This is a genomic window from Pannonibacter sp. SL95, from assembly GCF_026672425.1.
In the GTDB taxonomy this organism is placed as follows: Bacteria; Pseudomonadota; Alphaproteobacteria; order Rhizobiales; family Stappiaceae; genus Pannonibacter.
This window is the reverse complement of sequence record NZ_JAPPRC010000004.1, coordinates 242,501-296,872: the sequence shown is the minus strand read 5'-3', so window position 1 is coordinate 296,872 and position 54,372 is coordinate 242,501. Positions and strand designations below refer to the sequence as shown.

Genomic DNA, 54,372 nt, shown 5'->3' with positions numbered 1-54,372 from the left:
CTTGTCAGTGAAGGAGCGGACGACCGGAAGAGCAACGTCGGCTTCGATCAGCGCGCGGCGCACTTCGCGCATCGCCTCGTTGACATCGGCCTCGGACAGCGCGCCACGGCCGGTGAGCTTGTCGAGAATGCCACTGAGGCGTTCGGACAGACTTTCAAACATGCGCGGGTCCTTCCGGGTTGGGTCCTGACAGCCGGCCGCATGGCCGGTGCCCCTTCATCTGGGGTGGCGCCGGGTCCTGGTCCAGCCGCAATGCAGCGCGAAAGCCCGCGCGCAAAGCAGTTTTGCACCCGAGGGCGCAACGCGCTGTCGGGTGTTGACCTCCGGGCTCTCTTTATACCTTTGCGGGTCCCGGTCGGCTGGTCGGATCTGTCGTCACTTTCGTGAAGTGGGCGGGACATACATCAAGATGGCCACCGGAGTCAAGGAACAGGCCGGTTTGCAGCGGTATGCCGATGGCGCAGAGTGCGGCCAGCTCGTCGGTTCAGGCAATTTGTTCTTTATTTGTTCTTATTGCCGAGCTAGCCTGACAGCGGATTCAAGCAAGGAGCATGACCATGGAATTGTACGTGACATTGGGGGCACGTGAGCCCGAGGCCGCACATGCCTTCTATGACAAGGTGCTGGCCACGATCGGCTGGTCATCACATGCCAGTTTCCCGGGCTGGCGCGGCTACTCGCCGGGCGGTCTCGGCAAGGGCGCCACGGTCTGGGTCTGCGCGCCGTACAATGGCGAAGAAGCGACAGCCGGAAACGGAACGATGGTCGCCTTCCCCGCTGCATCGCCGGCCGAGGTTGATGCCTTTTATGCTGCTGCCATGTCGCTCGGCGCAAAGGATGAAGGACCTGCTGGTCCCCGCCCTGACTACAGTCCAACCTGGTACGCGGCCTATATGCGCGATGCGACTGGCAACAAGATCGCCGTCGTGTTCAACGGCTGATCGCGCGTCGAGTAGCCGCGCCAGACCGGCTCGCGAGCCTTTGTCGTCAGCCGGAGGCTTGCAATCGGCGACGGAACGGGGAACATGCGCGCAGGGCAGTGGGTGCGTTGCGCCATGCCCTCGCGCAGCTTCAGACTGGAGCGCAAGGTTGAGAAATCTGGCGCGCCGGCGAAAGAGACCCGATGAACTTTCGTGCCGTCATTCTGCCCATTGGCCGGTTGCTGATCATCATTGCCCTTTTCATGCTGCTGCCAGCCGGCGCCGATCTGATTGCCGGCAACAGCGACTGGTCAGTATTCGCAGCGACAGCGCTGGTTCTGGGCGCCATTGGCGCGCTGATTTCCGCAGCTCTCGAAGGCCAACAGTTTCAGTTCCGGCCGCGCGAGACGTTTCTGTTCGTCAATGCGGCCTGGCTGGTCTTCAGCTTTGCCGGAGCAATCCCGTTTTACGCCAGCGGCCTCGGTCTGACGTATGCTGAAGCCTTCTTTGAAACGGCTTCTGGTCTGACGACCACCGGATCGACCGTCATCACGGGTCTCGACACGCAGCCCCCCGGCATCCTGCTCTGGCGCTCGCTGCTGCAGTGGATCGGCGGGATCGGCATCGTCGTCATCGGCATCTGGCTGCTGCCGGGCCTGCGCATCGGTGGTTCGCAGCTGTTTGCCATCGAATCGTCTGAAAAGATGAACAAGCCCTATGGCCGCGTGGAACCCTTCGTTGCGCGTCTGCTGATGCTCTACATGACGCTCAGCCTGTTCTGCGCGCTCGCCTATTTCCTCGCCGGCATGTCCGCGTTCGACGCCATCAACTACATGATGGGAACAGTGTCCACCGGCGGCTTTGCGACCTCCGACAACTCGATGGCAAAATATCCGGCGAACCACATGTTGTGGATCGGCATTACCTTCATGATGCTGTCCGGCATGCCATTCCTGTATCTGATCCGGGTGGCGGAAATGCGCGACAATCCGCACCGCGGGCAGGTGCGGTTTTTCATTGGTCTGACCGCAGCTATCAGTTTTCTGGTGTTCCTGTCGATCAACGGAAAAGTCGATGGGGACCCCTTTACTCTCTTGACCAGGGCAACTTTCAACATTGTCTCTGTGATCACGACAACGGGATTTGCCGCAGGCGATTATCTACTCTGGGGTAATTTTGCCATCGCGGTGTTTTTCTTCACCACCTTCATCGGCGGCTGTTCTGGCTCGACGTCCGGCGGGTTCAAGATCTTCCGGATTCAGATCCTGCTCAGCGGGATTCGCGCAATGTTGAAGCGCGCAGCGCACCCGAACCGGGTCATCGAGCCAAGATATGCCGGAACGCCCGTTGCTCCCGGCGTTCTGGAAGGTGTGCTGGTGTTCTCGGTGCTCTACACCGCGACTTTCGCCGGCTTCGCCTTCATCTACATGATGCTCGGCCTTGATCTCGAAACAGCGCTCAGCGCTTCGATCACGGCGCAGGCCAATGTCGGCCCCGGAATTGGACCGACCATCGGGCCGGCAGGTACGTTTGCCTCCTTGCCGGACACCGTCACATGGCTGCTGGCATTCCAGATGATCCTCGGCCGGCTGGAACTGATCGGCGGCCTTCTGGTGTTCAGCCCGTATTTCTGGTCGCAGCACTGAGACCGTGGATCAGCTCCCCAGTCCGCCCTTGCGCACGATGAAGTCCGCGATCTCGCCGACGCCCTTGCCCGCCTTGGTGTTGGCGAAGAGATAGGGCCGTTCCTTGCGCATGCGCTTCGCGTCCCGGTCCATGACTGACAGGTCCACCTCGACGTAGGGCGCTAGGTCGGTCTTGTTGATCACCAGCAGGTCGGAGCGGGTGATGCCGGGGCCACCCTTGCGCGGGATTTCCTCGCCGGCCGCCACGTCGATCACATAGATCGTCAGGTCTGCCAGTTCCGGCGAGAAGGTGGCGGCCAGATTGTCACCGCCCGATTCGATCAGGATCAGGTCAAGGTCGGGAAACGCGCGGGTCAGGTCATGTACGGCGGCGAGATTGATCGAGGCGTCCTCGCGGATCGCCGTGTGCGGGCAGCCGCCGGTTTCGACGCCGCGGATGCGCTCGCTCGGCAGCGCCTGCGACCGCATCAACGCCTCGGCGTCTTCGCTCGTGTAGATGTCGTTGGTGATGACGGCGAGCGAGTAGCGGTCACGCAGCGCCTTGCAGAGACGGTCGGTCAGCGTGGTCTTGCCGGCACCCACCGGGCCACCGATGCCGACGCGAAGCGGGCCATTGGGGGACGTCATGTTCTGAACAACCTCGTGTACTGGGTTTCGTGACGCATGGAGGCAATGTCAGCCCCAAACGCCGAACTGCCGATATCGGAGAGCGTGGTCGCATCAGTCGACCGGACGAGCTCAGCAATCACAGGCTCCATACGGTGCAGCACGCGTTGTCCGTCCGTCTGGCCAAGCGGAACTGCGCGGATGGCCGCCGAGATGAGTGACGCCGCAAAGGCTTGCAACGCGGCCGTCAGCGTCAGGTGCACCGGGATCGACCAGGCGGCTGCCGTCAGTCCGACCGCCACAGGATAAGGCCAGGGATCAACGGCACTTTCCTGCGGCACCAGGCGCGAGAAGACGGCTGCACCATCACGGCCCGCCGGCGGCGTCCAGGCCTTGCGGCAGGTGTCGAGAAAGGCCGTCCCCTGCGCCGATGTTTCCAAAAGCCGCTCGCGCGACGGGGCAAGCGCGAGGCCATGATCGCGTGCCACCAGCACTGCGTCATCATCACCGGCCATGGCGGCGGCATGCGCAACGCGCAGCAGGATCGCGTCGGTCCGGCCGCTGCCATGGCGGAACAGGGCCACCAAATAGGCCTCCAGATCAGCCGCAGTCCGGATATCTCCGTCCTCGATGACCTGTTCCAGACCATGGCTGTAAGTGAAGGCACCGATGGGAAAGGCCGGCGACAACAAAGCCATCAGCCGGTACAGGCCGGTGCAGTCCAGCCCGTCCGGTGCCACCTGCAGATCCGCAGCCGGCTCAGATGTTTCACATGAATCAGGGGTGGCTTGCCCTCTCAATGGGAATGTCCGTCGCCGTGAGTGTGTCCACGATGCCCATGCCCATGCCCATGTCCGTGGTGATGGTCATGGGTGTGCCCGTGCCCGTGATCATGATGGGAATGGTCATGTCCATGACCATGGTCGTGCGGTTGTGTCCGTCCATGACCATAGGCGCCGCCCTCGGGATCGAAGGGTGCCGACTTGGCCTCCATCGTCCCGCCGAGCAGCTCGACCAGGGCCTCGATGACGTGATCGCGGCGGATGCGCAGGCCATTGTCCAGCAGCTGGGTTGGCAGATGCCGGTTGCCGAGATGCCAGGCGATGCGGACGAGCGCTGTCGGCGAGGCCGCCGTGATGTCCACTACGTCTTCCGGCGCGGCCTGCACCTTGATAATGCGTCCGTCGTCCAGCTGCAGCCCGTCGCCATGGCGCAGCCAGGTCGCATCGGGCAGATCCAGCAGGAACTCCGTGCCGCCGTCCGTCGTCAGCACCGCCCGGCGGCGATGCCTGTCCTCACCGTCGAGGGTGATCGTGTCCAGCGACCAGTTCGGCCAGGTGCCAGCCGGACGCACCAGACCGGCGCGCAGGGTCGCGGTCATTTCAAAGCCTCGGCCACACGCTTGCCCATGGCCAGATAGGCCGGACGTTCGCGCAGCCGCTTGAAGTAGTCGTAGAGCAGGCCGTCCTTCGGCATCGGGAACTTGGACATGGCCGCCCAGCCACCGCAATGGCCAAGAATGAGATCCGGGACCGTGAACGTGTCACCCATCACATAGGGCTTGTCGCCCAGCCGCTGCGCCAGGGTCTCCATCGCCTTGGAAAATTCCTTGTGGCAGACCTCGACAATCTGCGGCGCACAATTGTCATAGAGAATGCCTTGCTTGGCAGCCGTCCACAGCGCGCCCTCCACCTCGTCGACGCAGAACTGGGTGAAGCTGTCCTGGATTGCGCGGTTCACGGTCCCGGCAGCAAAGGTGCAAGCGCCGTGCTTGTCGGCCAGATACTGGACGATGGCGACGCTGTCGGTCAGCACCGAGTCGCCGTCAATCAGGATCGGGATCTTGCCGCCCGGGTTGAGGGCCACGACTTCAGGGCTGTGCGGCTTGGCCGGCACGATCTCGTAGGGTTGGCCCAGCTCTTCCAGCATCCAGTAAATCCGAGCCGAGCGGCTGCGCGGACTGCCAATGACCTTGTACATGATGTCCCCGTGTCTCTCCTCGCGCGAGCTGAATTTCCAGCCGGCGTCAGTGCTAACCTAGAACAGGAAATAGCGCTGGGCCATGGGCAGCACATCCGCCGGCTCGCAGGTCAGCAGTTCCCCGTTCGCGCGCACCTCATAGGTTTCCGGATGCACCTCGACCACGGGCAGGGCGCTGTTGTGGATCATGGAGCGCTTGGAAATGCCCGACCGCGTGTTCTTCACCGGCAGCACGAGGCTGTCCAGTTCCAGCCGGTCCTTGATGCCATGCTCATGCGCGGCCTTCGACACGAAGGTGACCCGGCTTGCCGTCATTGCCTTGCCGAAGGCGCCGAACATCGGGCGATAGTGGACCGGCTGCGGCGTCGGGATCGAGGCATTCGGGTCGCCCATGGGCGCGGCGGCAATGGTGCCGAGCTTCAGGATCATGTCCGGTTTGACGCCGAAGAAGGCCGGTGACCACAGCACCAGGTCGGCCAGCTTGCCCACCTCGACCGAGCCGATGTGCTCGTCCAGCCCATGCGCGATGGCCGGGTTGATCGTAACCTTGGCGATGTAGCGCTTCACGCGCATGTTGTCGTTGTCGCCGGATTCCTCGGGCAGGCGGCCGCGCTGGACGCGCATCTTGTGCGCGGTCTGGAAAGTGCGGATCAGGATCTCGCCGACGCGGCCCATGGCCTGGCTGTCGGAGGAGATGATCGACATGGCACCCATGTCGTGCAGGATGTCCTCGGCGGCGATGGTCTCGCGGCGGATGCGGCTCTCGGCGAAGGCCACGTCCTCGGGGATCGACGGATCGAGATGGTGGCAGACCATCAGCATGTCGAGATGCTCGTCGATGGTGTTGCGGGTGTAGGGCCGCGTCGGGTTGGTGGAGGAGGGGATCACATTGGCCTCGCCCACCACCTTGATGATGTCCGGCGCATGGCCGCCGCCCGCACCCTCGGTGTGGAAGGCGTGGATGGTGCGGCCGCGGAAGGCGGACTTGGTGTTTTCCACGAAGCCGCTCTCGTTCAGCGTGTCGGTGTGGATCATCACCTGCACGTCGTATTCGTCGGCGACGGCAAGGCAGGTGTCGATCGCGGCCGGCGTCGTGCCCCAGTCCTCGTGCAGCTTGAGGGCGCAGGCCCCGGCGAGGATCTGTTCCTCCAGCGCGGCGGGCAGGGAGGCATTGCCCTTGCCAGCAAAGGCGAGGTTCATGGGGAAGCTGTCAGCGGCCTGCAGCATGCGCGCCAGGTGCCAGGGGCCGGGGGTGCAGGTGGTGGCGTTGGTACCGGTCGCCGGGCCGGTGCCGCCGCCCAGCATGGTGGTGACACCCGACATCAGCGCCTCATCGATCTGCTGCGGGCAGATGTAGTGGATGTGCACGTCCAGCGCGCCGGCCGTCAGGATGCGTCCTTCCCCGGCGATCACTTCCGTGCCCGGTCCGACGATGATCGTTACGCCCGGCTGCACGTCCGGATTGCCCGCCTTGCCGATCCCTGCGATCCGCCCGTCCTTGAGGCCGACATCGGCCTTTACGATGCCCCAGTGGTCGATGATCAGCACGTTGGTGATCACCGTGTCCACCGCGCCGGCCGAGCGCGGGTGCTGCGACTGGCCCATACCGTCGCGGATGACCTTGCCACCGCCGAACTTCACCTCCTCACCATAGATGGTAAAATCCTTCTCCACCTCGATGATCAGGTCGGTGTCGGCCAGGCGCAGTCGGTCGCCAGTGGTGGGGCCGAACATGTCGGCATAGGCAGCGCGGGACATCTTGAATGGCATCGGTTTCCTCGCGTGTCGCGGTTCGGGTCGTCAGGGCGCCGGCGGGTGTCAGTTGGACCCGAGCGCGTCGTTCAGTTCGGTGAGATCGGAAATGCGCTGCCGTGTCATGTCCGCCCGGCAGGCATAGATCAGCATCGGTTCCAGCGTGCCGCCACGGGCCGTGAAGCCGTAGGCGTCGCAGGCCTTGTCCCGGTAGGCGACCCAGGCGCGCTGGGCGTCGCGCAGGGCCGTCTCGGCGCCCACGAGGTCCGGCGTCACTTCTTTCAGGCTGACGTCAGTTGCCTTCGCCGCAGCGATCGCCTTCTTGTAGATGGCGTTCAGGTCCTTGTCGGCTGCCATCCAGTCCTGTTCGGCGCAATAGGTCAGCTCGATCTGCGCCTCAGCCTTCGCGCAGTCGATGTTGTCCTGTGCGAAGGCCGGAGCAACGAAGAGGGAGGCGTGACCGGTCAACAGACCTGCCGTCACGCCCAGCAACAGGGAACCTACCGTGAAAACCTGGTGCATCCGCATCACAGCGCCCCCATGATCTTCTGGTTGAAGCCGTAGACGATCCGGTCTCCGCGATAGGGAACCAGACGCACGCGCTTCGTCTGTCCCGGTTCGAAGCGCACGGCCGTTCCCGCCGGAATGTCGAGCCGCATGCCACGGGCCGCGTCCCGGTCGAAGCTCAGTCCGCCGTTGGTCTCGGCAAAATGGTAGTGGCTGCCGACCTGGATCGGACGGTCACCGGTGTTGGCCACATCCATCTCGATTGACGGCTGGCCGGCGTTCAGCTCGATGTCGCCATCGGCGGGAAAGAGTTCTCCGGGGATCATTTCTTCATCTCCTTGCGGCGGCGGATGAATCCGACCACCCCGCCCAGCACCAGACCTGCAATGGCAACGCCAATCACCGTTGGCGTGAACAGCGTTTCCCCCTGTCCGCCCGCCAATCCGGTCTCCTGGGCGAAGGCCGGAGTTGAGACGAAGGCGGCAAGAGAGAGGCTCTGCATCCGTTTCATGGGTGCCCCCTCACCGGATCGGCTGGTGCACGGTGACGAGCTTCGTTCCATCGGGGAACGTTGCCTCAACCTGCACGTCGTGGATCATCTCGGCGATGCCGGGCATGACCTGATCGCGGGTCAGGACATGCGCTCCGGCCTCCATCAGTTCGGCAACGGTGCGGCCATCGCGGGCGCCCTCGACAACGAAATCGCTGATCAGGGCAATCGCCTCGGGATGGTTCAGCTTCACGCCGCGTTCCAGCCGCCGGCGGGCCACCATGGCGGCCATGGCGATCAGCAGCTTGTCCTTTTCGCGCGGGGTCAGGTTCACCGGTGGTCTCCGTCTGTTTTGGTCATGGGTCAGCAGTGCCAGACGCGGGGCAGGGGCGCGCCGCGATAGGCTTGAAGAAAGGCAATGAGGCCGTCGCGCAGGGCACGGCTGTCAGGACTTAGGAAGCGCGCCAGCAGCCGGCCGTTCCAGGCGCTCACACCCGCGCGCAGCGGCAGGGCGTCGATGAGGCCACGCGCCCGGACGAGGTTCATCTCCGCATCCGGCCCGCAGTCGATGAAGGTGGCAAAGGCACGGGCGCCATTGAGGGTCGCCAGCGCCTGCAGGCTCGTTGCATCCGGGCCGAACCGCACCGTGTCCGCATAAAGCAACCGGCCATCACGGTGGATGGTCCAGGCATCGCGGAACGAGGTGGTGGTGACGGTCTCGCCCATGGCCTCGCGGCCGAGAACCACCATCTCAAGCCCCATGAAACGGGCGCTGCCGGTCAGGTTCACCTGCAGGCTGCGGCGAAGATGCGACTGCTCGAACAGCATCGTTTCCTGCGGCAGCCATTCCAGCGTTGCCCCATCGCCGACCGTGACGCGGTTGCGGACTTCACCCGCTCCGGACGTGCTGCGATAGGCCCGCTCGGCCGCCTGGGTGGTGACAATGGCGTGCCCGCCGCTTGCAACGCTTGCCTCGAACGAGAGCTGATCGCCGCCGGTTATGCCGCCGGATGTGTTGAGCATGACAGCAACAGGCACATCGTCATAGACCTTGGGCAGGCGGATCTTGGCCGAGCCGGATTGCCCGAGGCGAGCGAGTGTTGTTCTGGTCTGGCCGTCGGTCTGGGTGCTGCAGGCAAAATGCACGGCGGCCGCGCCATGGGCGCGTTGCAGGCGCGGAGCTGGCTCCGGCATCGTCTCAACCAATGCAAGCTTTGCCTGCGTGACGTCCTTCACTGCACCGTGCCCCCCGGTTCCATCTAGCCGTGATCATGGTCGCTTGCCACTCGCGCATGCAAGAGCCCAGTTGCAGGCAATGCCTTTGCCTGTCTGCTGATCGTCATTGCATAGCAAGCAGCGGGCCATCTGCCGGATCGTGGCAGACGATGTCCGGTTCGCGGGCAGCGCGCCGGGTTGGGCTTGCCTCAATTGATGGCGATTGCCTGTTCCTGAGGCAGGCGTGGCCCGTGCGAGGGGCCGGGTCAGGCTGGATGTTGTGGGACGCGTGGGCATATCCTTTGCAATCCTTAACCTCTATCGTTTATTGAGTTTCGGGGTGTGGCCTTCGGGCCTGCGGGGCATTCTTTCACGACGAGGGCATCGTGCTCGGTGGATTTTACAAGGCGCGTGCGCTGGGCTTTGCGGCGCTGGCCGGCCTCAGCGTTTTTTCGGCAACCCTGACCCCCGTGCGGGCGGATATCGGTCCCTATCTGGTGATCGATGCTGCCACGGGCGCCGTGCTGGAAGAGCATGAAGCGACCCGGCAGTGGTATCCAGCTTCGCTGACCAAGATGATGACGGCCTATGTTGCCCTGCGCGCCGTGCGCGAAGGGCGCATGACGATGCAGTCTCCCGTCACCCAGTCGGCCAACTCGCTCGCCCAGCCGCCCAGCAAGATGGGGTTCAAGGCCGGTACGCAGATGACGCTCGAAACCGCGCTGACCATCCTGATGGTCAAGTCGGCCAATGACGTCGCGGTGGCCGTCGCCGAAGCCGTCGGTGGCACCGAGGCGAATTTCATCGCGATGATGAATGCGGAAGCCCGTCGCCTCGGCATGCGCGATTCCGCTTTCGTCAATCCGCACGGGTTGCCGGACAACCGCCAGATCTCGTCCGCTGCCGATCTGGCGCTGCTGGCAATGGCGCTGAAACGCGACTTTCCCGAGGCCCATCACTTCTACAGCCACCCGGGGCTGAAGTTTGGCAAGAAGCTGCTGCGCTCGGCCAACCGGGAGTTCCTGCAGCGCGTCCCCGGCGCAGACGGGCTGAAGACCGGCTACATCTGCAATTCCGGCTACAACGTTGCCGCGTCCGCCACGCGCAATGGCCGCACCGTGATCGCCATTGTTCTGGGCGCTGGCTCGGGGCTGGAGCGCACGGCCTTCTCGCGTCAGGTGATCGATCGCGGTTTCCGCACGCGCGGATCCAGCACCACGGTCACCATGCTGCCGCGCGCCGGCACGCCGCCCCCGGCCGATGGCTACTGCAAGCGCAACCGCAAGCCCGGACCTGATGAGATCCTGGCCCGGTTCGACATGGCCAATCCGCAGAAGACCCGTTCTCTCGCGCTGGCACTCAGCAATCTGGATGACAGCAAGCCGATTGTACCGGGAACCCCGCAGCAGGGCGGCGGTGAACCGGGCGAGGATGGCGAAGATGTCCCGGCTGGGAAGGGCAAGGGCAAGATTGACTGGAACATGATTCTCGACCGCACCGTCGGGGTCGAGCAGGTCGCCTATGCGCCCGTCACCGTGTCCATCGGTCTGCCGAAGGGCGCCGCCGCTCCGGTTGCTCCGGCCGTTCCGCAGGTTCCGGTCGCGCCGTCTGCGGCAACCCTGTCCGAAGTCGCCGGTTCGCCGCAACCGGGCATCAAGCTGCCGCCGTCCAAGCCGCTCGACCTGCGCCCCGCCGGGATTGTGCCAGGTGCGGTTGCCGAACCGGCGCCAGGTGCCATATTCAAACCGATGAATTCCCCGGCAAAGCCAGCCCCCAAGCCCTGAGGCGGGGCTGGCAAGAAGGAACCCCGATGTCCGCCGATCCGTCTGCCGCGCAGCCGCGTGGCCCCAAGCCGCCCATTCCGTTGTCGATCATCACCGGCTTCCTCGGTGCGGGCAAGACGACGCTGCTCAACCGGATCCTGAAGGACCCGATGATGGCGGACACCGCCGTCATCATCAATGAATTCGGCGACATCGGTCTTGACCACCTGCTGGTTGACCGGTCCGACGATGGCGTGATGGAGCTGTCCTCCGGCTGCCTGTGCTGCACCATCCGCGGTGATCTCATCAACACGCTCGAGGACCTGCTGCGGCGGCTCGACAACGGCCGGATGGAAAAGCTAACCCGCGTGGTGATCGAGACCACCGGTCTTGCCGATCCCGCGCCGATCCTGCACACGGTGATGCTGCATCCCTACCTGATGCTGCGCTACCGGCTCGACAGCGTGGTCACGCTGGTGGATGCGGTCAACGGCATGTCGACCCTGGACGAGCATGTGGAATCCGTGCGCCAGGCGGCGGTCGCGGACCGGCTTGTCCTCACCAAGACGGATCTTCTGACCGGGCCGGAAGGCCAGGCTTCGCTCTCCGCCCTGCGGATGCGGCTGAAGACGCTCAATCCCGGCGCGGTACAGCTCGATGCGGCAAACGGAGAGGCGGACGCAGCCCGCCTGTTCAATGCCGGGCTCTATGATCCTGCAACGAAGATCCCGGATGTCGCGCGCTGGCTGAACGCGGAAGCCTATGAACCGAAGCCGGCAACGGGGCATGGTCATCATCACGATCATGACCACGACCCTGCGCATTGCCATGATGAAAACTGCGGCCATCACCACCATGGGCATGACCATGATCATGGGCATGCTGACCACGGCCACGATCATCACGGGCACCACCATCACGGGCACCACCATCATCATGACGTGAACCGTCATGACGACAAGATCCGCGCCTTCACCCTGGCGGCCAGCCGCCCGGTACCTGCGGCGGCGCTGGAAATGTTCATTGACCTGCTGCGCTCGGCGCATGGCCCGAAGCTGCTGCGTGTGAAGGGCATCATCCAGATTGCCGAGGATCCGGACCGGCCTGTGGTCATTCACGGCGTGCAGCACGTGTTCCATCCGCCCGTCACCCTGCCGGCCTGGCCGGATGGTGACCGCCGGTCGCGGCTTGTCTTCATCACGTCCGATCTGCCGGAAGGCTTTGTCCGCCGCCTGTTCGATGCCTTTACCGGCGCGCTGCAGCCGGATACGCCGGACGCGCAGGCGATGATGGACAATCCGCTGGCAATCTCCGGCTTCTCCCCGCGCTGAGCGCAAAAGAAAGCCCCGGCGTATGGGCCGGGGCTCAGACTGCTGACAAACCCTGTATCGTCATCCCGGACGCAGCGAAGCGAAGATCCGGGACCGGAGAGCCAAGGTCTCTCCCGGGTTAGCTGATCGAAATATAGAGGTCTCGACTCTCCGGTCCCGGCTCAGCGCTGCGCTTGGCCGGGATGACGTCGGTGAGGTCGAGGTTTGTCATCAAGCTCAGTAGTCGCCGAGCTTGATGTCCGGGGAATAGTCGCCCGGGACTTCCTTGGTGACGGCCTGGCCGCAGATGGTGAGGCCGCGCGTGGCGTCATAGGTCAGCTGCGGTGCACCGGCGAGTTCCCAGCCCTTGTTCAGCGCCTGGGTGACACGGTGGCAGAACTGGCTGTCATCGGGGCCGGTGATGAAGCGGTAGAGTTTCATGTCTTGCGGTTCCTCATCAAGCGTCGGGGCAGGTTAGCCGCGCGCTGCGATCGCCTCGGCAATCGCCAGCACGCGCCGGCCCATGTCGGCATGTAACCGCTCCACCATCTTCCCGTCGATCTGGATTGCACCCTTGTCCGCGTTTTCCGGCAAGGCGAACGCGTCGTTGATGCGCCGCGCCCAGGCAATCTCGGTCTCCGAAGGGCTGAAGGCGGCATGGCAGGCGTCCACCTGCTTGGGATGGACCAGCGTCTTGCCGTCCATGCCCATCTCCGCGCCCTGCGCGCATTCGGCTGCGAACCCGTCAAGATCGTTGAAGTCGTTGTAGACGCCGTCGAGGATATCGATGCCCCCGGTGCGGGCGGCGGCAACGCAGGTCATCAGCCAGGGCAGCATCACGCTCCGGCCCTTGACGAGGCGGGCGCGGGTTTCCTTGGCCAGATCATTGGTGCCCATGACGAAGCAGGACAGCCGCACGTTCGGATCGCGTCCGGCGGAAGCAATCGAGGCTGCATCGAGCATGGCCTGCGGCGTCTCCATCATCGCCCACAGCTTCAACGACTGCGGCGCGCCGGACAGAGCCAGCCTGTGCGCGACGCGCTCCAGGTCGGCGAGGCTGTTGACCTTCGGGATCAGGATGGCATCCGGTCTTGCGGTGACGGCCGCTGCAATGTCGGCCTCGCCCCAGGGCGTATCGAGCCCATTGACCCGGATCACGACCTCGCGCGAGCCATAGCCACCGGCCGTCACAGCCTCGACGATCTGCTGCCGGGCGGTGTCCTTGGAATCGGGGGCGACAGCGTCCTCCAGATCGAGAATCAGGCAGTCGACGTCGAGCGTCCGGGCCTTTTCCAGCGCACGGGCATTGGAGCCGGGCATGTAAAGGGCAGAGCGGCGCGGGCGGAATGTCTGGCTCATCACGGGATCCTTGCAGGCGTTGGGTGCAGTGCGGCAAGGCTAGTGGCCGCCGTCCTGATTTTCCACTCGTCTTTAGGATCAGGCCCAAGGGACAAAGTAAGGGATCAGGCCGCCTTGCGCAGGATCATGTCCTAGCAATCACCGCGCCAATGGTGATGAGCAGGCAGGCCAGCGCGACAGTGATGGTGAAGGCCCCGAAGCCGAAGGCGATCAGCAGCAGGGTGGACAGGAGCGGGGCCGAATAGGCGGCCGCCCCCAGCACCTGGATATCGCCCTTTTTCACCCCGACATCCCAGGTGAAAAAGGCAAGGCCCACCGGAAACAGGCCGAGGGCGACGACGCTGCCCCACTGGATCACGCCGGACGGCCAGACAGTCTCCTCCAGCGCCAGATGGCAGGCGAGCGACAGGACTGCTGTCATCAGGCAGAAGCCCGCCACCGCGCCGGTCGGAACCTCGCCGAGCCTGCGTGACAGCACGGAATAGATCGACCAGAACAGGGCGGAGGCGACAGCGGCGCCATAGCCAAGGGCATAGGCCGGATCAAAGGAAACCGATCCTCCGCGCGTGACAAGCAGCGCAGCACCGGCAAGGCCCAGGACCGCGCCGATGACGTGATGCAGCTTCAGCCGCTCGCCGGGCAGAAGCGCGGAAAACACCACGATCAGCAGAGGCCAGGTGTAGTTGATCAGATTGGCGTCGACCGGCGGCGCGTTGCGGATGGCCGTGAAATAGAAGAAGTGGAAGCCGAACAAGCCGATGGTGCCAAAGGCCCAGACGCGCAGCGGCTGTGCCAGCACCGGGAGCTCGCCCCGGCTGGCGAGCCAGGCTAGCGCCAGCACCCCGGACAGGCCGAAGCACAGCGCATTGAGCAGGAACGGCGGCACCGCGCCAGACCCCGCGCCGAAGACGCCAAGCGTCGCCCACATGAGGATGGCCGTCATGCCGATCAGCGTGGCACGGGTGCGGGTGGCGTTGGGGGACTGGCCAGACATCAGCTCGTGATCCGGGATGAGGCCGCACCGGCGGCTGGCAGGACTGCCAGCGGTAATGCGGTAAGGAAATGCTCCCGTCTTTGTGCCGCAACCGCTTCAGGCCGGCAAGCCGTGATGCGGCATCGCCTTGCGGTCCCTTAGGAGCACAATCCGGCCTGCACTCCCCCGGTCGGTTTGCCGCGCAAGGATGTGCTTGTCGGACGCCGGTTTTTTGGACATGGTGCATCCCGTGTAACGGACTGATTGCTTCGCGGAGATCCAATTGAGCAAGCTCGACATCAAGGCGCTTGGCCCTGACGACGCCCTTCATCTCGCCCCGCTGATCGCGGAAAACGCGCAGGCTCTGAAGCGCGGTGCGCCGCGCCGTCCTGACCAGTTCTATGCGGAAAAGATCCTGGGCGACCGCAGCGCCGAAGTGATCGGTGCCTTCGAGGACGGGGAACTGGTCGGCTTTGCCGTGTTCTTCGATCTGCCCGAGCTGATCACCGGTCTGCGCGCAGGTCAGATGGACCATATCTATGTCCGGCCCCAGTCTCGCCAGAAGGGCATTGCCCGCAAGATGATCGAGACCCTGGTGACCGAGGGCCAGAGCCGCGGCTGGCTGCAGCTGCGCTGGATGGTCCCGGGCAAGAACGCACCGGCGCTCGCGTTGTATGACCGCATCGCCGAACCGGACGATCACAAGAGCTACATCATCCGCATCGACCGCATCGCCGGCTGATCCGGCACGGCTGTTCGAAACGCTCAGGTGGCCTTCGCGGCCACCTGAGGTTGATGATAAGCCCTCTATCGTCATCCCGGACGCAGCGAAGCGGAGATCCGGGACCGGAGCGCCAAGGTCTCTCCGGGGTTGCCGGATTGAAATATTGGGGCCTCGACTCTCCGGTCCCGGCTCGGCGCTGCGCTTGGCCGGGATGACGGCGGTGAGGTCGAGCTTGTCAGCAGTCTGAGATGGCCTTCGCGGCCACCTGTTGTCTGACTGTGCCATATTCAGTCAGCATCTTTACCTAGCGTAAAGATTTGTTAATCATTCGTTGTCACGATTCGATCCATCCCGGATCGGAAGGTCCGGTCACGCTTGTGCGCCGGACCAGAAGGCCCGGCCGCCAACGGCCAGGAGGCCCGCATGGCAACAGGTCTGGACCGAGTGTTATCGTCCCAGGGCATCGCCCCGACGAACGAGTACAGCGAGCAGAACCGCCGTGACCGGGAGCAGCCCGGTGGACAGGGCGGCAGTGGCGGGCATTCCCAAGGCCAGCCAGCGCCCGGGTTCAAGGTTGAACTCGACGAGCCGGCAGTCGTTCTCGATACCCACCACATCGAGCATCATGAGCTGGACGGTGTTGCCGCCTACAAGGCAACGGCGGAGGCAGCCCTCGGGCAGGCAATCACGCGCGCAGCGCTGGTGACCGCCCGTGTTCCCAACGACAAGCGCCCGCCGGATGTGGTTCGTCACGCCTATGAGGACCACGGCGGCCGCATCGAGACACACGCGATCAATCTGGCCACCTGACGGCGTCATGGCCACGCTGACAGGGATTGACGCCGAACGGTCTGCGCGGGCGCTGCCTTAGGCCAGTCCGGCAATCGCCTCAGCAAAGTCGCGGGCCGAGAACGGTTCAAGATCGTCGATGCCTTCACCGACGCCAATGAAATGCACCGGCATGCGGTGCTTGGCGGCGATGGCGACGAGAATGCCGCCGCGCGCGGTGCCGTCCAGCTTGGTCATGACCAGACCGGTGACCCCGGCGACCTTGCCGAAGATCTCCACCTGGTTCATGGCGTTCTGGCCGGTCGTGGCGTCAAGGGTCAGAAGCACGTCATGCGGCGCGGTCGGATCGACCTTGCGGATGACGCGGATGACCTTTTCCAGCTCCGCCATCAGCTCGGCCTTGTTCTGAAGCCGGCCGGCGGTGTCGATCAGCAGCACGTCGACGTTCTTGTCCTTGGCCGCCTGCATGGCGTCAAAGGCAAGGCCGGCCGCATCCGCTCCTGCGTCCCGTGCAACGACTTCCGCGCCTGTGCGGCTGCCCCAGATCTTCAGCTGTTCGACAGCGGCGGCGCGGAACGTGTCGCCGGCGGCCAGCATCACCGTCTTGCCATCGGCGGCGAGGCGCGAGGCCAGCTTGCCGATGGTGGTGGTCTTGCCGGTTCCATTGACGCCGACCATCAGCACCACATGCGGCCGGATGCCCCGGTCGAGATCCAGAGGCCTCGCCACAGGCGCCAGAACCTTTTCGACCTCTTCGGCCAGAACGGCGCGGACTTCCTCCGGCGAGATTTCCTTGTCGAAGCGCCCGGACCCCAGCCGCTCGGTGATCGAGCTGGCGGTGTCGAGCCCCAGGTCAGCCTGCAGCAGGATGTCTTCCAGCTCGTCCAGCATCGACTGGTCGAGCTTGCGCTTGGTGAAGATCGAGGAAATGCCCTCGGTCAGCGCCGACGACGACCGGGCCAGACCCCGGCGCAGACGCTGGAACCAGGTGAGCTTTTCTGCCGGCTGAGGTGTCTCGACCGCAGGGGCTGGAACGGAAACCTTGGTAGGCGCAACCGGAGCGTCTGGCGCCGCCTCAACCAGCACAGGTTCACTCTGTTCGGGCGGTTCCACGGCGTCGGGCTGCTGTTCTGGCAGGGCCTCCGGCTTGATGATTGCTTCAAGATCCGTGGCCAAAGCCTCTGCGCCTTGCCCGACCTGCGCCTCGTCCGCGTCCTTGCCACCGAACAGGCGGCCGAAAAACCCGCGCTTCTTCTCGCTCATCGTGTCGCGTCCTGCGTAATGGTGTCGGGTCCTGCGGCCTTCAGGTCTCAGGCAGCCTGGGAGACGAGCGCGCCGAGAAGATGGCGGCCGGTGTGTCCGGTGATCCGGGTCTGAAGGATCTGGCCGGCCTCGCCGCCTTCCACCTCGACCTGGGTAAATTGTTCAGTCCGGCCAAGGCCTTCGCGCTCCATGAGGATCGGCCGCAGACGGCCAACCTCGGCGCCCAGATGCGCGGCCAGAACGATCTCGCCCTTGGCACGCAGGCGCGCTGCGCGCTCCTTGACCAGAGCCTTTTCCAGCTGCGGCATGCGCGCGGCCGGTGTGCCCGGACGCGGGGAGAAGGGGAAGACGTGCAGATGCGTCAGGCCGCATTCGTCGACGATCGCCAGCGTGTTGGCGAACATCTCTTCCGTCTCTGTCGGGAAGCCGGCGATGATGTCGGCGCCGAAGACCACATCCGGCCGCATTGCGCGGACTTCTTCGCAGAAGCGGATGCTGTCGGCGCGCAGGTGCCGCCGCTTCATGCGCTTCAGGATCATGTCGTCGCCGGCTTGCAGCGACAGGTGGAAATGCGGCATCAGCCGCTCGTCCTCGGCGATGACCCGCATCAGCTCCGGATCGGCCTCGATGGAATCGATGGAGGACAGGCGCAGGCGCTTCAGCTCCGGCACCAGCTTGAGGATCTTGGCGACCAGCGTGCCGAGCTTCGGCGTGCCGGGCAGGTCCGAGCCATAGGAGGTGATGTCGACGCCTGTGACGACGATCTCGTTGTAGCCATTCTCCACCAGCCGGCGGACCTGATCGACGACAACGCCCATCGGCACCGAGCGGGAATTGCCGCGGCCGAAGGGGATGATGCAGAAGGTGCAGCGGTGGTCGCAGCCGTTCTGCACCTGGACGAAGGCGCGGGCGCGGCCTTCCAGTCCGTCGATGAGATGGCTGGCGGTCTCGCGCACGCTCATGATGTCATTGACGCGGACCTTCTCGCTGGCATCCAGCCCGAACTGGGCCACACGGCCGTACGACGCGCGCTCCAGTTTTTCCGAATTGCCGAGGACGAGATCGACTTCCGGCATTTCGGAGAATTTCGAGGTCTCAGTCTGGGCGGCGCAGCCGGTGACGATGATCTTGGCGTCCGGATTGTCGCGGCGGGCCTTGCGCACGGCCTGACGCGCCTGGCGCACGGCTTCCGACGTCACGGCACAGGTGTTGATCAGGATCGCGTCCTTGAGGCCGGCGGCCTCCGCCTCACGCTTCATCACTTCCGACTCGTAGGAATTGAGCCGGCAACCGAAGGTCACAACGTCGATGCTCACTGGGCAACCTCCAGCGAGGCTGCCTGCAGGTCCGCGTCGCCCGGCCCTGTCTTGACGAAGGTGAGGCTGTCAAAATCGACCTCTCCCTCGAATTCGACTTCGGTGGCGCCGGTCATCAGGACGTGGTCGTCGCTCTCACGCCAGGTGATCGCGATGGGACCACCGGGCAGATGGATGACCGAGCTGCGCCCGGCGCGGCCATCGCGCGCGGCAGCCACGGCCACGGCGCAGGCGGCGGTGCCGCAGGCTCGCGTCAGGCCAGCCCCACGCTCCCAGACCCGCACGCGGATCTGGTTCGGGGCAAAGATATGGGCGAGCGAGATATTCGCGGCTTCCGGGAAGATCGGATGGTGTTCGAGCAGCGGCCCGATGCGGCCGAGATCATAGGCATCGACATCCTTGACCCAGAAGATGGCATGCGGATTGCCCATGCTCACGGCAGCCGGCGTGTGCAGGATCGGCGCGTCTATGGGGCCGATCTGCAGCTCGATCGCGCGGGTATCGGCAAACTCTTCCGCCAGCGGGATCTCGTTCCAGGCGAAGCGCGGCTTGCCCATGTCGACGGTGACGCTGAGCGGCGCTTCGGCTTTGCGGGCGATCAGCAGGCCTGCGCGGGTCTCGATGGACACGGCGTCCTTCTCCGTTTCCTCGATCAGCAGCCGGCCGATGCAGCGCGTGGCGTTGCCGCAGGCCGACACCTCGCTGCCATCGCAGTTGTGGATGCGCATGAAGACGTCAGCTCCGGACGGCGAGCGCTCGACCGTGATCATCTGGTCGAAGCCGATGCCGGTCTCGCGGTTGCCGAGCGCAGCGATGACGTCCGGCGTCAGGGCAAGTTTCTCCGTGCGGGCGTCCCACACGACGAAGTCATTGCCAAGGCCATTCATCTTCAAAAACGATCTGCGCATGTCGGATCCGCGGAGGGCTGAGGGGGTGTCAGGGGCAGTTTGCTGCCTGCATCCGGACTATATGGCGGAAAAGCTGCCAAAATACCAGCAGTCACCCTGTCCTATGGTTTCAGCCTGCCCCGGTTTGCCTGATGCCGCTAAAGGCGACGGGCGTTGAAGGTGTCGCAGCTGCCCATGTCGCCGGAGCGGAAGCCCTCGCGGAACCAGCGCGCGCGCTGTGCCGAGGTGCCATGGTTGAAGCTTTCCGGCACCACATAGCCCTGGGCCTCACGCTGCAGCGTGTCGTCGCCAATGCGGGAGGCGGCATTCAGCGCTTCCTCGACATCGCCGTCCTCGACAAAGCCCTGCTGCCGGGCGGCGTGATGGGCCCAGACGCCGGCAAGGCAGTCTGCCTGCAGTTCGACGCGCACGGACAGGGCATTGGCGTCCGCCTCGCTGAGGGACCGGCGGACGCGCTGGTATTCCGGCAGGATGCCAAGCACGTTCTGCACGTGATGTCCGACTTCATGTGCAAGCACATAGGCCTGGGCAAAATCGCCCGGTGCGCCAAGCTCACGCGACAGCTGGCGATAGAATGACAGGTCGATGTAGATCTGCTGGTCAGCGCCACAATAGAACGGCCCGGTGGCGGAACTCGCCTGGCCGCAGGCCGAGGGGACGTAGTCGGTGAAAAGGACAAGACGCGGCTCGGGATAGTCGCGCCCTTCCGCCTGCATCAGCTGCGTCCAGGTGTTTTCGGTATCGGCCAGCACCACCGACACGAAACTTGCCAGTTCATCCTCCACAGCCGGACGCGAGCCGGACGACTGGCTTTGTCCCGTCTGCTGCGGCGCGCTGTCCATGGAGCCCAGAAGTTCGAGCGGGCTAATGCCTGTCACCCAAGACACCAGCAGAATGACGACCACACCGCCGATGCCGATGCTGCCTCCCGCCTTGACGCCGCGCCGGGGAACGCCCCCATCACCGCCGCGGCGATCATCGACGTTGCTGCTTTCCTGACGGCCCTTCCAGCGCATTGCAGTCTCCCCGGGCCTGATCCGTGCCCTAGCGTGAGAATATCCGCGTTTCTAGCGGATCTCCATGACCGCGCCAGGCCTTAGTCGTGCCAGCACCTGTCTCATATGTAACGGGGAAAGGGCCACGCAGCCAAGCGTCGGGCGCCAATCCTCGCGTGCGATATGAAAGAAGATGGCGCTGCCGCGTCCGCGCACCGCCGGATGGAGGTTGCAGTCGAGCAACACGACGATGTCGTAGAGCCGGTCCTCACGCCACATCTTCTCGTGACTGGCCGGGAAGGGCAGGGTGACAGGCCGGTTGTAGCGCGGATGCTTGGGATCGTCGCACCAGCCATCCTCCGGGTGGAGCGCAGCGACGGGCAGGCCCGTTGACGGCCGCCGGCCGCGATCAGCGCGGAAATAGACGTCCAGCACCTCGAACCGGCCTGCGGGTGTCGCTCCGTCGCCCTCGCGCTTGCGGCGCGTGATGCCGCCACGTCCAAGTGCGCAGGGCAGGGTAAGGTTGCCGAGGCTGAGGATGCCCCGGCTGCGCTGTCCCGGTCTTGCCCGCACCGTCAGCACTTGCCGCGAGGGGGATATTGCCTTGTTGGTGCCGCCAGACATGCGGATTTCACTCCCGGATAACCGCGCCGTGATGCAAAATTGACAGGCGCTGCGCATGTTTACGATCAATTTCTCTCGCGCAGCATGGCGGAAGCCTGCAATGTGCCGCAAGCCGCCCGAGAGCATTTGCGAGGGGACTCTGCTTTCTCAGATAGTGCTCTAGATGCATGATACGGAAAACTGGCGAGGACAATGACATGACGGCCCGTACCCTGTTGATCGTCGATGACGACAAGGATCTGCGCGAAGCACTCGTCGAGCAGCTTTCGCTCTATGACGAGTTCACCACGCTGCAGGCTGATACTGCCGCCGGAGGCATCGCCAAGGCAAAGTCCGAGCATGTCGACATGCTGCTGATGGACGTGGGTCTGCCAGACATCGACGGGCGCGAGGCGGTCAAGCTGTTGCGCAAGGCCGGGTTCAAGTCGCCGGTGATCATGCTGACGGGCCACGACACGGACAGCGACACGATCCTCGGCCTCGAGGCCGGCGCCAATGACTATGTCACCAAGCCGTTCAAGTTCGCGGTGCTCCTCGCCCGCGTGCGCGCCCATCTGCGCCAGCATGAACAGAGCGAGGATGCCGTCTTCGCCATCGGCCGCTTCTCCTTCCGTCCGGCGGCGAAGCTCATGCTTGACGAGCGCGGTGCCAAGGTGCGGCTGACGGAAAAAGAAACCTCGATCCTCAAGTATCTCTACCGGGCCGGCGAGAAGCCGGTGACCCGCGACGTGCTGCTGCATGAGGTCTGGGGTTACAACTCTGGCGTCACCACACACACGCTGGAGACCCACATTTACCGCCTCAGGCAGAAAATCGAGCGAGATCCCTCCAATGCAGAGCTTCTGGTGACAGAAGCCGGTGGATACAAGCTTGTGCCCTGAGGGGTTTGCGGCTTAACACTTGAGCCATGAGCCTCGTCCAGGACATCGCGATTCTGCGCCAGATTCCCATGTTGTCGGATTTCTCCGACGACCAGTTGCGCCTGCTTGCCTTCAGCGCCGAGGCGATGGACTTGATTTCCGGGTCCTTCCTCTTCGATGAAGGGGAGCGGGCCGATAGCGGCATTGTCGTTGCCAAGGGAAATGTCAGCCTGCAGGTGCGCGGGCCGCACGGCTTCAAGGAAGTCGACAGCGCCGGTCCCGGCGTGCTGCTGGGCGAAACCGCGATGCTGGTGGAAACCCGGCGTCCGGCCCGTGCGGTCTGCATCGGGCCGGTTCGCGTCATCCGCATTCGCCGCGCGCTGTTCAAGCGCATGATCCAGGAATTTCCGGAACTGGCCCGCCGTTTGTTCGAGGTTCACGCCTCGCGGTTCCAGGCGACTGTCGCAGCGCTCACGCCGATCGGCGACAAGCTCCAGGAGCTGAGCGACATCGCAGATGCCGCTGCACTGCGCGGCAGCAAGGACGACTGACCGTCCCTGCCGGCGCAAGTCGTGCCTTATTGTTCGCCGTAAACCGACTGCATCTGCGCCACAGGCAGGATGCCGATCCGTGCCGTGCCTGCGGCCAGCGAAAGCGTGGCGTCGATGGCAGGCTTGCCCTCGCGCTCTGTCTTCTTGCCGAAACTGACCAACGCGCCCTGCAGGGCCTCCGGGAACGGCGTTGCCGGCGGGAACAGCGGGGCGATCACCTGACCGGCCTTGTCCGGCTGGATCGCGACAAGCGGGAACTCGCCGGTCAGGTACCCGTCGCTCGGCAGCTTCAGCGTGCCGGACGTGCTGAGGGACGCGTCGCCCGAGGCAAGACGCAGCTGCGACAGCGCAATGGCCGGCACGCCATCCGTGTCGGCAAACAGATCCAGCGGTATTGTTCCGCCCAGCAGCGGCGCTGCGCCCGACACCTTGCCGACCAGTGCGCCGTCCGTGCCCGGATGCGCCGGATCGCCGGTCTTGAGTCCGGTAAACGAGAAGGCAATGTCAAGGTTTGCCGGCTGGTCCGGCGTCGGGCGCAGATGCAGCTCGGCGGTGGTCATCGTCACCTCGCCCTGGGCCGGGTTGTCAGACGAGAAGAAGCGCGGCGTCTCGATGACCGCATCAAGCTTGGTCAGCCCTTGCGTGTTGAAACGAACGCTTGAGCGGAACGATCCCCACGTCGCCTCCTGGATGGGCGAATCACCGGAGCGGAAGGCGGCCATCGGGCTGTCCGCCTCGATGATCACATGCATTGGATTGTAGACCAGCGTGACAGCGCGCAGGGTGGCCACCGAGAAGAACCCGCCGAGCGGATCGCGCAGGACGAAATCCTTGCAGGTCAGCTCGAAGCGGAACGGAAAGCCGGTCAGCTTGCGCTCGAGGCAAGCGAGTTCCGCGCCATTGGCGGCGGCTGTTTCCATAACCCTGGTGATTTCCGCGTCAAGATAGCTGCGGGCCGTAAACCAGGCTGCGCTCCAGCCGCCGATCACGACGGCGACCGCCGAGGCCAGCACCACATATTTCCGTGTCGAACGCTTCTGGGCCGAAGCACCGGGGGTGGAACCGGACTGATCGCTCGTCATCAACTTCCTCATCGGGCGGGCCTGCTTTCCCTGCCGGGCATTGCAAGTTGGTCTCGCCGTTGTTATTGCCCGACTGTTCGTCAGGGCAGAGTTTCATGACCGATATGGGCGATTTGTGGGTCTTTGGCTACGGTTCCCTGATGTGGAAGCCGGGTTTTGAGTACGAGGAAAAGCGCCAGGCCCTGCTGCGTGGCGCGCACCGCTCGCTTTGCGTCTATTCCTGGGTCCACCGGGGCACGCAGGAGCGGCCGGGCCTGGTGTTCGGGCTGGATCGCGGCGGCGCCTGTCGCGGCATGGCGTTCCGGGTGCGGTCTGACCGTGCAGAGGCGACCGTCGCATACCTGCGCGAGCGCGAGCAGGTCACCATGGTCTATCTTGAAGCCCATCGCCGGATCGCCTTCGCCGATGGCTCCACGGCCACCGCCGTCACCTATGTGGTGGACCGCGGCCACGCCCAGTATGCCGGCATGCTGCCGCTGGATCGCCAGCTGGAGCTGGTTCAGGGCGCTGTTGGCCAATCTGGCGCCAATCCCGAATATGTGCTGAACACCGCCAGCCATCTGAGCGAACTGGGCATTCACGATGCCCGGGTGTCCTGGCTTGCCGACAGGCTGGCGTGCTGAGCTAGTGTACTTCGAGGCCGGTCAGGCCGGGACGCGGACCGGAATGCCGTCAAGCACCGGGGAGGGGGCCTTGGAGGCGCGGGCTTCCTCGATCAGGCGATCGGAGGCGGTCTCGATCTCGCTGGTCAGCCGGTCAAAGAATTCCGTCTGCTCCAGCCCGGCCGGTATCTGCGGCAGGAATTCCAGGATCACGGTGCCCGGATAGATGAAGAAGCTCTGGCGCGGCCAATAGAGACCTGCATTCAGGGCGACGGGCAGCACCGGGCAATCCAGTTCACGGTAGAGATGCGAAATACCGAACTTGTACTTCGGCTCGCCTCCTGCTGGACGGCGCGTGCCTTCAGGGAAGATCAGGATCTGCCGGCCTTCAGCGACAGCTTCCTTGGCCGCTTCCATCATCGCGGCGAGCTTTGCGGCGCGCTTGCCCCGGTTAATCGGGATCTGCTTCATCTTGGCGGTGTACCAGCCAAAGATCGGGATCCAGCGCAGCTCCCGTTTCAGGATGTAGGTCGGGTCGCGGAAATGCGGGATCAGCGCAAAGGTTTCCCACACCGACTGATGCTTGGCCGCAACGATGAAGCCGCCCTGCGGAATGTTCTCCTCGCCGCGGATCTCGATCTTTACCCCGGCGATCCAGCGCAGGAAAAACAGGTTGGCGCGGGCCCAGAACGGAACCACGATCCAGGCCATCCGGCGCGGCGTGAGAAACACGAAGGGCGCGAAGACGACCATCATGATCAGCGTGCCGACATAGAAGGCGATCTGGAACAGCAGCGAGCGCAGGAACAGCATGAGGCGAGAGAACCGGCCGATTGGAGGGACAGCTTGATGCGTGCTGGCCGGGCGACTGTCTTGTGCGGCAGACAGGAGGCTTAGCCCCCGTCCGGCAGGCCGATGGTGCTCACCCGAGCCCGGGCGAGGGTATACTTCACAAACTCCCGCAAGAGAAGGCGGATTGTCTGCGGCCGCAGGTACCAGTCCTCCAGCTGGAGTTCTTCCGCCACGACCGGGTAGGCCACGACCTCGAGCTCGGGCATCGCGGTCACCAGCTCCATCGTTGCCCGGGGCATGTGATAGGCGCTGGTCACCATGATCAGCGAGCCGAAGTCATGTTCCTTGGCCCACAGCGCGGCTTCGCTGGCGTTGCCGATGGTGTTGAGCGCCTTGCGGTCGAGATCGACACAGCAGGCAAACAGATCCTTCGCGGTCGCTGTGCGGGCACTGATCTGGCGCGCGGTGGTGCCGGGATTGACCCCGGAGATCAGCAGGCGCTGGGCCCTGCGTTCTTCCAGCAGGGCCACGGCCTTCTCGATGCGCTCCTGCCCACCGGTCAGGACAACGATGGCATCGGCGCGGGGGTCAGCCGGCGGGCGCATGCTTGCCACCCGGTCGGCGAAGGACAGGAACGAGACAACCAGCCACAGCGCGGCTGCGCTCAGCAGGCAGCCTGTGATCCACCAGCGCTTGCGAAACCGGCGCTTGCCGCTCGTGCCGCCGTCATGTGAGGTGTATTCGGATGACGCAAACGGCTCCTGGCCTGCCCGGGCTTCCTTGGCCTTGGGGCGGGACTGCGGATCGGCATCGGGCCGCGGATCGTTGGTCACAAGCGTCATTCCTGCAGGATACTACCCGATTCGGCTCATTTTTTGGCGGTCGGCTGCGTCAGTCAATCCGTGCCAGTTGCGACTTCACCGCAAGACCGGAAGTAAGCGCCGTCAACACGGCGACAAGGAACACCACGCCGATCACGCCGAGATAGCCCGGCGTGCTGACGGCGACCGGCCCGAAGAGGGCCGACATCTGGTCGGATCCGGCCAGTCCTGCGGTCTGCCGCGTGAACATTTCCAGCAGCAGGAAGCAGATGCAGGCGAACACACCGCCAGCGATCCCGCCGCGCAGGCCGAGCACGAGAAAATGGCGCTGGAATTCGCGCGCAATAAAGCCGTCTTCCGCGCCAACGAAATGCAGCACCGAGACCACGTCCCGGTTGCTGGCAACCGCCGCCCGGGTCGCAAACACGACGCTGAGCACCATCGAGAACAGCACGAGCGCGAGAATGCCGAATCCACCGGCGACCACCGCTCCGGCCATCGCCGCAAGGCGCGACGTCCAGACCGAATGATCGTCCAGACTGGCGCCCTTGACGTCCTGTTCGATCCGCTGCTTCAGACCGGCAAGGTCCAGCGCCGACGGATCGTCGACGGTGACCTGAACCAGCCGGGGCACTGGCAGCGTGTCGAGGTCGAGGCCCGATCCAAGCCAGGGTTGAAGCAGTGCCTTGGTCTCCTCGTCCGACATCGCGCGCACGGTGCCAACCCCGGCAAAGCGCTGCGTGATCGTCACGGCGTTCTCGATCTGCAGCAGCATGTCGACGCCGTCGGCCGGCCGGATCTGGATTGTCACCTCGCGGACGAGGTCGTTGCTCCAGTCCTGGGCGGCATCCCAGACCACGGAGACGGAACCCACAGTCAGGCAGGCGAGATAGCTCATGATCGCCACGACCAGCGTCAGTGCGCGGCCAGCCACGGATTGCGGCGGCACGATCGGTGCGCTCGGGCGCAGACGGTCGCCGCCGGCCTGCTGGTCCTTGCGCTTCAGCCGCTGGGGCAGACGCGGCTTGGGCAAGGACATGCGGGAGGCAAAATCTCCGGCCGCCCTTGCAGCATCCGCCATCTTGCCTGTCTTGGTGACGGGATCCGCTGCCTTGCCCTTCGGTGTGCGCTTCTCCGGACGCGTGCCAGGCCGCGCCGTTCCGAGCTCGACCGACGGCGCACGCGCGGGCGACGGGTTTGCTGGAGCATCGGCTGCAGGGCCGGCGTCAGGGGGTCTGGTCGGGGTCTTCGGGGCCATGGTTCAGGGTCCGGTTCCGCAGGCTCAGTCGAACACGCTGAGCCGGCCGTCGGCGAGCACCATGCGGCGCGCCTCGACCTGTTCCAGCAAGGTAATATCATGGGTGGCAATGACCACCGAAGTTCCGAGCCGGTTCAGCTCGATGAACAGGCGCAGCAACCGGCGCGCCAGCGGAGGGTCGACGTTGCCGGTCGGCTCGTCGGCCAGCAGCAGATCCGGCCGGGTGATCAGCGCGCGGGCGATGGCTGCGCGCTGCTTTTCCCCGCCCGACAGAACCGGCGGCAGCACATGCATGCGCTCGCCAAGCCCCACCCACTTCAGCAATTCAATCACATCCGAGCGGTATTCGGCTTCCTCCTTGCCGAGAACGCGCAGCGGAAGAGCGACATTCTCGTAGGTCGTCAGATGGTCAAGCAGGCGGAAGTCCTGGAACACGACGCCGACCCGGCGGCGCAATTCCGGCAGTTCCTTGTTGTTGATCGTTGCCATGTCACGGTTGAAGACATGGATCAGGCCGCGCGTCGGCCGCAGCGACATGAACAGCAGCCGGATCAGACTGGTCTTGCCGGCGCCGGAAGGGCCTGTGAGAAACTGGAATGACTGCCGCTCGATGTTGAAGGTGACATCGCGCAGGATTTCCGGTCCCATGCCGTATCTCAGCCCGACATTCTCGAAACGGATCACGCAAAACCTCCGTGGATGGCGGTCACCCTACCCCCACCTTGTTAACGCTTCATTAAACATATGAATGTCCTCTTAACCAGTTCGGGGAAACGCGCGCGACCTTTGTTCCCCGCAAAAGAATGCCGGACTGATATCATCAAGGCCTGAAGCGGCTCACAGACCGTGGAGCGAGAGCGATCGTCCCATGAAGATCACCTGTCCGGACTGCGACACCTCCTATGAAATCAAGGCGGAGCTCGTCGGCGCCGAAGGCCGGAGCGTAAAATGTGCCCGTTGCGGCAACCGCTGGTTCATCAGCCCGCGCAAGGAGACGCTTGTCGACGCCAAGCCGGCGGCGAAGCCGAAAGCGGCTGCCGCTGCGGCTGAACCGGAAGACGAGGACGACGACTGGGGTATCGAGCCGCCCAAAAAGGCCAAGGCTGAGAAACCAAAGGACGACGACTGGGCCAGTGCAATCAACGGCGACGAGAGCGATCCCGATGCATGGTCTGATCAGGAAAAAGAATCCGATGAACGCGCCCGCGCCGAAGCCCGGGCACGCGAGGCTGCCGCTGCGCAGGACGATGCCGATCCCGATGATGCAGATGCCTTTGCGTTCGAGGCGGATGCCGCAGATGATGCCGCCAGTCAGTCATCGACTGCAGCCTTCGCACGCGGCAACCCCGCTTCTGCCGATGCGGGCGAGGATGGCGACGGCGAGGATGGTCAGGAGGATGGCGATGGTGGCGCTGCCGCGCGTCGCACGATCGACATCGAGTCCCTTGCCAAGCGCAAGAAGATCAAGGTTAACCCGAACAAGATGAAGAAGCGGCGCGACTGGTCGAAGGTGCGCCGGTATGTCAACGCCCAGAACTTGCGCCGGGCCGGCGGCGTGATGATCCTGTTGCTGTCGCTTGGGACGGGGGCCTGGCTCTTCTTCAATCGCGCTCTGGTCGTGCAGCAGGCACCGGATCTCGCCAGCCTTTTCGAGGTGATCGGCTACGAGGTGAACTTGCGCGGGCTTGAGTTCCGTGATTTGAGAACATTCCGGGAAATCGAGGGCGGCGCTGCCGTTCTGGTGGTGGAAGGCACCATCCAGAACATCGGCGAGGCCCCGGTTGCGGTGCCTGCCGTGCGCCTTGCATTGCGCGGCGAGGACCAGCAGGAGATTTACGCCTGGACGCTGGTGCCGCGCGCTGTGTCGCTCGAAGCCCTCGCCAGCACCCGGTTTCGCACGCGGCTTGCCGATCCTCCGGAGACGGCCGCAGACATTCAGGTCCGGTTTATTGACCGGTCTCGACAACAGGCTACGCTTCAGAACCAATGACGCCCCAGATCAACACCCTTTTCGACGAAGCCCAGATCGCGCAGCGCGTCAGCACCTTGGCGCAGGAGATCGCGGCTGATGCGCCGCATCGCCTGCTCGTCGTGGCCGTCCTGAAGGGCAGCTTCATCTTTGCCGCAGATCTTGTCCGCGCGCTGCACCGTGTCGGCCAGCAGCTCGAGATGGAGTTCATGCATCTGTCGAGCTATGGCGCCGGCACGACCAGCACCGAGGTCAAGGTCCTGCGTGACGTCGAGAGCGATGTCAGCGGCCGCGACATCATCCTGGTGGACGACATTCTTGAGTCCGGGCGTACGCTGTCCTTCGCCAAGGAGCGCATTCTGGCAAGGGGCGCGAAGTCGGTGAAGATCGCGGCGCTGCTGGACAAGCCGGATCACCGAAAAGCCGCCATCGAGGCGGACTATGTCGGCTTCGTCTGCCCTGACAAGTTCGTTGTGGGATTTGGTATGGACATGGGCCACGCCTGGCGGCAGTTGCCCTATATCGGATATGTTGTCGTGGACGAAGAGCCGCGGCAGGACAAGAAAACGGGAGGGTGAGAATGGCCCGCATTCTTCTGACAGAGGATGACGACGCCGTCCGCGCATTCGTGAAGCGCGCCCTGGAGCTCGATGGGCACGAAGTGCTTGCTGCCGAGGATGGTGGCGAGGCACTGGAAGTGCTGACCCACGAAAAGGGACGCTTTGACCTGCTTCTGTCGGACATCAAGATGCCCGTCATGGACGGCATTGCCCTGGCTCTGGCGACCGCGCGGGACTGGCCAGCCCTGCCTATCCTGCTGATGACCGGCTTTGCCGATCAGCGCGAGCGCGCCAATGGTCTCGACGCACTGGTGCATGATGTCGTCACCAAGCCGTTTTCGCTGGCAGATATCCGCCAGGCCGTTCGTGACGCGCTGACCGGTACGGTGCGCGAGCCCAAGCGCCTGTCTGCCTGACCTGTCGCCCCCGAAGATACGGGGGCTTAAAGGACGACGATGCCTGAGTGCTTGGCCTTGTGCTCAGGCTCAACGTGGATGGTGACGCGGGCGCCGGGCAGGGCGGCGCCGATGGCCTGCTCGATCCGGTCGCAGATGTCATGGGCCGCCAGAACGCTCATGTCGCCGGGCACCACCAGATGAAAATCAACGAAAGTCAGCTTGCCGGCGAGCCTGGTCCTGAGATCATGGGCTTCGATCGCGCCTTCGCCATGCTCGGAGATGAGCCCGCGCAGCCGGTCCTGCACTTCGCCTGAGGCTGCTTCGTCCATCAGACCGCTGACGGACTCCTTCATCAGGATCCAGCCGGACCACAGCACGTTCAAGCCGACCAGGCCCGCAAGCAGGGAATCGAACTTCTGCCAGCCGGTCAGCCAGACCAGCGCCACACCAACCAGGACGCCGACAGACGTCGCGACGTCTGTGAACAGGTGACGGCCATCGGCCACCAGCGCTGGTGATCCGTTGCCCTTGCCAAAGCGCACCAGCAACAGGGCCCAGCCGGCGTTGATGATGCTGGCCACCGCGTTCACGCCCAGACCCTGCCAGGTGTAGTCCGCCGGTACCGGGCTGGTGTAGCCGCGCCAGGCGGCCTCGAAGATCGCGAGCGCCGCAAGCACGATCATCACCCCGACCAGAACGGCAGCGAAATACTCCGCCTTGTCGTGACCATAGGGATGGTTCGAATCTGCAGGCTTGGAGGCAAACCAGACAGCCACCAGCGCCGCGACCGATGAGGCCACGTTGACGATGGACTCGAGCGCGTCCGAATAGAGTGCGACGGAACCGGTCAGGGCGTATGCGAGGTATTTGAGTCCCAGCACGCCAAGTCCAACCAGGACACTGCCCAGGGCGATGCGCATACGCAGGCTCATGGGTCCCCCTTGCAGGCTTGCGAAAAGGACGGCACCAGAACCTCGATGGGGTCCGGCACGCCAGATTGCCTCTCGGCGGGGACAGCCCTAGCAGCTTTCGATGAAGAAACAAGAACCGGGTGGCGACGAGCCGGATTACATCCCGTTATCCCACAGCATACCGGCCGCCCCGACAATCCGTCCGGGCCCGTCTTCGCCGATCAGCTGGACGACGACGACGCATTTCTCGCCGCCGGTCTTTTTCAGTTCCATCCGTGGCATGCGCAGTGTTTCGTTGCCGCCGGACCACATGCCGATGGTCTGCTGTCGGCGGACAACGTTGGTGTAGGTCACCGTCCTGCCACTGTTTTCCCCGCGTTCGATCTCGATCTCCTCGCGCGGGCTGACCTGAAGGATGAGGACGTTTGCCATCCGCGCGCCTTTGGGCAACGCGCCGGAGACGGTCACTTCCAGAGCGTCTGCCGTGTAGCGAAGCGACACTTCTGCCGTCATCGGGTCGGCGCGTTCAAGCGCATCGGCGATGGCCTGCCGGTTGGAGCCCACCACATGCTGCTCGCCATTGACGACGACCTGCGGTGTGTAGACCGACCGGTCGCCGCGCCGGGCGGCATAGGAGCGTTGCCGCTCAGAGTTTTCCGGGGAGGCCAGCGTGTCCTTCCAGCCAAGATAGTCCCAGTAATCGACGGGAAAAGTCAGTGCCAGCAGCGAGGGGTCTGATGCCAGCTCGGTCAGGATGGAATCGGCTGGCGGGCAGGACGAGCAGCCCTGGCTGGTGAACAGTTCGACGACTTTGGCCGGACCGGCAAGGGCATCATTCGGCTGGAGGCCCCACAACAGGCCAAGGGCAAGCAATGCACGCCACATCGGCATTGTTTTGCGGCGCCTTACGGCGTCGTCGTCATTGATCATTGTGGCTTTCATTGCCGCTACACCCACTGCCCATGCACCCCACAGTCGACCATAGGCCGTTGCCGCCTCCTGTCCAGTCACGTCAGGGTGAGGCTTTTGCAGGGTTCGCGTGATTGGGGCATGTCAGTTTCGCGGCAGAGACAGCACCTGTTCCAGCTGAGGCATGAAGACGCTGCGGTAGCTGTCCGGGGTCAGCGGGCCGATATACTTGAAGCGGATGATGCCGGCCGCATCGACGATGTAGGTTTCCGGCACACCGTAGACACCCCATTCGATGGCGGCGCGGCCCGTGTCATCCGCGCCAATCCGGTCGTAGGGATTGCCGAGGCTGCCGAGGAAGCGGCGGGCATTCTCGGGCTCGTCCTTGTAGTTGATGCCGAACAGGCGGACGCGGTCATCCTTGCCAAGCTGTTCGAGCATCGGATGCTCCTGACGGCAGGGTACGCACCAGGATGCGAACACATTGACCACGGTCACCGCGCCCTTGAGGTCGGCGCCGGTAAAGCCCGGGACCGGCTGGCCATCCTGTGTGAGCCCTTCGACGGGGCCAAGGCTCATGTCCGGAGCGGGCTTGTCCAGCAGCGCCGAGGGGATTGTCTGCGGATCGCGCCCCAGCACAAGCTGGAACAGGAACAGTCCGGCGAGAGCGACAAAGACCACGAGGGGCAACAGGGCGAAGAGCGGAATGCGCCGGCGAGGAGCGGTCTCTTCTGCGCCGGTTTCCAGATGCTGCGGATCGCTCATGCGTCCGTCCTTTGCGTGGACCGGCGGCCAATGCCCTGCGCCTCAAGTTCGCGCAAGGCGGCGTCCTGCCGTGCCCGATCAACCCGAACCCACGCGATCAGTCCCGCCACGACGGCAACGCAGATGCCGTAGGACCACAGGATGAAGGCCGCGTGTGGACCAAGGTCAAGAAATGCGATGAGGTCCATGGGGCTACTCCGCAGCGGCTGAAGCGGTGGACGCCGTCGCCGTTGCCGGCCGGATGGCGGCAGCTCGCTGGCGCAGGGCCATCACCCGGCGGCGCAGGATCTCGTTCTGCATGGCCATCAGGTGCAAGACGAAGAACAACAGCGTGAAGGCCAGGGCCATCACCAGCAGTGGCCACAGGATATCCGGGTGAATGGTCGGGCCGTCCATGCGCATGACGCTGGCGGGCTGATGCAGCGTGTTCCACCAGTCGACGGAAAACTTGATGATCGGCAGGTTCAGCGCGCCGACCAGGGTCAGGACAGCTGCGGCCTTGCCGGCCTTGATCGGGTCTTCCATCGTGCGCCACAGGGCCATCAGGCCCAGATACATGATGAACAGCACAAGCACCGAGGTCAGGCGCGCATCCCAGACCCAGTACGTGCCCCACATCGGCTTGCCCCACAGGGAGCCGGTGATCAGTGACATGAAGGTGAAGGCAGCCCCCAGCGGCGCAGCAGCCTTGGCGGATACATCCGCGAGCGGGTGCTTCCACACCAGCGTGCCGAGCGAGGACAGGGCCATGATCGAGTAACACATCATCGCCAGCCAGGCCGCGGGCACATGGATGTACATGATCCGCACTGTGTCGCCCTGCTGGTAATCCTCCGGTGCCACGAAGAAGCTCATGTAGAGCCCGACGGCAAAGGCAAGCACGCAAAGCCCCGTCAACCACGGCAGCAAGCTGCGGCTGAGAGACAGGAAACGGGTCGGGTTCGCCAGATCGATGAGTGCCATGTAACCGTTCTAAACCGGAAGCCAGCTTGCGTCCATTGGCGCAGCTTTCACTTCATTGCGCAGGCGATGTAGGCGCGCCTTGTCCTGAATCAAACACATGGTCCCGTCAATCGGCGGAAAAACGCAGTGCGGCGGCTGCGGCAACCGGTCCCACCACAGCGGAAATCAGGCTGAGGGCACAAAGGATCAGGAACGGCGTCATGAACGGCATCGGCTCGCTGACAGCGGCATCGGCCGCGCTCACACCGAAGATCAGCACCGGAATGGCCAGAGGCACGACGAGGACGGCCAGCAGCAACCCGCCGCGCCGCAGCGACACGGTCAGCGCGGCACCAATCGCGCCGATCAGCGTCAGCGCCGGCGTGCCGACGAGAAGCGTCAGCGTTACGGCGCCGATGGCCACAGGGTCGAGGTTCAGGAACACGGCGAGCACGGGAGCGGCCAGCACCAGCGGCACGCCAGTCGCCACCCAGTGGGCGAGGCACTTGGCCAGCACCACCAGTTCCATCGGCCGCCCTGCCATCAGGACGAGGTCGAGCGAGCCGTCGTCCCGGTCTGCCTGGAACAGCCGGTCGAGACCCAGAAGCGTCGACAGCAACGCGCCGATCCAAAGGATCGCCGGGCCGACGCGGGACAGGAGATTGAGATCCGGCCCCATGCCGAAAGGCACGACCGTGACCACCGCCAGGAAGAACAGGACCCCGATCAGCGCGCCGCCGCCGACCCGAAGCGCCAGCCTCAGTTCACGGGCGACGAGGGCGGAAAACCAGCCACTCATGCCGGTTCCTCCTCTGTGTCCTCATGTGCATCCGGGGCCACTGCGGCCGAAAGGTGCAACGCCGCTGCGGGAGACAGCGCCAGCCTTGAATGCGTGGCCGTGATGATCAGCCCGCCGTCGGCAAGGTGTCCGTTCATGAAGCCGAGCAACTGCGCTTCCGACGCCGTATCCAGCGCGGACGTCGGTTCATCCATCAGCCAGATCGGGCGCGGCGAGACGAACAGCCGGGCCAGCGCCAGGCGCCGTGTCTGTCCGGCGGAGAGATAGGCGGCCGGAAGGTTTACCGTGTGGCCGATCCCGAGGCGGTCCAGGATCTCGCGCGAGGCCAGCGCCTTGCCCGCAAAGCCCAGAGGCCGCGCCGGAGCGGTGAACTCGCGCCAGAACTCGAGGTTTTCCAGCACGGTCAGCGCGCGTTTGACCGCGCTGTCATGGCCGAAATAGTGGGCATGCTCGGCAACACTGCGCTCGGGCTCGCCGCCCTCCAGCGTCAGACCGCCTTCGCCCGCCGGGACAAGCCCTGCCAGCGTGCGCAGCAGCGTCGACTTGCCAACGCCATTGGCTCCCGTGATCACCAGCGCGTGGCCGGCAGTCAGGGTAAAGCCCAGCCCGGCAAAAACCCGTCGTCCGCCCCGGTCGACGGCAAGATGTTCGGCGATCAGCTTCAGGGGAGCGCTCCGCTGGTTGGTTCCATCCTTGTTAGGGTGGGCTCCGGACGATGGCAAGCAGCGAGTATTGCGTAGAGGGGAAGGCGGCATCATTGATCGCCCATTGTTTCGCGGGCAGCATTTGCGCTGGATCATCTGTCTGGCCCCAACTCCTCTCCCCCCTTGAGGGGGAGATGCCCCCGGCAGGGGGCAGAGGGGGGTATGAGCCTTTCCCAGGTTACAAAGGTGGCGTTGCGTTGAAGCGCTGACACCCCCCTCTGTCTGCTGGCGCAGACATCTCCCCCTCAAGGGGGGAGAGGGGACTGCGGCCTCATCCCCAAAACACCTGCGGCCGCCCGGGTGGGCGGCCGCAGTCGGGGTCAGACTGTCAGTCCGGTCAGAAGTGGACCGAGCGGGCCGTTGCCAGCTTCTCGCGCGGCGGAGCGAACTTGGTCAGGTCGATGCCTTCCACGGCCGCCTTGTACTCGTCGATGCTCGGGGTGCGGCCCAGCACGGCGGACAGCACGACGACCGGGGTCGAGGCGAGCAGCGACTCGCCCTTCTTCTCGGCGGTGTCTTCGACGACGCGGCCCTGGAACAGGCGGGTCGAGGTGGCCAGAACGGTGTCACCCTTCTCGGCCTTTTCCTGGTTGCCCATGCAGAGGTTGCAGCCCGGGCGCTCGAGATACAGGATGTTCTCGTATTCGGTGCGGGCCTTGTTCTTCGGCGCGTTGTCGTCGAACTCGAAGCCGGAGTACTTCTGCAGCACGTCCCAGTCGCCTTCGGCCTTCAGCTCGTCGATGATGTTGTAGGTCGGCGCGGCCACGACGAGCGGAGCCTTGAACTCGACCTTGCCATTGGCCTTCTCGAGGTTCTTCAGCATCTGCGCGACGATCTTCATGTCGCCCTTGTGCACCATGCAGGAGCCGACGAAGCCGAGATCGACCTTCTTCTCGCCGCCGTAGTAGGACACCGGACGGATCGTGTCGTGGGTGTAGCGCTTGGACACATCCGGGTTGTTGACGTCCGGGTCGGCGATCATCGGCTCATCGATCTGGTCGAGGTCGACAACAACTTCAGCGAAGTACTTGGCGTTCTCGTCCGGAGCCAGGGCCGGCTTTTCGCCGGAACGGATCTCGGCGATACGCTTGTCGGCCTTGTCGATCAGGCCCTGAAGCACCTTCGCGTCGTTGTCCATGCCCTTGTCGATCATCACCTGGATGCGCGACTTGGCCAGCTCCAGCGAGCCGATCAGGGTCGCGTCATCGGAGATGCAGATGGAGGCCTTGGCCTTCATCTCGGCGGACCAGTCGGTGAAGGTGAAGGCCTGGTCGGCCAGCAGCGTGCCGATGTGCACTTCGATGACGCGGCCCTGGAAGACGTTGTCGCCGAACTGCTTCAGCATCTGGGCCTGGGTGGCGTGAACCACGTCACGGAAGTCGACATGGTCCTTCATGGTGCCCTTGAACACCACCTTGACCGAGTCCGGGATCGGCATGGTCGCCTCGCCGGTCGCCAGGGCCAGGGCCACGGTGCCGGAGTCGGCGCCGAAGGCGACGCCCTTGGACATGCGGGTGTGCGAATCGCCGCCGATGATGATGTCCCAGTCATCCACGGTGATGTCGTTGAGCACCTTGTGGATCACGTCCGTCATGGAGTGATAGGCGCCCTTCGGGTCACGCGCGGTGATCAGGCCGAACTTGTGCATGAAGCTCATCAGTTTCGGGATGTTGGCCTGCGCCTTCAGATCCCAGACCGATGCGGTGTGGCAGCCGGACTGATAGGCACCATCCACCAGCGGCGAGATGACCGTGGCGGCCATCGCTTCCAGTTCCTGCGCCGTCATCAGGCCGGTGGTGTCCTGCGAACCGACGATGTTGACGCGCACGCGCACGTCGGAGCCGGCATGCAGCACCTTGCCCGGCGCAACGCCGACGGCATTGCGGTTGAAGATCTTCTCGACGGCGGTCAGGCCCTGGTCCGGATGGGAGACTTCCTTGGCGGGCGAGAACACGACCGGTGCCTCGATGCCGAGGGTCTGGGCGGCAAAGGTCTGCAGCTTCTTGCCGAAGACGATGGCGTAGGAGCCGCCAGCGCGCATCGATTCGACCTTCTGCGGACGGAACGAGGCGGCGACATCGGCCAGCTCTTCGCTGCCGTCTTCGCTCAGCAGCTTCTTCGTCTTGGTGTTGATCTTCAGCACGGTGCCGGTGTCGACCGAGTACTTCTGCACCAGGATCGGGTTGCCGGCGTTGTCGATGATCGGATTGCCGTTCTCGTCCAGCTTCTTGACCCAGTTCTTCAGGTCAATGCCGATGCCGCCGGTCACGTCGACCGTGGTCAGGAAGATCGGCGAAATGCCGTTGGTGCCGGCGACGACCGGAGCGATGTTGACGAAGGGAACATAGGGGCTGGCCTGCTTGCCGGTCCACAGCGCCACGTTGTTGACGCCGGACATGCGCGAGGAGCCGACGCCCATGGTGCCCTTTTCGGCGATCATCATGACGCGCTTGTCGGGATGCTGCGCCTGCAGCGCCCGGATTTCAGCCTGCGCGGCCTCGGTCATCATGCACTTGCCGTGCAGCTCGCGGTCAGAGCGGGAATGCGCCTGGTTGCCCGGCGACAGGAGGTCGGTGGAGATATCGCCCTCAGCGGCGATATAGGTCACGACCTTGATCTCGTCCTCGATCTCCGGAAGCTTGGTGAAGAATTCGGCCTTGGCGTAGCTCTCCAGGATGTCCCGGACGACCGGGTTGCCGGCATCAAACGCCGCCTTCAGGCGGTCCGTGTCGGCAGCATAGAGGAAGACCTGCGTCTTCAGCACTTCTGCAGCGTCGCGGGCGATCGAGGCATCGTCACCCAGCGCCAGATCCAGCAGCACCTTGATCGACGGGCCACCCTTCATGTGCGACAGCAGCTCGAAGGCGAAGGCGCGGGAGATTTCGGCGACCTTTTCGCTGCCGAGGATGATCTGCTTCAGGAACTCCGCCTTTTCGCCAGCCGCGGTCGTGGTGCCGGGAATGGTGTTGTAGATGAAGTACTTGAGGCAATCGGCGCGGTGCTCGCTGCCAAGATCCTTGATGTGGCCGATCACTTCGCTGAGCAGCGCGGCGTCCTCGATGGGCTTGGGATGCAGGCCCTGGGCCTTCCGCGCTTCGATCTCTTTCAGGTAGTCGTTGTACAAGCTCATGATGGTCCTGGAGTTTTGATTATTGTTGGGATCTGCCCCCGTTGGCGTGCCAGCCAGGGCAGGTAGGGTTGCTGCGATTTTAAGGCCGTATACAATCGTATGCAATATCGTTTCGACCGTTTGCCGCCGATCTCGCCTGATTGCATTCCTTCTGCATGAATCGGGTTTGTTCAGAAAAACTGAGCCCTAAATATCTGAAAAAAGCATGACATGGGTGCGTCGCCCCGGCAGGGCGGGGCGGCGCAGTCAAATGCCGGATGCTGGCCGCTCCAGCGGAAATTCGCTATAGGGACAGGGTGGCATTCACCTTGTTGCGCGCGCAAGATGCGCCCAGATATGTCCGCAGCGCAAAAGCGCGCAAGGCCCGACAAGAGGCCAGATCAACCCGGCAAGGACCGGGGAACCAGAGATCTTTGTTCGCCGGGCAGGCTCACTCCCGATCCTGTGCCGGACTTGAGAGGAGAGCGCACGTCGTGACCCAGTCCCTCGACAGCTTCAAGTGCAAGAAGACCCTTGAGGTCAATGGCAAGACCTACACCTATTTCTCGATCCCCGAGGCCGAGAAGAACGGCCTTGCCGGCGTCTCGCGCCTGCCAGCCTCGCTCAAGGTGGTGCTGGAAAACCTGCTGCGCTTCGAAGACGGCCGGACGGTGAAAAGGCAAGACATTCTGGCCTGCGCCGAATGGCTGAAGACCCGCACGTCAGAGCACGAGATTTCCTATCGTCCGGCCCGCGTCCTGATGCAGGACTTCACCGGCGTTCCGGCCGTTGTGGATCTCGCTGCCATGCGCGATGCGGCCGTGAAGCTCGGCGGCGACCCGAAGAAGGTGAACCCGCTGGTGCCCGTCGATCTCGTCATCGACCACTCGGTGATGATCGACTATTTCGGCACGCGTGACGCCTTCACCCGCAACGTCGAGCTGGAGTACCAGCGCAACGGCGAGCGCTACGAGTTCCTGCGCTGGGGCCAGTCCGCCTTCGACAATTTCCGCGCCGTTCCGCCCGGCACCGGTATCTGCCATCAGGTTAACCTGGAATACCTGGCCCAGACCGTCTGGACCAAGGATGAGGGAGGCGAAACCGTCGCCTATCCCGACACGCTCGTCGGCACCGATTCGCACACCACGATGGTCAATGGCCTCGCCGTTCTTGGCTGGGGCGTCGGCGGCATCGAGGCGGAAGCCGCCATGCTTGGCCAGCCGATCTCGATGTTGATCCCGGAAGTCGTCGGCTTCAAGCTGACGGGCAAGTTGAACGAGGGCATCACCGCCACGGACCTGGTGCTGCGCGTCACGGAAATGCTGCGCAAGAAGGGCGTGGTCGGCAAGTTCGTGGAGTTCTTCGGCCCCGGCCTCGACAATCTCAGCCTGGAAGACGCGGCAACCATCGCCAACATGGCGCCGGAATATGGCGCGACCTGCGGCTTCTTCCCCGTGGACCGGGAGACGCTTGGCTATCTGAAGGCGACCGGCCGCGATCCGCAGCGCGTCGCCCTGGTTGAAGCCTATGCGAAGGCACAGGGCATGTTCCGCGACGCCGCCACGCCGGAGCCGGTGTTCACCGACACGCTGGAACTGGACATTTCCACCGTCGTCCCGGCGCTCTCCGGCCCGAAGCGGCCGCAGGACCGGGTCAATCTGGATGCCGTTGCCACCGGTTTTGCCAAGACCATGGCGGACGAGTTCAAGAAGGCCGAGGAAATGGGCCGGCGTGTCGCCGTCGAGGGCAGGGCGCATGACCTTGGCCATGGCGACGTCGTCATCGCTGCCATCACCTCCTGCACCAACACCTCCAACCCGAGCGTGCTGATCGGCGCGGGGCTGGTCGCGCGCAACGCCCGCCGCAAGGGCCTCACCGTGAAGCCCTGGGTCAAGACCTCGCTGGCACCGGGCTCGCAGGTGGTGACGGATTACCTCGCCAAGGCCGGCCTGCAGGAGGATCTCGATGCGCTCGGCTTCAACCTCGCCGGCTATGGATGCACCACCTGTATCGGCAACTCGGGACCGCTCGCGCCGGAACTGTCTAAGGCCGTCTCCGACAATGACCTCGTCGTCGCTGCCGTTCTCTCCGGCAACCGCAACTTCGAGGGCCGCGTGAACCCGGACGTGCGCGCCAACTACCTGGCCTCGCCGCCGCTGGTGGTGGCCTATGCCATTGCCGGCAGCATGACCATCAACGTCGCCACCGATCCGCTCGGCACGGACCAGGACGGCAACCCGGTCTATCTGAAGGACATCTGGCCAACGACCGAGGAGATCACCCAGCTGATCCGGACCTCGATCACCGATGACATGTTCCGCTCGCGCTATTCGGATGTGTTCAAGGGTGATGCCCATTGGCAGGCGATCAAGGTCGAAGGCGGCATGACCTACAAGTGGCCGGTTGCCTCCACCTATGTGGCCAATCCGCCCTATTTCGAGGGCATGACCATGGAGCCCAAGCCGCTGACCGACATCGAGAATGCAGCCGTCATGGGCCTGTTCCTCGATTCGATCACCACCGACCACATCTCGCCGGCCGGCAACATCAAGGCGAGCAGCCCGGCCGGCAAGTACCTGGCCGAACATCAGGTGGCGGTGGCCGACTTCAACAGCTACGGCGCCCGCCGCGGCAACCATGAAGTCATGATGCGCGGCACCTTCGCCAACATCCGCATCAAGAACCAGATGGTGCCGGGCGTCGAGGGCGGCGTCACCATGAAGGACGGCCAGCAGAAGTGGATCTATGACGCCTGCATGGAATACCAGGCCGAGGGCACGCCGCTGGTGATCTTCGCCGGCAAGGAATATGGCACCGGCTCCTCGCGCGACTGGGCGGCCAAGGGCACCAACCTTCTGGGTGTCCGCGCGGTTATCGCCCAGTCCTTCGAGCGCATCCACCGCTCCAACCTGGTCGGCATGGGCGTCATCCCGCTGACCTTCAAGGACGGCGAGAGCTGGCAGTCGCACGGCATCACCGGCACGGAGCGCGTGACCATCAAGGGCATCGCCGACATCACGCCGCGCCAGATGATGGCTGTCGACGTCACCCGCGCCGATGGCACGTCCTTCGTCATCGAGTGCCTCTGCCGGGTCGATACGCTGGACGAGCTGGAATACATCCGCGCCGGCGGCATCCTGCACTACGTCCTGCGCAACCTCGTCCGCAGCTGAGCGCAAGCCGGTTCACAACGACAAAGGCCGCCCCGGAAGGGGCGGCCTTTTTGCTTTGCGGATTGCCGCTGGCTTTGTGCCCGTCCGACCAGGCCTGCCAAAAAAGAACCCGGGGCGGGCCCCGGGTTCAAGGTGAGGTCGGCTAGCGACCATTCGCTTGGGAGGTAAATTCTGTCCGCCATGCGGAGGGACGGGGCAGCTGTCAGGCTGCCCCGGGCCTTGTCAGTTGTAGGCGCGTTCGCCGTGGGTGGTGATGTCGAGACCTTCGCGTTCGGCAGCTTCCGCAACACGCAGGCCCATGGTGGACTTGATGATGGTCAGAGCAACAGCCGAGACAATGCCGGACCAGATCACGCAGACGAGCACAGCCCAGACCTGCTTGAACACCTGGCCGCCCATGTCATACGGGGCAACGACCGCCGGGACGACCGAGTAGTCCATAATGCCGTTGCCGCCGAGGGCCGGGGCCGCGAAGATGCCGGTGAGGATTGCGCCGACAATGCCGCCCACGCCATGCACGCCGAAGACGTCCAGGCTGTCGTCATACTTCAGCTTGGCCTTCAGCCACACCACAGCCCACAGGCAGACGGCGCCGGCAACGACGCCGATGACGATCGAGCCCATCGGGCCGGCAAAGCCGGAGGCCGGGGTGACGGCAACCAGACCAGCAACCGCACCCGAGGCAGCGCCGAGGGCCGAAGCGTGGCCACGGGTCAGCCATTCGATGAAGCACCAGGTCATCGCGGCAGCGCCGGTCGCGACGATCGTGTTCAGGATGGCTTCACCGGCAATGCCGTTGGCTTCCAGGTTGGAGCCGGCGTTGAAGCCGAACCAGCCCACCCACAGCAGGCAAGCGCCGACGAGGGTCCAGACGAGGTTGTGCGGAGCCATGTTCTCGCGGCCGTAGCCAACGCGCGGGCCGACCATGATGGCCGCAACCAGACCGGCGATACCGGCGTTGATGTGCACCACGGTGCCACCGGCGAAGTCGATTGCGCCCACGCCGAAGAGGTAACCGGTCGGAGCCGCATAGGCCGACGGGCCGCCCCACCACCAGACCATGTGGGCCATCGGCAGGTAGGAGAAGATGAACCAGATCGTCAGGAACACCAGCACGGACGAGAACTTCATGCGTTCGGCGGTTGCACCGACGATGAGGGCCGGGGTGATGGCTGCGAAGGTCAGCTGGAAGATCACGAAGGTGATTTCCGGAATGACGACGCCCTGGGAGAAGGTTTCCACCACGGTCGTCTCGTCAACGCCGGCGAGGAACGCCTTGGACAGGCCGCCGATGAACGGGGTCAGGAAGCCGACTTCTTCAGAGGTGGCTGCACCGGTGAAGGCGAGGGAGTAGCCGAAGGCGACCCACAGGATGGAGATCAGCGAGAAGCCGATGAACACCTGCATCAGCACGGACAGGATGTTCTTCGCCCGCACCAGGCCGCCGTAGAACAGGGCCAGGCCCGGAATGGTCATGAGGATGACGAGGATGGTGGACACCAGCATCCAGGTGGTGTCGCCCTTGTCGGGCACGGGAGCAGCGGCGGCTTCCTGCGCGAAGGCCGCGCCAGCCATCAGCGCCAGTGGCGCGGCTGCAAACAGAGGCTTCAGGTACTTCATGGAGATCCTCTCGAAAGTGTATCGTTGCGTGGGTCGGTCCCGGTCGGCTCGTCCGGCCCCCCGGCTGCGAGCCACGATGCGCGGCCGCGCTGCGGCCGCCTCAGGTCACAGGGCCTCGTTCTCGGTTTCGCCGGTGCGGATGCGCACGGCCTGTTCGATGGAGTAGACAAAGATCTTGCCGTCGCCGATCTGGCCGGTCTTGGCGGCAGACGTGATCGCGTCCACGACCTTGTCGACAGCTTCGCTCGGCACGGCGACTTCGACCTTCAGCTTCGGCAGGAAGCTGACGGCGTATTCCGCCCCGCGATAGATCTCGGTGTGGCCCTTCTGGCGGCCGTATCCCTTGACCTCGGTAACAGTCAGACCCTGGATGCCGATGCTCGTGAGGGCGTCGCGCACCTCGTCGAGCTTGAACGGCTTGATGATGGCCATAACGATTTTCATGCTCGTTTCCCGTTTCCCCTCGTAGGCCGCGCCAGATGCGCGGCTTGGCCACCGGGCCCGGGGCGGGGACTGTCAGCGGGCTTTTGCCTCTCGACAGCCACCCAGGGTCGGGCCGGCTTCATCTTCCTTTAAACAAGGACCGTGCCACTTTGCCGGGAGAGGGGAAAAGGTGAGGGTTTCTGCGGGTTTTGACGCGCAGCTTGGCGATGCGCAGGTGTGCGGTCTGTTGCATTGCAAAAGAATGGCGCAGGTGGCGTGCTTTTTTTCTAAGCAGCGGCAGGAATCCCGTCGGTATTCACCATGCAGGATCCTGGTTCCCGCGCAAAAGAGACCACGTATGCGGGCTGTCCGAGACAGTGAAACCGTATCTAAGCTTTTGAACCGACGCAGAGATTGTCCACTGGATGCATTCATTCCGGCAATCCGCCGGCGGATTGCCGGCGGGTGCCAGGCACCAGATCAAGCGACCAATACTGCCTATAAATTCATCAAACGATGAATCATCTTTATGCGTGCTCAAGATTTGGGCGAAATCCCACGCTCACGCAGAGAAGCCGCCATCCGCGAGATAGGCGGCTTCTGCATCCGTCGTCGCGCGTCCAAGCACCGCGTTGCGGTGGGGAAACCTGCCGAAGCGGCGGATCACATCCATGTGCAGCAGGGCATAATGAAAATAGGTCTGCTCTCCGGTGCGCCGGCACAGGTCAACGGCCTTTTCCTGCAGCCCGATGTCCTCGGCGTGCTCATAGGGCAGGTAGAAGAACACCCGCACGGCTTTCGGGAAGGCGCGGTCAAAGCCCCGCTCCAGTGCAAGGTCTGCCAGCTCAACGGCCTTCGCATCCGCCGCAAACGCGCGCGGGTCATTGCGGAACACGTTGCGCGGGAACTGGTCTGTGAGGATCAGCAGGGCGAGGGCGCCATGCGGTGTGCCGGCCCAGTCATCCAGATCGCCGGCCCTTGCGGCCTCCATCAGCGCCAGGAACCTTTCGCGAATGGCTGTGTCGAAGGCCTCGCTGCGGGCAAACCATTTTTCCGGCCCTGCCTGCCACCAGAAATCCAGCACATCGATCGGGTTGGCGGCAGTTGGCGACGTGGACATGCAGGTTTCCTTTTGTGCAGATGCTTGACGGGGCCGGAGTGCTTGCCCAGAACAGGCGCATGACAGCTGAAGTCGTTCTCGATCTCAAGGGGCTCAAGTGCCCGCTTCCCGTGCTGCGCGCGCGCCAGGCGCTGAAGGCGCTGGCGCCTGGCGCGCTGCTCGTCGTCGAGGCGAATGATCCCATGGCGGTGCTCGACATTCCGCACATGTGCAACGAGGACGGCCATCGCCTCGTCTCGGTCGAGAGGCTCGAGGACCTGGCGCGCTTTGTCATTGCCCGTGGTGAGCGCAGCTGACTCTTCGTCAGCTCGGCCTAGCGCGCGCCGTGGGCGGCAGCGATCCGGTCAATCGACTTTGCCAGCGCAACATCCAGTTCGGTCAGTCCGCCCGCGTCATGGGTCGTCAACGTGATGTCGACAGTCCGGTAGACATTTGACCATTCTGGATGGTGGTCCATCTTTTCGGCCACCAGCGCCACCTGGGTCATGAAGGCAAAGGCTGCGGTAAAGTCGGAGAACACGAAGCGGCGGCTGATGGCTTCCCGTGGATCGGCCAAAGTCCAGCCAGTCAATCCGCTCAGCGCTGCGGAGCTTGCGTCAGGTGTCAGGCGGGTCGCCATCGTCGTCGGTCCTTGTGCGGCTTGCGGTTGCCATTTGTCAGTGGCCCGGTCGAATATAGGGCCCGACACCACCGCCTGCCAGCCGGGGGCTCCCATGCCTGCTGTTCTCTTCGTTTGCCTTGGCAACATCTGCCGCTCGCCCCTGGCCGAGGGCGTCTTTCGCCATCTCACCCGGCACCATGCCGGCGAGATGCTGGTGATCGATTCGGCCGGCACGGGCGCCTGGCATCAGGGCGAAGGCCCCGATCCGCGCTCCGTGGCGGTTGCCGCGCGCCATGGTATCGACATTTCCAGTCAGCGGGCGCGTCAGGTCGTTGCTGCGGACTTCACCCGCTTCGACGTCATTCTGGCCATGGACGGCAGCAATCTGTCCGACCTGCGGCGCATGGCCCCGGCACGGGCAACGGCAAAGGTGCGGCTGTTTCTGGATGCGCCGCCTCGTGATGTTCCCGATCCCTACTATGGCGGAGCGGATGGTTTCGAGGCGGTGTTTGCCATGGTCGAGCAAGGCGCGCGGCGGGTGGCCGAAGAGCTCGGCATACCCGTCTGACAGTCCGCTTCAGCGGAACTTGGCGAAGAAGGCCCGCATCCGGATCGCACCCGCCGAAGCTGCCCCGGTGACCAGACCCTGCAACCGGCGACCTGCCTTTGTCAGGGCCTCGTCCAGTCCACGATCCGTCAGCCAGCGACCGGGGCGCTGGTACAGGAGGTGATGGACGCTGAGGATGACGAGAAATGTCACGCCCCAGGACAGCAACGTGTCCGAGAGGAAATGACCGCCAAAGGCCACCCGGTTCACCGACAGGGCAAGGATTAGCGGCAGCGTCACGGCAAGAACGGCCATGCGCCAGGCGGCCGGCGCGATGAAGGCCAAGGTCAGCAGCCAGACACTGGCCGAGGCCTCGCCCGACACGAAGGAGCAGTTGGTGTCGCACCAGTTGGTGGGCAGCCAGACCGGGACATAGGGCATGTCGCCGCCAAACTGTTCCACCATCACGGGCCGTGGCCGGCCCCAATTGTTCTTGAACAGTGCATTGACCACGAGACCTGGGCCGATGATCAGCGTCGTCAGCAGAAAAACCGGCATGCGCAGCGGCAGCAGCGGGGCCCGGCCAGGCAGCAGCAGTTTCAGCAGCAGGGTCAGGATGCTGACGATGGCGATGATCTGGACGATATAGGGGCCGAGATAGCGCAGCTTGCGCAGGAAGGGCTCGCTCTGGGCAAAGAAGCCAAGCGCCGGATCGTGGAACATGCCACTGGCCGCAAGATCAAGTCCCGGGAAAACCAGAAAGATCAGCGAAACCGCGGCGAGGTAGATGAGGGTCGCGTAAAAGGGATGGCGGATTGCCCATCCACCGAAACGGGCCATTCCGCGCCCAACGTTTTCGCGGTACATCCGGAATCTGTCTGACATTGGGCCTCAATAGCCGAAATCTGCGATGACGGCGAGCGCGCCGTTCCGGCCCCGCATGTGGGAGAGCAAGCATGACTGTGCAACGGCCAAGACTCTCCTTCTGGTTCGATTTTGCCTCGACCTACAGTTACCTCACGGCGATGCGCATCGAGACCGTCGCCCGGGACCGGGGGCTGGACCTGGACTGGCGGCCGTTTCTGCTTGGCCCGATCTTCAGCCGTCAGGGCTGGACCACGTCGCCCTTCAACGTCTTTCCGGCCAAGGGCCGCTACATGTGGCGCGAGATGGAGCGCCTGACCGAGGAGGCCGGCCTGCCGCTTGTGCAGCCAGATCCGTTTCCGCAAAACGGTCTGATTGCCGCACGCATTGCCCATGCCAACCGCAAGGCGGAGTGGGCCGGAGCCTTCATCCGTGCGGTCTTCATGGCAGAATTCGGCGAGGGCCGTGATATTTCGGATCCTGGCCTGATCGCCGGCCTGCTGCTCGACATTGGCGCGGATGCCAAGGCCGTGCTGGCGGCGGCGGACAGTATTGAAGTCAAGATCGGCCTGCGGGCAGCCGTGGCCGAGGCAGAGACCCTCGGGATCTTCGGTGCGCCAAGCTTCGTAACGGAAGACGGCGAGCTCTACTGGGGCAATGACCGGCTGGAAGATGCGGTTGAATGGGCCTTGCGGATCGTGACCTGACCTGATCGCTCAGGCATCCACGTTGCGTTCCGCCTGCCGGAGCTTGCGCCGCTGCCGGGCGAGATCCAGCGCCTGATAGAGATGGGACGGCGACAGGGGCTTGGCCAGCACTTCCTGAAACCCGGCCTGACGCAAGCGCCGGTCGCCGACCGCCTCCAGTGCTGCCGTCACTGCAATCATCGGCAGGCGGCCGCCATCGGGTCCGTTGCGAAGCGCTTCGGCGGCCTCGATACCGCTCATGCCCGGCATGTGCAGATCCATCAGGACCGCGTCGTAGGGCGTCCGCGCTGCCATTGCCACAGCCGCCGGTCCGTTCGGCGCCTGGTCGCTGGTCATGGCAAAGGATTCGAGCAATGCCGACAGGAGACGGCGATTGGTGTCGTTGTCGTCGACGATCAGCACATGCGCCTCGACCTCATCGATCCGTCCGCTGCTTGCCTCGTTCAGCCCCCGGTCGGCCAGCGGCAGCATAATGACAAAGCGGCAACCGCCGCCCGGTGCCGTCGTGAGGTCGAGCAAACCGCCCGCCTGTTCGGCAATCGCCTTGGCGCCCCAGAGGCCAAGCCCGGTTCCGTTGCCTCCCGCGCGCCCGGCCGTGCCCCGCGTGAACGGGCGGAACAGGCGCGAGCGCTCCAGCACATCAATACCCGGTCCCGTGTCCGTTACGGTCAGCCGCAGCTGGCTGTTGTCCGCAGTGGCTGTGACATCCAGCCGGATGCTGCCGCGCTGGGTGTATTTCAGCGCATTGTCCAGCAGGGTTGTCGCGATCCTGCGAAAGGCAATGGCGACGTCCGGGTCAACGATCAGCGGTGCTTCCGTCAGGGTGAGCACCAGATCCAGTCGCTTGCGTTCCGCGATCACGGAAAAAAGGTCCTGCACGCTCTGCAGGATCAATCTTGCATCTTGTCCGGGGCGCCGGGGAGCCGGCCCTGGCCGCGGCCGTCCGCGCTGGATCACATCCCCGGTCATGGCGGCAAGGGCATCGATGGCGTCGAGCAGAATGCCGAGCCTCTCCTGCTGCTGGGGTTGCAGCGGTCCCTGTGCGATCAGCTCAGCCGTCAGGCGCATGGCGTTGAGCGGTGTGCGCAGATCATGGGCCACAAGCGCCAGCTCGGCCTCCGTGCCGCGTCCGGCCTGATCCGCTTCTGTGCCCTCGTCTGTCATGCCGTGGCTGATCCGGTTGGCGCGCATTGCCGGTCCGGTTGACCTGCAAGAGGGGCGTCCTTTAAGGTTTTGCGGTGCTTCGCACGTCTGCGAAGTGTCGCACGGGCGGTTCTCCGGGTCCACGCTGCCGGCCGGCACGCCAGAAAATCCTCACAAGTTCTGCCGGATGCAGGGTTCGATGTTCGCGCAAGTCCTCACCATCGTCCTGCCTGTCTTCCTGCTGGTCGGCATTGGCTATGCGACGGCCCGCACGGGGATCCTGTCTGCAGCGGTTGGCGAGGCGCTGGGCCAGTTCGTCTATGTCATCGCGATTCCGGTTCTGATCTTCAAGACGCTCGCCGTCGTCACACTGGGCGATGCCTCGCCCTGGGCGATGTGGCTGACCTATTTTGGCGGCGTGGCCGTGGCCTGGACATCGGGCACCCTGCTGATCCGCTATCTCTTTGCGCGCGAGGCGCGGGCAGGTGTCATCGGTGGCATCTCGGCAGGCTTTGCCAACACGGTGATGGTGGGCATTCCGCTCGTCTCGGCGGTGTTCGGCAAGCCGGGCCTGGTGCCGCTGATCCTTTTGATCTCCGTCCATCTGCCGGTGATGACTATCGTCACCGCCATCCTGATGGAACGCGCGGCGGCCGTGGATGGCATGGCGGAAGCGCGCTCGCCCTTGGCGGTGATCCGGACCATCCTCGTCAACCTCGCGCAGAACCCGATCGTCATCGCCATCCTCTGCTCGGTCGTCTGGCGTCTGACCGGTTTGCCGCTGACCGGCATCTTCGAGGACGTCCTCAACCGGATTTCTTCCACGTCCCTGCCGCTTGCCCTGTTGTCGCTCGGCATGAGCATGGTGCTCTACGGTATTCGCGGCAATCTTCTGCCGGGCGTGCTGCTCAGCCTGGTCAAGGTTGCGTTGATGCCGGCGGTCGTACTGCTACTCGGGCTTTATGTGCTTGCCCTGCCGCCGCTGTGGGTTGCTGTCATGACCCTGACGGCGGCATGTCCCACGGGCGTCAACGCCTTCATCTTTGCCAATCGCTACGGCACCGGCCATGCCATGTCCGCCAACGCGATCACCCTGACGACCGCCGCCGCCGTGCTGACCTGCGGCTTGTGGGTGATGGTGCTCGACTGGCTCGGCCTGATCCCGCTGGCATCAGGCTGAGCTTTTCCCAAGGCCGATCCGGGCTCTGACGTCAGCCGCCGTCCATCCAGCGGCACGCAGATCCGCAAGGCCGGTGTCGCCAGCGGACTTCGACAGTTTCCGCCCGTCTGCATCCGCGATCAGACGATGGTGATGGTAGACCGGCACCGGCAGCTGCAGCAGCGTCTGCAACAGCCGATGCACGGCTGTGGCATGGAACAGGTCCTGTCCACGCACCACATGGCTGACGCCTTGCAACGCATCGTCGATCACAACGGACAGGTGGTAGGAGGTCGGCGTATCTTTCCGCGCCAGGATCACGTCGCCCCAGGCGGCAGGATCAGCCGGAACCTCGCCGGTTTCGCCCGCTGGTCCGCATCCCGTCTCCTGCCACCTGAGCGAGGGGCCTGCCATCTGAACCGCCCGGCTCATGTCGAGCCGCACGGCAAACGGCTCGCCCCCGCGCCGTCGCGCCTCGATCTGGTCCGCTGTCAGAAGCGCCGCGTCGCCGGGATACAGCGGCGCCCCGTCTGGATCGCGCGGCCAGGGTGTTCCGCTGGCTTCCCGGAGGGCCACCGCCTGCCTGATTTCTGTGCGGGTCAGAAAGGCATCATAGACAAGGCCCATCGACTTCAGACGGGTCAGCGCCGCATCATAATCGGCGAAATGCTCCGATTGCCGGCGGTGGGGCGGTTCCGCCGCGAACCCGATCCAGTCGAGATCCTCCAGCATCGCCGTCACAAGCTCCGGCGTGCAGCGCGCGGTGTCGATGTCCTCGATGCGCAGCAGCACCTTGCCACCCAGCGCCCTTGCCATGTCCTGGTTCAGCAGCGCCGACAAGGCGTGGCCCAGATGCAGGCGGCCATTGGGGGAGGGGGCAAATCGGAACGTCGCGGTCATGCGCGCATTGTTCTGCTCCGGCTACGCTTTGCAAGCGCTTCCCCGTTGCTGCCGTCAGTTCCGCGTTTGCGCAGCCGGACGGGCTGTTGCTCCTCCCGTCCAAATCGCGGAAGCTCCTGCCTTGCAAATCTCGGAGGCGAGCGTGCGACCGATCGAATCGCTGGAAGACATGGCCGAGGGGCTTGCAGCCCTGCCGGTGCTGGACCCCCGACTGGCCGAGGTCATCGCGATTGCCGGCGACGTGCCATTGCGCCGCCGGGAGGCCAGTTTTGCCGCGCTCGTCGGCATTGTCGTGTCGCAGCAGGTGTCGGTTGCCAGCGCCCGCGCGATCTCGGCAAGGCTGGAAGCTCTGGTGTCACCCCTGGAAGCGGCGACGCTGAGCCGGTTTTCCGATGAGGATCTGGCGGGTGCCGGCCTGTCCCGGCCGAAGATCCGCACCGTTCGTGCCATGGCCGAAGCGGTTGCCGCGGGGCTGGATCTCACGCATCTGGCCACCGTTCCTGCCGCTGATGCCGAGGCACAGCTTTGTGCCATCAAGGGCATCGGCCGCTGGACCTCGGACATCTTTCTTCTCTTCTGTGCTGGCCATCCGGATATCTTCCCCAGTGGCGATGTTGCCCTGCAGAATGCGGTCCGCGATGCCTTCGGCTTCGAGACCCGGCCGGACCCGAAGGCTCTGGATGCCATCGCGGAGGTCTGGGCGCCCTGGCGCGGGGTCGCCGCGCGCCTGTTCTGGGCCTATTACGCCGCCACCCGGGGCGGCAAGGAAACGCTGCCTGTCCAGACCTGAGCGGGCGTTGCCAGACCAGGTCCATCCGCTGGGGCTTTGACAATGCCTGCAGCCGCAGCAATAAGCGGCCGGCGGCGGCACCCCGCAGCCACGATGCGCCCTGTTCCGGGGCAGGCGCGCCAGAACGGATACGACATGGCATTCTGGTCACGAACAGGAACTGCTGCCCGCTCCGCCACCTGCGATCCGCGCCGCGCCGACTTTGCCATCTTCTCCGGAGTCTCCTTGCTGCGCGGCGGCAAGACCGTGCTCTCGGATCTCGATGTCACCCTTGAGCGAGCGGCGCATCGCCGTCATCGGTCTCAATGGCTCGGGAAAATCCAGCTTCGTGCGACTCATCAATGGTCTTCTCTTGCCCGATGCCGGCGAGGTCCGGATCTACGGCGCAAACACGCGCGATGTCCGGCCTGATCTGCCGCGCCACGTCGGTTTCGTGTTCCAGAACCCGGACCATCAGGCGATCTTCCCAACGGTGGCCGAGGAAGTGTCCTTTGGCCTGACCCAGCTCGGCGAAGATCGCGCCTCGGCTCGCAAGGGCGCGCTGACCTTTCTCGCCCAGCATGGCTGCTCCGCGCTTGCCGACCGGCCGTTCCATGATCTGTCCGAGGGGCAGAAACAGCTCGTCTGCATCCTCGCGGTCCTGGTGATGCGACCCGACCTTGTCGTGCTCGACGAACCCTTCTCCAGTCTCGATGGACTGGCCACCCGGCAGCTGATGCGCCGGCTTGCCGGCCTGCCGCAGAAACTGGTGATGGTCAGTCACGACCTGCAGCTCATCCAGGGCTTCGACCGGGTGCTGTGGATCGAGGCTGGCCGACTGCGCATGGACGGCGAACCGGGCACTGTCCTGCCGGCCTATGTTGCTGACATCGAGCGCCGGGCTGCGGCCTCGGACATTGGCTGAGGCGTGGCGGGATGGTCTCTCTCTATATTCCCGGCGACAGTCTGCTGCACCGCTTGCCGGCCGGGCTGAAGCTCATTCTGCTTGCCCTGCTCAGCGCTGCCCTGATGCCGGTCAGCAATCCAGTCATCCTTGCACTGGTGCTCGCCGCCGCTCTGGCGCTTTACGCGGCTCTTGGACGGGAGGGGCTGCGCCAGCTGCGATTGATCCGCCCGCTTTTGCCGATCCTTGCCATCATCATCGCGCTGCACGGTCTCACCGGCACGATGGCGGAGGGTGCCACGGTGGCGCTGCGCCTTCTTGCCATGGTGCTGCTCGCCAATCTGGTCACGCTGACGACGCGCATGGACGACATGCTGGCTGCCATCGCGCCCTTATTCCGCCCGCTGGCCCTGTTCGGCTTGTCCCCGCGCCGGCCGGCTCTGGCCGTCACGCTGGTCCTTCGATTTGTGCCCGTCCTGCTCGCGGTCTTTGCCGGCCTCTCCGAGGCCTGGCGCGCGCGCACCGGACGCACCACCAGCTGGCGGCTGATAGCGCCCCTCGCCTTGCAGGCACTGATGCTGTCGGATCATGTGGCCGAAGCGCTTATTGCCCGGGGCGGTGCGGATGGGCTCGGGCGACGGACGGGCAAGGCGGGCTGAGCTTGACCCTGCACGCCCGCGTGTTGAGCGGTCTGCGGGTCTCGGCCTCTTTGCCGATTTGCGCGGCGTGGCAACTGCCGGTATGAAACGCCTTTCCAGCCACAAGCCTGGTGCCAGTGGCTGTGCCGTTTCGCGGCCTGTCCTGCCGCGCGAACGCCCGACATGGAGAAACCGATGTCCGATTCCCGCGACCACAGCCTCGTGCAGATCGCATTCTACGCTGCGCTGATCGCAGTCCTGGGTCTGTTGCCGCCCTTTGCCATCCCCTTCCTCGGCGGCGTTCCCATCACTGCCCAGACGCTTGGCGTCATGCTGGCTGGCGTCATGCTCGGGCCGGTGCGGGGTGGCCTCGCCGTCTGCCTGTTCCTGTTCCTGGTTGCGCTGGGCGCCCCGCTTCTTGCCGGTGGCCGTGGTGGTCTCGCCGTCTTTGCCGGTCCCTCGGTCGGCTTCCTGATTGGCTGGCCGGTTGGTGCCGTCGTCGCCGGCTTCCTGATGCAGCGCAGCCGCAAGCTTGCCGTCCTTCCGGCGGCTGCCCTTTCGGCGATCGTCGGTGGCATCGGCGTCGTCTATCTGTTCGGCGTTCCGGGCCTGGCCCTGATGGCCGGCCTGCCGATCGACAAGGCACTCCTCGGCAGCGCCGTCTATATCCCCGGTGACCTCATCAAGGTGGCGATCACAGCCGTTGTTGCCGAGACGGTGTCACGCGGCTTCCCGCGGGCGCTGGTGTCGCGCGCATGAGTTACGTCGGCGCCGCGCTTGCTGTCCATGCGGCGGCCCGGCCCGACACCCTGGCGCTGACCTGTGGTGAACGTCAGTTCACGTGGTCGGCGCTGGAAACGGATATCAGGGCGCTTGCCACGGCCGTGGCTGGCGCCCTGGCCGCATCTGGCGCGCCGTTACCTTTCGACGGCCGCGAGCCGCTTGTCCGGCAACCCCGTGTGGCGCTGGATCTCAGCGATCCGCTCGCGTTGCTCATTGCCTTTCTCGCCGTTGCCCGTGCTGGCGCCGTCGCTCTGGTGCTCGATCCTGCCTGGACGCCGCAGCGCAAGCAGGCGGTGCGCGCCGCAACCTCTCCGGCGCTGGTTCTGGACGCGGACGCGCTCGGCGCCCTTGCCACCGGACGCGTCACAGCGTCTCTGCCTGCCGATCCTGCTCCCGAGCATCTGTTCTATGCCGGCTTTACCTCCGGTTCGACCGGAGAGCCCAAGGGCTATGCCCGCAGCCACCGTTCGTGGACGGAAAGCTTCGCCCTCAGCCAGCAGACCTTTGCCATTGGCCCGCAGGATCACGTGCTGGTGCCCGGTGGCCTTGCCCATTCGCTGCATCTTTACGGGGCTGTCGAGGCCCTGGAGGCTGGAGCAAGGGTGAGCCTTGCCGAGGCGTTTCAGCCAGGGCGGCTTGCGCGGCTGCTGGCATCGGCTGAGATCACCATTCTCTATGCAACGCCGACCCAGCTTGTGCTGATGCAGCGCGAGATCGATCGGCGCCAGCTCAGCCTTCCCCTGCTGCGCCTGTGCCTGGTCAGCGGTTCGGCCTGGGGCGCGGGCGAAAAGGCGGCGCTGCGGGCCAGTCTGCCGGCCACCCGTCTTGCCGAATTCTATGGCGCGTCGG

62 protein-coding genes (2 of these 62 only partly in view) are annotated in these 54,372 nt (G+C 64.5%); 22 read left to right on the top strand and 40 right to left on the bottom strand.

All coding sequences use genetic code 11. The annotated features are described in order from the left end of the window. Positions 1-162: the 5' portion of a signal recognition particle protein gene (ffh, locus tag OVA12_RS11920; RefSeq protein ID WP_268137576.1), read on the bottom strand. 1,398 nt of this gene lie to the left of the window's left edge; only the first 162 of its 1,560 coding nucleotides appear in the window; it begins with the start codon at positions 160-162; its stop codon lies off the left edge, out of view. A gap of 395 nt (positions 163-557) precedes the next feature. Between ffh and OVA12_RS11915 the strand changes: the two genes are divergently transcribed. Further along, a complete protein-coding gene (locus OVA12_RS11915) occupies positions 558-941 on the top strand; it encodes a VOC family protein (RefSeq protein WP_268137574.1) in 384 nt (127 codons plus the stop codon). Positions 942-1,123: 182 nt separating this feature from the next. Then, positions 1,124-2,566, top strand: a complete 1,443-nt coding sequence (locus OVA12_RS11910) for a TrkH family potassium uptake protein (protein ID WP_268137572.1) — start codon at positions 1,124-1,126, stop codon at positions 2,564-2,566. A 9-nt stretch (positions 2,567-2,575) separates the two neighbouring features. On the opposite strand, the gene ureG is transcribed toward OVA12_RS11910, so the two are convergent. From ureG to OVA12_RS11860, 10 genes are read right to left on the bottom strand one after another with little or no spacing between them, the layout of a single operon-like run. Beyond that, positions 2,576-3,193 (bottom strand): urease accessory protein UreG, encoded by a 618-nt coding sequence (gene ureG / locus OVA12_RS11905; RefSeq protein ID WP_268137570.1) that lies wholly within the window; start codon positions 3,191-3,193, stop codon positions 2,576-2,578. Next, positions 3,190-3,912 (bottom strand): urease accessory protein UreF, encoded by a 723-nt coding sequence (locus OVA12_RS11900; protein ID WP_268137569.1) that lies wholly within the window; start codon positions 3,910-3,912, stop codon positions 3,190-3,192. Before OVA12_RS11900 ends, ureG begins: the two co-directional genes overlap by 4 nt. A 56-nt stretch (positions 3,913-3,968) precedes the next feature. Further along, complete coding sequence (locus tag OVA12_RS11895) at positions 3,969-4,553, bottom strand: urease accessory protein UreE (RefSeq protein WP_268137567.1); 585 nt, start codon at positions 4,551-4,553, stop codon at positions 3,969-3,971. Continuing rightward, positions 4,550-5,152 (bottom strand): glutathione S-transferase family protein, encoded by a 603-nt coding sequence (locus tag OVA12_RS11890; RefSeq protein WP_268137565.1) that lies wholly within the window; start codon positions 5,150-5,152, stop codon positions 4,550-4,552. Before OVA12_RS11890 ends, OVA12_RS11895 begins: the two co-directional genes overlap by 4 nt. A gap of 57 nt (positions 5,153-5,209) precedes the next feature. Further along, entirely contained in the window at positions 5,210-6,922 is a 1,713-nt protein-coding gene (gene ureC / locus OVA12_RS11885) for an urease subunit alpha (RefSeq protein WP_268137563.1), read from the bottom strand. A 48-nt stretch (positions 6,923-6,970) separates the two neighbouring features. Next, on the bottom strand, positions 6,971-7,432 hold the full coding sequence (locus OVA12_RS11880; RefSeq protein WP_268137561.1) for a lysozyme inhibitor LprI family protein: 462 nt from the start codon (positions 7,430-7,432) through the stop codon (positions 6,971-6,973). Then, complete coding sequence (locus tag OVA12_RS11875) at positions 7,432-7,737, bottom strand: urease subunit beta (protein ID WP_268137559.1); 306 nt, start codon at positions 7,735-7,737, stop codon at positions 7,432-7,434. Before OVA12_RS11875 ends, OVA12_RS11880 begins: the two co-directional genes overlap by 1 nt. After that, positions 7,734-7,922, bottom strand: a complete 189-nt coding sequence (locus OVA12_RS11870) for a hypothetical protein (protein ID WP_268137557.1) — start codon at positions 7,920-7,922, stop codon at positions 7,734-7,736. Before OVA12_RS11870 ends, OVA12_RS11875 begins: the two co-directional genes overlap by 4 nt. A gap of 10 nt (positions 7,923-7,932) precedes the next feature. Then, the gene (locus OVA12_RS11865) at positions 7,933-8,235 is read right to left on the bottom strand and encodes an urease subunit gamma (RefSeq protein ID WP_106754489.1); all 303 of its coding nucleotides are present in this window, start codon (positions 8,233-8,235) and stop codon (positions 7,933-7,935) included. 29 nt (positions 8,236-8,264) lie between these two features. Further along, positions 8,265-9,095, bottom strand: coding sequence for an urease accessory protein UreD (locus tag OVA12_RS11860; RefSeq protein WP_268137553.1), 831 nt, complete (start codon positions 9,093-9,095; stop codon positions 8,265-8,267). Between the two features lie 407 nt (positions 9,096-9,502). Between OVA12_RS11860 and OVA12_RS11855 the strand changes: the two genes are divergently transcribed. After that, on the top strand, positions 9,503-10,900 hold the full coding sequence (locus OVA12_RS11855) for a D-alanyl-D-alanine carboxypeptidase family protein (protein ID WP_268137551.1): 1,398 nt from the start codon (positions 9,503-9,505) through the stop codon (positions 10,898-10,900). A gap of 26 nt (positions 10,901-10,926) precedes the next feature. Next, positions 10,927-12,210, top strand: a complete 1,284-nt coding sequence (locus OVA12_RS11850) for a CobW family GTP-binding protein (protein ID WP_268137549.1) — start codon at positions 10,927-10,929, stop codon at positions 12,208-12,210. Positions 12,211-12,426: 216 nt separating this feature from the next. On the opposite strand, the gene OVA12_RS11845 is transcribed toward OVA12_RS11850, so the two are convergent. The 3 genes from OVA12_RS11845 to yddG form a co-directional block, all read right to left on the bottom strand. Continuing rightward, positions 12,427-12,630, bottom strand: coding sequence for a DUF1737 domain-containing protein (locus OVA12_RS11845; protein WP_106754526.1), 204 nt, complete (start codon positions 12,628-12,630; stop codon positions 12,427-12,429). A 33-nt stretch (positions 12,631-12,663) separates the two neighbouring features. Next, positions 12,664-13,548 (bottom strand): HpcH/HpaI aldolase/citrate lyase family protein, encoded by an 885-nt coding sequence (locus OVA12_RS11840; RefSeq protein WP_268137547.1) that lies wholly within the window; start codon positions 13,546-13,548, stop codon positions 12,664-12,666. Between the two features lie 124 nt (positions 13,549-13,672). Next, positions 13,673-14,542: an aromatic amino acid exporter YddG gene (gene yddG / locus OVA12_RS11835; RefSeq protein ID WP_268137545.1), complete on the bottom strand. Its 870-nt coding sequence runs from the start codon at positions 14,540-14,542 to the stop codon at positions 13,673-13,675. A gap of 262 nt (positions 14,543-14,804) precedes the next feature. On the opposite strand from yddG, the gene OVA12_RS11830 reads away from it, so the two are divergent. Together OVA12_RS11830 and OVA12_RS11825 are read left to right on the top strand one after the other, a co-directional pair. Next, positions 14,805-15,263 carry a GNAT family N-acetyltransferase gene (locus OVA12_RS11830; protein ID WP_268137543.1) on the top strand — a complete coding sequence of 153 codons (459 nt, stop codon included), beginning with the start codon at positions 14,805-14,807 and terminating at the stop codon, positions 15,261-15,263. A gap of 405 nt (positions 15,264-15,668) precedes the next feature. Next, complete coding sequence (locus OVA12_RS11825) at positions 15,669-16,055, top strand: hypothetical protein (protein ID WP_268137541.1); 387 nt, start codon at positions 15,669-15,671, stop codon at positions 16,053-16,055. Between the two features lie 57 nt (positions 16,056-16,112). Here OVA12_RS11825 and ftsY read toward each other — a convergent pair whose 3' ends face one another. The 5 genes from ftsY to OVA12_RS11800 form a co-directional block, all read right to left on the bottom strand. Next, positions 16,113-17,297, bottom strand: a complete 1,185-nt coding sequence (gene ftsY / locus OVA12_RS11820; RefSeq protein ID WP_268137539.1) for a signal recognition particle-docking protein FtsY — start codon at positions 17,295-17,297, stop codon at positions 16,113-16,115. 47 nt (positions 17,298-17,344) lie between these two features. Next, positions 17,345-18,613 (bottom strand): tRNA (N(6)-L-threonylcarbamoyladenosine(37)-C(2))-methylthiotransferase MtaB, encoded by a 1,269-nt coding sequence (gene mtaB / locus OVA12_RS11815; protein ID WP_268137537.1) that lies wholly within the window; start codon positions 18,611-18,613, stop codon positions 17,345-17,347. Continuing rightward, the gene (gene dapF, locus OVA12_RS11810; protein WP_268137535.1) at positions 18,610-19,521 is read right to left on the bottom strand and encodes a diaminopimelate epimerase; all 912 of its coding nucleotides are present in this window, start codon (positions 19,519-19,521) and stop codon (positions 18,610-18,612) included. Before dapF ends, mtaB begins: the two co-directional genes overlap by 4 nt. Positions 19,522-19,658: 137 nt before the next feature. Then, complete coding sequence (gene ypfJ / locus OVA12_RS11805; protein ID WP_268137533.1) at positions 19,659-20,537, bottom strand: KPN_02809 family neutral zinc metallopeptidase; 879 nt, start codon at positions 20,535-20,537, stop codon at positions 19,659-19,661. 51 nt (positions 20,538-20,588) lie between these two features. Then, the gene (locus OVA12_RS11800) at positions 20,589-21,140 is read right to left on the bottom strand and encodes a L,D-transpeptidase family protein (protein ID WP_268137531.1); all 552 of its coding nucleotides are present in this window, start codon (positions 21,138-21,140) and stop codon (positions 20,589-20,591) included. Positions 21,141-21,337: 197 nt separating this feature from the next. On the opposite strand from OVA12_RS11800, the gene OVA12_RS11795 reads away from it, so the two are divergent. Then, positions 21,338-22,021 (top strand): response regulator transcription factor, encoded by a 684-nt coding sequence (locus OVA12_RS11795; RefSeq protein ID WP_268137529.1) that lies wholly within the window; start codon positions 21,338-21,340, stop codon positions 22,019-22,021. 26 nt (positions 22,022-22,047) lie between these two features. Next, positions 22,048-22,551, top strand: a complete 504-nt coding sequence (locus OVA12_RS11790; RefSeq protein WP_268137527.1) for a Crp/Fnr family transcriptional regulator — start codon at positions 22,048-22,050, stop codon at positions 22,549-22,551. A 26-nt stretch (positions 22,552-22,577) separates the two neighbouring features. Here OVA12_RS11790 and OVA12_RS11785 read toward each other — a convergent pair whose 3' ends face one another. After that, positions 22,578-23,633 (bottom strand): DUF2125 domain-containing protein, encoded by a 1,056-nt coding sequence (locus OVA12_RS11785; protein ID WP_268137525.1) that lies wholly within the window; start codon positions 23,631-23,633, stop codon positions 22,578-22,580. 104 nt (positions 23,634-23,737) lie between these two features. Here OVA12_RS11785 and OVA12_RS11780 point away from each other — a divergent pair, with 104 nt between their 5' ends. Then, a complete protein-coding gene (locus OVA12_RS11780) occupies positions 23,738-24,256 on the top strand; it encodes a gamma-glutamylcyclotransferase (protein WP_268138689.1) in 519 nt (172 codons plus the stop codon). A gap of 21 nt (positions 24,257-24,277) precedes the next feature. Here the strand turns inward: OVA12_RS11780 and OVA12_RS11775 are convergent, their stop codons facing one another. The 4 genes from OVA12_RS11775 to ftsE all read right to left on the bottom strand — a co-directional run bounded on the left by OVA12_RS11775 (position 24,278) and on the right by ftsE (position 27,790). After that, complete coding sequence (locus tag OVA12_RS11775) at positions 24,278-25,048, bottom strand: lysophospholipid acyltransferase family protein (protein WP_268137523.1); 771 nt, start codon at positions 25,046-25,048, stop codon at positions 24,278-24,280. 80 nt (positions 25,049-25,128) lie between these two features. Further along, positions 25,129-25,860 carry a YdcF family protein gene (locus OVA12_RS11770; protein WP_268137521.1) on the bottom strand — a complete coding sequence of 244 codons (732 nt, stop codon included), beginning with the start codon at positions 25,858-25,860 and terminating at the stop codon, positions 25,129-25,131. 58 nt (positions 25,861-25,918) lie between these two features. Beyond that, positions 25,919-27,106, bottom strand: a complete 1,188-nt coding sequence (locus tag OVA12_RS11765) for a cell division protein FtsX (protein WP_326493910.1) — start codon at positions 27,104-27,106, stop codon at positions 25,919-25,921. 24 nt (positions 27,107-27,130) lie between these two features. Continuing rightward, positions 27,131-27,790: a cell division ATP-binding protein FtsE gene (gene ftsE / locus OVA12_RS11760; RefSeq protein ID WP_268137519.1), complete on the bottom strand. Its 660-nt coding sequence runs from the start codon at positions 27,788-27,790 to the stop codon at positions 27,131-27,133. Between the two features lie 184 nt (positions 27,791-27,974). Here ftsE and OVA12_RS11755 point away from each other — a divergent pair, with 184 nt between their 5' ends. From OVA12_RS11755 to OVA12_RS11745, 3 genes are read left to right on the top strand one after another with little or no spacing between them, the layout of a single operon-like run. Next, positions 27,975-29,096, top strand: coding sequence for a zinc-ribbon domain-containing protein (locus OVA12_RS11755; RefSeq protein WP_268137517.1), 1,122 nt, complete (start codon positions 27,975-27,977; stop codon positions 29,094-29,096). Next, on the top strand, positions 29,093-29,653 hold the full coding sequence (gene hpt / locus OVA12_RS11750) for a hypoxanthine phosphoribosyltransferase (RefSeq protein ID WP_268137515.1): 561 nt from the start codon (positions 29,093-29,095) through the stop codon (positions 29,651-29,653). Before OVA12_RS11755 ends, hpt begins: the two co-directional genes overlap by 4 nt. A gap of 2 nt (positions 29,654-29,655) precedes the next feature. Next, a complete protein-coding gene (locus OVA12_RS11745; RefSeq protein ID WP_268137513.1) occupies positions 29,656-30,051 on the top strand; it encodes a response regulator in 396 nt (131 codons plus the stop codon). Positions 30,052-30,077: 26 nt separating this feature from the next. Here the strand turns inward: OVA12_RS11745 and OVA12_RS11740 are convergent, their stop codons facing one another. The 8 genes from OVA12_RS11740 to OVA12_RS11705 form a co-directional block, all read right to left on the bottom strand. Continuing rightward, on the bottom strand, positions 30,078-30,965 hold the full coding sequence (locus OVA12_RS11740; protein WP_268137511.1) for a cation diffusion facilitator family transporter: 888 nt from the start codon (positions 30,963-30,965) through the stop codon (positions 30,078-30,080). A 135-nt stretch (positions 30,966-31,100) separates the two neighbouring features. Beyond that, complete coding sequence (locus tag OVA12_RS11735) at positions 31,101-31,835, bottom strand: DUF1223 domain-containing protein (protein WP_268137509.1); 735 nt, start codon at positions 31,833-31,835, stop codon at positions 31,101-31,103. 162 nt (positions 31,836-31,997) lie between these two features. Then, positions 31,998-32,618 carry a DsbE family thiol:disulfide interchange protein gene (locus OVA12_RS11730; protein ID WP_268137507.1) on the bottom strand — a complete coding sequence of 207 codons (621 nt, stop codon included), beginning with the start codon at positions 32,616-32,618 and terminating at the stop codon, positions 31,998-32,000. Next, positions 32,615-32,806 carry a heme exporter protein CcmD gene (gene ccmD, locus OVA12_RS11725; RefSeq protein WP_268137505.1) on the bottom strand — a complete coding sequence of 64 codons (192 nt, stop codon included), beginning with the start codon at positions 32,804-32,806 and terminating at the stop codon, positions 32,615-32,617. The genes OVA12_RS11730 and ccmD overlap by 4 nt, the downstream gene beginning before the upstream one ends. Before the next feature lie 4 nt (positions 32,807-32,810). Continuing rightward, positions 32,811-33,581, bottom strand: coding sequence for a heme ABC transporter permease (locus OVA12_RS11720; RefSeq protein WP_268137503.1), 771 nt, complete (start codon positions 33,579-33,581; stop codon positions 32,811-32,813). A gap of 106 nt (positions 33,582-33,687) precedes the next feature. Beyond that, positions 33,688-34,359 (bottom strand): heme exporter protein CcmB, encoded by a 672-nt coding sequence (ccmB, locus tag OVA12_RS11715; protein WP_268137501.1) that lies wholly within the window; start codon positions 34,357-34,359, stop codon positions 33,688-33,690. Further along, positions 34,356-35,081: a heme ABC exporter ATP-binding protein CcmA gene (gene ccmA / locus OVA12_RS11710; protein WP_442793860.1), complete on the bottom strand. Its 726-nt coding sequence runs from the start codon at positions 35,079-35,081 to the stop codon at positions 34,356-34,358. Before ccmA ends, ccmB begins: the two co-directional genes overlap by 4 nt. A gap of 319 nt (positions 35,082-35,400) precedes the next feature. Beyond that, positions 35,401-38,193 (bottom strand): bifunctional aconitate hydratase 2/2-methylisocitrate dehydratase, encoded by a 2,793-nt coding sequence (locus OVA12_RS11705; RefSeq protein ID WP_268137499.1) that lies wholly within the window; start codon positions 38,191-38,193, stop codon positions 35,401-35,403. Between the two features lie 473 nt (positions 38,194-38,666). Between OVA12_RS11705 and acnA the strand changes: the two genes are divergently transcribed. After that, positions 38,667-41,345, top strand: a complete 2,679-nt coding sequence (gene acnA / locus OVA12_RS11700) for an aconitate hydratase AcnA (RefSeq protein WP_268137497.1) — start codon at positions 38,667-38,669, stop codon at positions 41,343-41,345. A gap of 222 nt (positions 41,346-41,567) precedes the next feature. On the opposite strand, the gene OVA12_RS11695 is transcribed toward acnA, so the two are convergent. The 3 genes from OVA12_RS11695 to OVA12_RS11685 form a co-directional block, all read right to left on the bottom strand. Beyond that, positions 41,568-42,965, bottom strand: a complete 1,398-nt coding sequence (locus tag OVA12_RS11695; RefSeq protein ID WP_268137495.1) for an ammonium transporter — start codon at positions 42,963-42,965, stop codon at positions 41,568-41,570. A 105-nt stretch (positions 42,966-43,070) separates the two neighbouring features. Then, positions 43,071-43,409 (bottom strand): P-II family nitrogen regulator, encoded by a 339-nt coding sequence (locus OVA12_RS11690; RefSeq protein WP_268137493.1) that lies wholly within the window; start codon positions 43,407-43,409, stop codon positions 43,071-43,073. A gap of 541 nt (positions 43,410-43,950) precedes the next feature. After that, on the bottom strand, positions 43,951-44,508 hold the full coding sequence (locus tag OVA12_RS11685) for a DUF924 family protein (RefSeq protein ID WP_268137491.1): 558 nt from the start codon (positions 44,506-44,508) through the stop codon (positions 43,951-43,953). A gap of 59 nt (positions 44,509-44,567) precedes the next feature. Between OVA12_RS11685 and OVA12_RS11680 the strand changes: the two genes are divergently transcribed. Then, positions 44,568-44,804 (top strand): sulfurtransferase TusA family protein, encoded by a 237-nt coding sequence (locus tag OVA12_RS11680; protein WP_268137489.1) that lies wholly within the window; start codon positions 44,568-44,570, stop codon positions 44,802-44,804. A 17-nt stretch (positions 44,805-44,821) separates the two neighbouring features. On the opposite strand, the gene OVA12_RS11675 is transcribed toward OVA12_RS11680, so the two are convergent. After that, positions 44,822-45,127: a 4a-hydroxytetrahydrobiopterin dehydratase gene (locus tag OVA12_RS11675; protein WP_268137487.1), complete on the bottom strand. Its 306-nt coding sequence runs from the start codon at positions 45,125-45,127 to the stop codon at positions 44,822-44,824. A gap of 94 nt (positions 45,128-45,221) precedes the next feature. Between OVA12_RS11675 and OVA12_RS11670 the strand changes: the two genes are divergently transcribed. Continuing rightward, positions 45,222-45,677 (top strand): low molecular weight protein-tyrosine-phosphatase, encoded by a 456-nt coding sequence (locus OVA12_RS11670; RefSeq protein WP_268137485.1) that lies wholly within the window; start codon positions 45,222-45,224, stop codon positions 45,675-45,677. 9 nt (positions 45,678-45,686) lie between these two features. Here OVA12_RS11670 and OVA12_RS11665 read toward each other — a convergent pair whose 3' ends face one another. Beyond that, complete coding sequence (locus OVA12_RS11665) at positions 45,687-46,541, bottom strand: phosphatase PAP2 family protein (RefSeq protein WP_268137484.1); 855 nt, start codon at positions 46,539-46,541, stop codon at positions 45,687-45,689. Between the two features lie 71 nt (positions 46,542-46,612). Here OVA12_RS11665 and OVA12_RS11660 point away from each other — a divergent pair, with 71 nt between their 5' ends. Next, entirely contained in the window at positions 46,613-47,227 is a 615-nt protein-coding gene (locus OVA12_RS11660; protein ID WP_268137482.1) for a 2-hydroxychromene-2-carboxylate isomerase, read from the top strand. A 9-nt stretch (positions 47,228-47,236) separates the two neighbouring features. On the opposite strand, the gene OVA12_RS11655 is transcribed toward OVA12_RS11660, so the two are convergent. Then, on the bottom strand, positions 47,237-48,418 hold the full coding sequence (locus tag OVA12_RS11655) for an ATP-binding response regulator (protein ID WP_268137479.1): 1,182 nt from the start codon (positions 48,416-48,418) through the stop codon (positions 47,237-47,239). A 151-nt stretch (positions 48,419-48,569) separates the two neighbouring features. Between OVA12_RS11655 and OVA12_RS11650 the strand changes: the two genes are divergently transcribed. Further along, entirely contained in the window at positions 48,570-49,550 is a 981-nt protein-coding gene (locus OVA12_RS11650) for an AEC family transporter (RefSeq protein ID WP_268137477.1), read from the top strand. On the opposite strand, the gene gluQRS is transcribed toward OVA12_RS11650, so the two are convergent. Continuing rightward, on the bottom strand, positions 49,542-50,429 hold the full coding sequence (gluQRS, locus tag OVA12_RS11645; protein WP_268137475.1) for a tRNA glutamyl-Q(34) synthetase GluQRS: 888 nt from the start codon (positions 50,427-50,429) through the stop codon (positions 49,542-49,544). The genes OVA12_RS11650 and gluQRS overlap by 9 nt on opposite strands. 142 nt (positions 50,430-50,571) lie before the next feature. Here gluQRS and OVA12_RS11640 point away from each other — a divergent pair, with 142 nt between their 5' ends. Continuing rightward, positions 50,572-51,219, top strand: coding sequence for a DNA-3-methyladenine glycosylase family protein (locus tag OVA12_RS11640; RefSeq protein WP_268137473.1), 648 nt, complete (start codon positions 50,572-50,574; stop codon positions 51,217-51,219). A 147-nt stretch (positions 51,220-51,366) separates the two neighbouring features. Here OVA12_RS11640 and OVA12_RS23910 read toward each other — a convergent pair whose 3' ends face one another. Next, positions 51,367-51,558, bottom strand: a complete 192-nt coding sequence (locus OVA12_RS23910; RefSeq protein WP_326493916.1) for a hypothetical protein — start codon at positions 51,556-51,558, stop codon at positions 51,367-51,369. Here OVA12_RS23910 and OVA12_RS11635 point away from each other — a divergent pair. The 4 genes from OVA12_RS11635 to OVA12_RS11620 form a co-directional block, all read left to right on the top strand. Continuing rightward, positions 51,482-52,123 (top strand): energy-coupling factor ABC transporter ATP-binding protein, encoded by a 642-nt coding sequence (locus OVA12_RS11635; RefSeq protein WP_326493909.1) that lies wholly within the window; start codon positions 51,482-51,484, stop codon positions 52,121-52,123. The genes OVA12_RS23910 and OVA12_RS11635 overlap by 77 nt on opposite strands. Positions 52,124-52,134: 11 nt before the next feature. Then, entirely contained in the window at positions 52,135-52,761 is a 627-nt protein-coding gene (locus tag OVA12_RS11630; RefSeq protein WP_268137470.1) for an energy-coupling factor transporter transmembrane component T family protein, read from the top strand. Between the two features lie 174 nt (positions 52,762-52,935). Further along, positions 52,936-53,499, top strand: coding sequence for a biotin transporter BioY (locus OVA12_RS11625; RefSeq protein WP_268137468.1), 564 nt, complete (start codon positions 52,936-52,938; stop codon positions 53,497-53,499). Beyond that, positions 53,496-54,372: the 5' portion of an AMP-binding protein gene (locus tag OVA12_RS11620; RefSeq protein ID WP_268137466.1), read on the top strand. The gene runs 635 nt beyond the window's last position; the window shows 877 of its 1,512 coding nt (coding positions 1-877); the start codon lies at positions 53,496-53,498; its stop codon lies off the right edge, out of view. Before OVA12_RS11625 ends, OVA12_RS11620 begins: the two co-directional genes overlap by 4 nt.

Coding starts and splice junctions, on each gene's coding strand:
- OVA12_RS11915 (WP_268137574.1), top strand. CDS start 558: ATGGAATTGTACGTGACATTGGGGGCACGTGAGCCCGAGGCCGCACAT.
- OVA12_RS11910 (WP_268137572.1), top strand. CDS start 1,124: ATGAACTTTCGTGCCGTCATTCTGCCCATTGGCCGGTTGCTGATCATC.
- ureG (WP_268137570.1), bottom strand. CDS start 3,193: ATGACGTCCCCCAATGGCCCGCTTCGCGTCGGCATCGGTGGCCCGGTG.
- OVA12_RS11895 (WP_268137567.1), bottom strand. CDS start 4,553: ATGACCGCGACCCTGCGCGCCGGTCTGGTGCGTCCGGCTGGCACCTGG.
- OVA12_RS11890 (WP_268137565.1), bottom strand. CDS start 5,152: ATGTACAAGGTCATTGGCAGTCCGCGCAGCCGCTCGGCTCGGATTTAC.
- ureC (WP_268137563.1), bottom strand. CDS start 6,922: ATGCCATTCAAGATGTCCCGCGCTGCCTATGCCGACATGTTCGGCCCC.
- OVA12_RS11880 (WP_268137561.1), bottom strand. CDS start 7,432: ATGCGGATGCACCAGGTTTTCACGGTAGGTTCCCTGTTGCTGGGCGTG.
- OVA12_RS11875 (WP_268137559.1), bottom strand. CDS start 7,737: ATGATCCCCGGAGAACTCTTTCCCGCCGATGGCGACATCGAGCTGAAC.
- OVA12_RS11870 (WP_268137557.1), bottom strand. CDS start 7,922: ATGAAACGGATGCAGAGCCTCTCTCTTGCCGCCTTCGTCTCAACTCCG.
- OVA12_RS11860 (WP_268137553.1), bottom strand. CDS start 9,095: ATGCCGGAGCCAGCTCCGCGCCTGCAACGCGCCCATGGCGCGGCCGCC.
- OVA12_RS11850 (WP_268137549.1), top strand. CDS start 10,927: ATGTCCGCCGATCCGTCTGCCGCGCAGCCGCGTGGCCCCAAGCCGCCC.
- OVA12_RS11845 (WP_106754526.1), bottom strand. CDS start 12,630: ATGAAACTCTACCGCTTCATCACCGGCCCCGATGACAGCCAGTTCTGC.
- OVA12_RS11840 (WP_268137547.1), bottom strand. CDS start 13,548: ATGAGCCAGACATTCCGCCCGCGCCGCTCTGCCCTTTACATGCCCGGC.
- yddG (WP_268137545.1), bottom strand. CDS start 14,542: ATGTCTGGCCAGTCCCCCAACGCCACCCGCACCCGTGCCACGCTGATC.
- OVA12_RS11825 (WP_268137541.1), top strand. CDS start 15,669: ATGGCAACAGGTCTGGACCGAGTGTTATCGTCCCAGGGCATCGCCCCG.
- ftsY (WP_268137539.1), bottom strand. CDS start 17,297: ATGAGCGAGAAGAAGCGCGGGTTTTTCGGCCGCCTGTTCGGTGGCAAG.
- dapF (WP_268137535.1), bottom strand. CDS start 19,521: ATGCGCAGATCGTTTTTGAAGATGAATGGCCTTGGCAATGACTTCGTC.
- ypfJ (WP_268137533.1), bottom strand. CDS start 20,537: ATGCGCTGGAAGGGCCGTCAGGAAAGCAGCAACGTCGATGATCGCCGC.
- OVA12_RS11800 (WP_268137531.1), bottom strand. CDS start 21,140: ATGTCTGGCGGCACCAACAAGGCAATATCCCCCTCGCGGCAAGTGCTG.
- OVA12_RS11795 (WP_268137529.1), top strand. CDS start 21,338: ATGACGGCCCGTACCCTGTTGATCGTCGATGACGACAAGGATCTGCGC.
- OVA12_RS11790 (WP_268137527.1), top strand. CDS start 22,048: ATGAGCCTCGTCCAGGACATCGCGATTCTGCGCCAGATTCCCATGTTG.
- OVA12_RS11785 (WP_268137525.1), bottom strand. CDS start 23,633: ATGACGAGCGATCAGTCCGGTTCCACCCCCGGTGCTTCGGCCCAGAAG.
- OVA12_RS11780 (WP_268138689.1), top strand. CDS start 23,738: ATGGGCGATTTGTGGGTCTTTGGCTACGGTTCCCTGATGTGGAAGCCG.
- OVA12_RS11775 (WP_268137523.1), bottom strand. CDS start 25,048: ATGCTGTTCCTGCGCTCGCTGCTGTTCCAGATCGCCTTCTATGTCGGC.
- OVA12_RS11765 (WP_326493910.1), bottom strand. CDS start 27,106: ATGGCCCCGAAGACCCCGACCAGACCCCCTGACGCCGGCCCTGCAGCC.
- OVA12_RS11755 (WP_268137517.1), top strand. CDS start 27,975: ATGAAGATCACCTGTCCGGACTGCGACACCTCCTATGAAATCAAGGCG.
- hpt (WP_268137515.1), top strand. CDS start 29,093: ATGACGCCCCAGATCAACACCCTTTTCGACGAAGCCCAGATCGCGCAG.
- OVA12_RS11745 (WP_268137513.1), top strand. CDS start 29,656: ATGGCCCGCATTCTTCTGACAGAGGATGACGACGCCGTCCGCGCATTC.
- OVA12_RS11740 (WP_268137511.1), bottom strand. CDS start 30,965: ATGAGCCTGCGTATGCGCATCGCCCTGGGCAGTGTCCTGGTTGGACTT.
- OVA12_RS11735 (WP_268137509.1), bottom strand. CDS start 31,835: ATGCCGATGTGGCGTGCATTGCTTGCCCTTGGCCTGTTGTGGGGCCTC.
- OVA12_RS11730 (WP_268137507.1), bottom strand. CDS start 32,618: ATGAGCGATCCGCAGCATCTGGAAACCGGCGCAGAAGAGACCGCTCCT.
- ccmD (WP_268137505.1), bottom strand. CDS start 32,806: ATGGACCTCATCGCATTTCTTGACCTTGGTCCACACGCGGCCTTCATC.
- OVA12_RS11720 (WP_268137503.1), bottom strand. CDS start 33,581: ATGGCACTCATCGATCTGGCGAACCCGACCCGTTTCCTGTCTCTCAGC.
- ccmB (WP_268137501.1), bottom strand. CDS start 34,359: ATGAGTGGCTGGTTTTCCGCCCTCGTCGCCCGTGAACTGAGGCTGGCG.
- OVA12_RS11705 (WP_268137499.1), bottom strand. CDS start 38,193: ATGAGCTTGTACAACGACTACCTGAAAGAGATCGAAGCGCGGAAGGCC.
- OVA12_RS11695 (WP_268137495.1), bottom strand. CDS start 42,965: ATGAAGTACCTGAAGCCTCTGTTTGCAGCCGCGCCACTGGCGCTGATG.
- OVA12_RS11690 (WP_268137493.1), bottom strand. CDS start 43,409: ATGAAAATCGTTATGGCCATCATCAAGCCGTTCAAGCTCGACGAGGTG.
- OVA12_RS11685 (WP_268137491.1), bottom strand. CDS start 44,508: ATGTCCACGTCGCCAACTGCCGCCAACCCGATCGATGTGCTGGATTTC.
- OVA12_RS11680 (WP_268137489.1), top strand. CDS start 44,568: ATGACAGCTGAAGTCGTTCTCGATCTCAAGGGGCTCAAGTGCCCGCTT.
- OVA12_RS11675 (WP_268137487.1), bottom strand. CDS start 45,127: ATGGCGACCCGCCTGACACCTGACGCAAGCTCCGCAGCGCTGAGCGGA.
- OVA12_RS11670 (WP_268137485.1), top strand. CDS start 45,222: ATGCCTGCTGTTCTCTTCGTTTGCCTTGGCAACATCTGCCGCTCGCCC.
- OVA12_RS11665 (WP_268137484.1), bottom strand. CDS start 46,541: ATGTCAGACAGATTCCGGATGTACCGCGAAAACGTTGGGCGCGGAATG.
- OVA12_RS11660 (WP_268137482.1), top strand. CDS start 46,613: ATGACTGTGCAACGGCCAAGACTCTCCTTCTGGTTCGATTTTGCCTCG.
- OVA12_RS11655 (WP_268137479.1), bottom strand. CDS start 48,418: ATGCGCGCCAACCGGATCAGCCACGGCATGACAGACGAGGGCACAGAA.
- OVA12_RS11650 (WP_268137477.1), top strand. CDS start 48,570: ATGTTCGCGCAAGTCCTCACCATCGTCCTGCCTGTCTTCCTGCTGGTC.
- gluQRS (WP_268137475.1), bottom strand. CDS start 50,429: ATGACCGCGACGTTCCGATTTGCCCCCTCCCCCAATGGCCGCCTGCAT.
- OVA12_RS11635 (WP_326493909.1), top strand. CDS start 51,482: ATGTCACCCTTGAGCGAGCGGCGCATCGCCGTCATCGGTCTCAATGGC.
- OVA12_RS23910 (WP_326493916.1), bottom strand. CDS start 51,558: ATGAGTCGCACGAAGCTGGATTTTCCCGAGCCATTGAGACCGATGACG.
- OVA12_RS11630 (WP_268137470.1), top strand. CDS start 52,135: ATGGTCTCTCTCTATATTCCCGGCGACAGTCTGCTGCACCGCTTGCCG.
- OVA12_RS11625 (WP_268137468.1), top strand. CDS start 52,936: ATGTCCGATTCCCGCGACCACAGCCTCGTGCAGATCGCATTCTACGCT.